Below are 57362 nucleotides of genomic sequence, written 5' to 3'. Positions count from 1 at the left end.
CGGTGTTCGGCCGACCACACCGGCGGCATGCCGAAGTCGATGTGGGTCAGCCACTGGCCGTCCTGAATGTGATGGCGGACGCCGCTGACGTAGAGGTGACCGTTAAAGCGCGCGCCGACCCCGGCCAGTTCGATCAGCGTGTTGATGCGCGCGCGGGCGCAGCCCTGGCAGGTCAGGGTGCCGCGCAGGCGAGAAAGGGCGGATTTGACCTGCTGGCCGCGGGCCCAGTCCCGCAGCGCGCTGTTAGCCAGCGGCGTGGCGCTTTGCAGCCGGTATTCCGTCAGTCCCAGCACGCGGGCCAGCTCGTCGGCGCTCAGGTTGCCCTGCCGGCTGACGGACTGGGCGGCGGCCTTTTCCTGTAGCGGCTGCTGGTTTTTGATATCCCAGCCAACGCCGGTCACCGAGGTAAATTGGTGGCGGGCGTCAATGTCGGCGGTGAGTGAAATCAGGTCGTCGCCGTAGGTGACGGTCAGCACCGGCGAGGCGCTCAGACAAGGGGCGGCGACAGCGACGGCGCCGTCGTCGTTGCATACCACCAGCCCGTTGGCTTCCGCCCGGGTGAGCAGAAAATCCCAGTCGGTGCAGTTGAACTGCACCAGTTCGTCGTGCTGGGTATGGGTGGTGTCGACGCGCGCGCTGAGTCCGGCGCAGCGGCTAATCAGGCGGCTTAAAATGTCGCTGTCTTTCTGCTTGAGATAGTTGTCGTTGCGGCGGGCCACCGTCATGGCGATCGCCTTGTCCCGGCATTCGATCACCAGCCGTGAATGACCGGCGCCGCTGATGCTGATGCCGTGGCGAATGATGATCCCGTCGAACAGCACCTGTTCCTGACTGGCGTAGCCGGCCGCGATGGTCAGGCTGTTGCCCGGCTTGAACAGGTCGCCGCTGCTGAGCGGAAAGCGGTTTTGCGGCATGTCGCCGTCCTGAATCACCAGCTCCGCGCGGGCGATATGGTTCACCCGTTTACAGACGTGAATGGATAACAGCTGGATATCGTTGCCGATTTCAGCGCCGTTGCTCTTGATGGTGCAGGTCACCACGCCGTCACTGTGTGTTGCCGGGGAGTCCGCCATATCGTCCTTCCGTTAGGCCAGTGGGGGAAAGTAGAGGCGAGTGCCCGGCACAATGTGACGCACGCTGGTCAGATTGTTGTAACGGGCCACCGCCACGTAATAGGCGCTGTCCTGATAGATCGCCTGGCACAGCTGCGGCAGGGTATCGCCCTGTTTCACCACCACGCTGTGGGTGAGGTCGGGCGAAGAGCGGTTGGCGCGCAACGCCTGCTCGTTGCTGTCCAGATAGTTGTCAAAACGCAGCTCGACGGTGGCGCGCAGCGGCGCGCCGGCGGCGTCGAACAGCGAATAGCGGATGGCGAGGCGGGTCAGCCGCCCTTTGAACGACAGCGTGCCCCAGGTCAGCACCACCACGCTGGGTTCGTGCTTGTCGCCGACATAGCGGTACACCACGTTTTTAAGCTGGGTGATTTGACCGGCGACGTCCGCTTTTTGCGGCTGCTCCACCACGCCGGTGCCGTCAATCATCATTTCGAAGCTGAGCGTTTCGCTCTGATAGCTGGCGAAACCGAGCCGCGGCGCCAGGCTGCCGAGCGCGCGATGGCCCGCGGCTGACCGGTTGGAGTAATTGATGCCGTGTTCATGGCGGATGCCGGCAGGGTTGAGCATCACGTCAAATTGCTGTTTTTTGTCGAGGGTGCGGATAGTCAGCTTCTGCATGATAAACGGCTCCGGTTAGCGTTCCCGCGGCTCGGTTTGCAGGTGATGAAATGAGATCGCTCCCGGCGTGGCGGACGGGTTGGCCGACGGCCCGGCGTCGCGGTTTTCCGCGTCGCTTTCCGCCTGATGGGGCGAGTCCGGCTCATTCGGCTGGATGACCCGGGAATAAATCGTCAGTTGTCGCACTTCTATCGCCATGATCATGTTTCCTTCTGGGTCACTGTTTGCGTTTGGAACGACTGAAACACAGGACGATCTCTTCAATCGCCACGTCATTACGGGCGGCGTGGAAGCGATCGATTCTCCAACTGATCGGATAAGCGTTATAAAACAGCCAGATCCGCAAGGGGTCGCCCTGTTCATCCAGCAAACTGACGCTCACCTCTTTGGTGACGATCGGGCGGTTAAGCTGTCCTTCGAAACAGCTTTTGCACCAGCGCACCAGCGGCGAATCGGCAGGGCTGAGGCCGCGGCGCAGCGTCAACGGCCCCTGTTTCACCGCGGTCGGCAGATAATAGACGCTGTTATTGCCGCCTTCGGTGAACGGTTCGGTTTCAATGCGCGATTCGATGCCGGACACTTCCTGAAAAGCCTGGTCGTCGCCACTGTTGTCGATATTCACGCTGAAATAAAACGCGGGTAGCGGCCATTCGCCGCCGGGCGATTTTTTTTGCATCGGCATTACCGGGTCGTGTCATTTTCGTGTGGTTAACGCGGCTGCCCGCCGCGTTAACCGGGTGCGGTTATACCGCGACTTCCAGCCCTTCGTGCGCCAGCTCGATGGTTTCAATCGCCACTTCATTGCCGTCTGATTTCAAATCCGTGCCGCTGACTTTGGTCGGCCAGGCATTTTTCAGCTTCCACGTCATGGCCGGGCTGCCGCTTTCATCCAGCAAATTGATGGTGACGGCGGTGCGGGCGATGGTGTTCATCTTTATTTTCGAGAACCAGTCGTAGAAGTTATTGTCTTTGACGAAAATGCCTTTTTTCAGGGTCACGTTGCCGGATTTGATAATGCCGGGCATCTTGATGGTGGAAAATACCGGGCTGTTGCCGGCGCGGTATTCAATAATCTGGGCTTCGATATCCAGGCCGGTAATTTCCTGAAACGACGCCACCATGCTGGCGCCCGCGCCGCCGTCCCATTTCACTTCAAAGTGAAATTTGGGCATCGGCCATACGGTGCTTGACTGAGCGGAACCGTCATCTGCCATGGGTGTTCTCCTTGAAGAGGTGATAAAACATCAGATCGTCAGCGGTCAGAATCAGGATTTCTGCATCTGCTGCTGGAAGGTAATTTCGATAAATTCGGCCGGGCGGCTGATCGCCACCAGCACCGTAATGCGCAGGATCCCTTCCAGAATGTCCTGTGGCGTCATGGTCTTGCCGAGCCCGACGTCCACGCTGTAGGCGTCTTCCGGCGACGCGCCCGCCAGCCCGCCGCGTTTCCAGATCCCGAACAGAAAGTTTTCGATCATGCTTTCCATCGATACCCAGGTATTGGCGGTGTTGGGTTCGAACACGTAGGCTTTGGCGGCCTGTTTGATGGATTCTTCCAGCATGATCATGGTCCGGCGCACGTTGACGTAGCGCCAGTCGAGGCTGTTGCCGTCCAGCGTGCGGGCGCCCCACACCAGCGTGCCTTCGCCGGTGAAGGTGCGCAGCGCGTTGATGGATTTGCCCTGGGTGGTGACGTTCAGGTCTTCCTGCTCGTCGGCGCTGATGTTGACGCTGGGGGAAACCACCGCGTTCAGGCTGACGTTGGCCGGGGCTTTCCACACGCCGCGGGCGTTATCGACCATGGTGTAGATGCCCGCCATCGACGCGGCGGGCGGCAGCAGGTTCTGCTGGCGCCGGATGTTTTCCAGCACGCTTTTGTAGATGGGGCTGATGGAGAACAGGATCTTGTGCAGCAGCGTTTTTTCCGCTTCGCTCTGATCCACCGTCAGTTTGGCGACTTCGTCCAGCATCTGCTGCTTTTTGGCCGCCTTCAGCTTGTTGCCGCCGCTGTTCAACTGCTCGGCGCTCAGCCCGTCCAGATCTTTGAACGCCCCGGCGATCTCGGCGTTCAGCACCGTGGTCAGGATGTCCGGGTTATTGATATTGGCGAAGCTGATGTCGCTGTCCTGAATGATCGAGGTGTTCAGCCACGGGTAGTACGCAGTGGCGTAGTCCAGGTAGTTGATGCCCAGCTTGGAACGAAAGGTAGCGATGCAATCGCCGCTGGGGTCCTGCCTGTCTTTATAGCCTTCCCAGACGTCGAGAATGGCGACGCGGTTTTTCATTGTGCCGCCGCAGTGAGCCAGCACCGCCTGCTGCACATTGATGCAGTCGTCTTCCTTCAGGCATACCGCTTCAGGCGTCAGCACCATCGTCGGTTCCGGCTCCTTGAGCAGCGGCGTGATGCCGTTTTTCAGGGTATCGGCGTCGATTGCGTCCTGATAGCCGCCCACCGAAACGATGTGGCAGGGGCCGCCGCCGTTCTGGAAAAAGAACAGCATGCTGTAATACAGCAGGTAGCGGGTATTGGCCTGGGTGAGGGCATAGGTTTTGCCGGCCTGACTGAACGCGGCGTCGCCTAATACCGTGTCGGTTTTTTCGACGATATCGAATTTATGCAACGGCGCGCCGCCGAAATAATGGCGAAAATCCGACATGGAAGTAATACGCCATGCTTTATTGCGTAGCGATACGCCGCCATTTTCCGCCTTTTCGGTATAACCGATAAATGCCGGCACCGCAGTGGCGACTTCCACCACTGAATTGGGGAAGGCATTTTTCTCAACAATATAAACGCCTGGGGTTTTCATTACACCCATAATTTGATTCCTTCTGATTTGAGGTATATATATCCACCCCACGCATTACGGCGCGTATAATAAAGGATGGTGCCTGCTCCAGTGAGTAATGTGCTGATTGCTGATATTTTATTTTTTTGTTTTTTATTGCCCTTTTTAATCGGTATGTCAGTTAACAATGATTTCCGAAACGACTTCTGATGTCTTTTCAATTTTTAATCGACATTGACTAAGCGGTGTCGCCACGGGTAATGGGTCAATTAATAATTTGTTTTCCTGATAAAGCTGAAAATGGTAATCGGACTTTTTCTGCATTTTTAACGGCTCCCGGGAAATAAACGCCTGCGCACTTTTTCCGTTAGCCAGGGTTTCCGTTCCCAGATAATCAAACTGATTGTCCTGACGGCTATCCTGAATACGCGATTGCGCATTCACATACGGCGCGGTGAACAGATATTTCCAGCGCCGCCGTTGGCTGAGAAACGGCACAATCAATAATGGCGCCGCCTGATGATCGATAAAGGCAGCGATAGCGGCGGCGCTTATCTCAATATCAACCAGCCAGGCCAGGCTCGCCGGCCGGGCGCGCAGACTGGCTGTTCCCGCCGGCGCCGTGTCGTTGGCCGCCTGCAAACGCACCTCGCCGGGTTCCGACTCGCCAAGCGTGTAGCGAAAACGCGGCGTATCCCGCTCCGCCAGCCCAGGTATCGCGGTATAGCTGAAAAACCCGGCGTCCCGACTGCAAAACCACCACTGCAGCGATAACGCTTCCGTTATGAGCAGGGCACTCTGCGCCCGATCCGCCAGCACCATCAGCCCGTCGGCCAAGGGTTTAAACAACAGTCCGGCTTGTTTCGCGGCGTGCTGGCTGGACGGCGCCAGTTCGCCATAAAACGGCAGGCTGGCGCAGCCGGCAAAGAATTCGTGCTCAATACGCAGCTGAAACAGCAGGCCGTAATCGCTCATGGTGATTAATCCTTTGTCACGTAATCCTTTGTCACGACAGTATGCAACTGCCCGACGCCTTCCGACTGAGACTGAATCGCCTGACTGTCGGCGATTCTCACCCGCAGGCGATACACGGCGGACGGCAAATAGCGGATTCCCAGCATGTTCCACATATTTCCAAGCTCATGGCGCGGCAGGCTGTCCATTTCCAATAATATTTGCTCAATTGCCTCGTCCATATCTGGGGCGTTATAACGGTTAAGCTGGGCGTTCTTATGAAGGAACGCCATCGCATGCGCAATTATCTGTAATCCTTCCGCGTATTGCGCGCCGGTAAAATTCGCCGCCACCACCATGGAAACCCGAACGTATAACGGCGGCGTGGCGACCGCGAAGCGGTTACCGGGATTGGCGGTATTGCCCCGGTGCGTCAGCGTTTCCCGTTCAATATTCGACAGAAATACCACCAGTTTATTTTTCGCCAGCGGAAACATCTTGCCATCGTCATCGGCCGGGTTAGCTATCACTACGACATCGTCATGCAGATTTAGGGTATTTTTTAGGTATTGATTTAATTGTCGGGTCAGGTAATGGATAGAGGTGTGGATCATGGGGGGGCCTTTATTAATTATCCTCTTTAGAACTCGCTATAAATGAGGTGGCTGTAAGTCGTACAGCAAGTATTGCTGATGACATTCATGCTGAAAAGAGCATTCGGATTTCTGACTGAATTAATCATGATTTTTACTGGTGTTTGAAATGATTTATTCATTTCTATTGTCTTTTTTATTGCTTCTATTTTTGATGTGATGTTTTTTACCTGCTTTTGTTAAATCTATTTGGCGCTTTTTTGTGCTTGATTCTTATGGTATTGTTACGCAATTATTGGGTTTGACCCTGCCGATTGTCAGGATTTTAAACCCGTATTTGAGGTTTTTCTTATCTTTTTTCTTGATGATTTTATTATCTCTATATTAGCTATTCGGAGGCTATACATGACCTTGGGGCGTTCTGTCAGTCTACTTTTACCCCTTATTTTACTCTCTTCCCACGCTATTGGAGCGGCGAAGTCATTCGATGGTATAACCTGTAAGAGTGATATTCCCTCGGCATTAATCGGGCGTCATATGCCAAATGAGCGTGTTGTTGCCATTGAAGAGCGTTACAAGAGTATTGATCTAAAAGATCTGGGGACTTACGGCATGGAAAGTGATGGTGATCCATGGTCGCTTATGTCATGGCAAATATGCGGTCGGGAGTATTTCTTACTCGAGCGTCGCGAAATCGTCAAAGACGTCCTATCGTCACCTTCACCGAAAGAAAACCCTAAAGCACAAATCGTTTCGTGTGTAGTTGATGGTTCGAATTCCTTCGATACGTTTGTTACGTTTATCCCATCGGAGGAAAAAGCATGGCCAAGGACGGTTGAACACGCCTGGCGCATCAATGACAAGACGGTCAAATTTTCGAAGGTTGAAGGCAAGGAAATTGTTTGCAACCCATAATGGTGAGGCAGCTCAACCTTTGAGTTGAACGGATCTGCCGGTTGAACGGACTTGCGCAAAAAGTTGCGCGGTCCGCTCATTTCTATAATTAGACTTCATTCATTTCGGTGCGTTGTTACAGCTTGGGAAATAATGAAAAACTATTGTTATTGTACGGTTCTTTGAATTTCATCTGTTTTAGAAACACAAACAACCGACGGGGCATTCGTTTCTATTTCCGCAACATCACCGCCCATTGATTGCAATTATGCTTAAATGCTATGTCGGACATGACTCAGCCCGATTGGTGATTTGTGATATCTGGCGATTAATGCGATCGCACTATTCGGACTGCGTACCCTTAGCGTGATCTACTATTTTTCGAAGCTGCTTTGCCTCATTACCCAATACAGAGAAATAAACATGAGATTATTACTGATCGGAGCAACCGGGCTGGTCGGTCATCAGGCGTTAGTAAAAGCGTTGGCCGATACACGTATTACGCAGGTGGTGGCGCCGGCGCGTCGTGCATTATCGGCTCATGACAAACTGATCGCGCCGCCGGTGGATTTTGAACAATTGCCGGAAGACGCCGACTGGTGGCAGGCGGATGCGGTAATTTGCACGCTGGGCACCACCATCAAGGCGGCGGGCAGTCAGACGGCGTTCTATCGGGTTGACCACGACTATCCGCTGACAGCCGCGCGGCTGGCTCACGCGCATGGCACGCCGGCCTACGTGCTGAATTCGGCGTCGGGCGCCAATGTATCATCACGTTTTTTCTATAACCGGGTGAAAGGCGAGCTGGAGCGGGATCTGGCCGGGGTGGGGTTTTCCTCGCTGACGCTGGTGCGCCCCGGTCTGATAGGCGGCGAGCGTGACGAGCGCCGGCCCGGCGAATGGGTGGCGCAGCAGGCGCTGCGCGTACTACATCCGTTGCTGCCGTTAAGCTGGCGTATTAATCCGGCCGAACGGATTGCGGACGCGTTGCTGGCGGCGGCGCTGAATCCTGCCGCGGGTGTACGGGCGATTACCTCTGAACATCTGGTGTAAAGTGAAGGGCAAAGTGCATAACGCAGGAGTCAATATGAATAGCGCGATTTCACCGGTTGAACTGGCAAAAGCCTATCGGCTGGTTAACCACGGGCCGACGGTGCTGGTATCGGCTTGTCATGACGGTGTGGACGATGTGATGGCGGCGGCCTGGTGTTGTGCGCTGGATTTCGCACCGCCCAAGCTGACCGTGGTGCTGGATAAGGCGACAAAAACACGCGAGCTGCTGGAAAACAGCGGTTATTTCGCCATTCAGGTGCCGACGGCGGCACAGCTGGAACTGACCAATCAGGTCGGCAGCATCAGCCTGCGGGATAACCCGGATAAGCTGGCGCGCTGCCAGGTGGAACTGTTTCGCTCCGACGAATCGGATGTTCCGCTGGTTGCCGGTTGCGCCGCCTGGTTACTGTGCAAACTGATTCCTGAACCCCACAACCAGCAAACCTACGACCTGTTTATCGGCGAGGTCATCGGCGCCTGGGCCGATTCGCGTGTATTCAGCCACGGTCACTGGCATTTTGAAGACGCCGACCCGAAATGGCGCAGCCTGCATCATGTGGCGGGCGGGCACTACTACGCCATCGGCGATGCGCTGGATGCGAAAGAGTCGTGACCATAAACTAACGCCCTGCAAGAGCAGGGCGTTGAGGGGAAATAAGCGCCATAATACAGCTGATCGTATTTATTGTGGTTTACTGTTTTCTATTGGCGGTAAAGGGGATGAGGATTTAAATGATTCTATTCCCCATTGCCAGATTTGTGATTTTCTTTCTGGTGTAGTTAATAATCCCACCATGCCATAGAGGAAAATAAATAAAATAATGCTGGCGATAATTCCCGAAAAACCACTCCATATCCAGGATAATACACGTAATGCAATTGGTGTTTTTTGTTTTTCTTTTCTTGATGCGGCTCGAAAAAATTCTTTAATGGCCTCTTCTTTGGCATTCTCAATGGCCCGACTTTTTATTATGTCGCTCTCAGCTATTGTTTGATTTTTTTATCTATTTCTATTTTAAGATTTTCTATTTCTGAGTTTTTCTTATCAATAATATCGAGTTGCTGCTGATAATCCTTCCTGATTTCCTCTTCCCAGTCTTCCAACAGGCGAGAAAACATTGTTCTGGCATTATCACGGTAAGCATCTAAACGTCGTTGAGTATGTACAACCTGCTCATGAAATTGCTTTACGGCAAGATCAATTTCCTGATCGGATTGACCATTAGCGCGCAGTTTTTCAGCGTATTGGTTTTTTTCAAGTTTATAGAACGAGTAGGCTATCAAACCAATACTGTCTTCTGGACTTTTTACCAGTAACTGAAAAACCCATGATTTTTCATTAGCTATCACCAAAGAATTATCGCTTTCCATCGCTCTAAAATAACGTCCTTTATTAACATAAAAGGTTTTTCAAGCAGCAGTTAATTTTACCCTTGTTCGTCACTGGAACGTAATACCTGACTCATAGCCTGATGAATCAGCTCGTTCAGGTCCGACTGAGAAAGTGTTCTGACTGTTGCCGCCACACCTGCTGCGCTGGCGCGGTTTGATGCCTGTTCGACGGATTGCAACATAGCCTGGCGGTGTGCTTCGGAAATTCTCTGCAATTCAAATGAACGTGACATAGGCAATATCCTCGTCCTTTTTTCTGAATTTATTGTGGTAACCGGGTTCATCCTTGAACCTGTACATAATGCCGAAGCCAGTGTTGGCCCCGGCACTGATGACGCTTATCAGAACGGAATATCGTCATCAAAATCCATCGGCGGCTCGTTGCTCGGCATCGGCGCGCTTTGCTGCGGACGGGATTGGCCGCCGCCGCTGAACTGGTTAGCTTGCTGCGGCTGTTGTGGTTGCCCCCAACCGCCTTGTGGCGCGTTGCCGCCCGCATTGTTGCCCATGCCGCCGCCGGCCGGAGCGCCGCCGCCTGCGCGGCCGCCCAGCATCTGCATGCTGCCGGAGATATCAACCACCACTTCGGTGGTGTAGCGATCCTGACCGCCCTGATCCTGCCATTTACGGGTGCGCAGCTGGCCTTCGATATACACCTGAGAGCCTTTGCGCAGGTATTCGCCGGCGATTTCCGCCAGCTTGCCGTACAGCGCGACGCGGTGCCATTCGGTGCGCTCTTTCTGCTCGCCGGTCTGCTTGTCGCGCCAGCTGTCCGACGTGGCCAGAGTCAGGTTAGCGACTGCGCCGCCGTTCGGCATGTAACGGACTTCCGGGTCCTGACCCAGATTCCCGATAAGAATCACTTTATTAACGCCTCTGCTGGCCATGTTGGTGTCTCCTGATCAATCACTTTTTAAAGTTTAAGCGAAGAATTCTAGCATGTCAGTGCCGCAGATTATACCGGTGTGAGAGTCGCGAGCCAGTTCCGGTCTTTTTTCCTGCGTTGCCGTTGTTTGCAATCGGATACTGGATATCCATTCAGTTTATTTTGTGCCATAATCGGCCGTTTCTACCGGTTTCCTTTCGTACGGAAAGGATGAAAGAACAGCGTCTATTGCGGGAAAAGTGTGCATGGATAAGATCGAAATTCGTGGTGCCCGTACCCATAACCTGAAGAATATCAACCTGATTATTCCACGCGATAAACTGATCGTCGTGACGGGGTTATCCGGTTCCGGCAAATCCTCGCTGGCGTTCGATACGCTGTATGCCGAAGGGCAGCGTCGTTATGTGGAGTCGCTGTCGGCCTATGCCCGCCAGTTCCTGTCGCTGATGGAAAAGCCGGATGTGGATCACATCGAAGGGTTGTCGCCCGCCATTTCCATTGAGCAGAAATCCACGTCGCACAACCCGCGTTCCACCGTCGGCACCATCACTGAAATCCACGATTACCTGCGTTTGCTGTTCGCCCGCGTCGGCGAGCCGCGCTGCCCGGAACACGATATTCCGCTTGATGCCCAGACCGTCAGCCAGATGGTGGACAACGTCTTGTCGCAGCCGGAAGGCAAACGGCTGATGCTGTTGGCGCCGATCGTTAAAGAGCGCAAGGGCGAACACACTAAGACGCTGGAAAATCTGGCGACGCAGGGTTACATCCGCGCCCGTATCGACGGCGAAGTGTGCGACCTGTCGGACCCGCCGAAACTGGAGTTGCAGAAAAAGCACACCATTGAAGTGGTGGTGGACCGTTTTAAAGTGCGCAACGATTTGGCGCAGCGTCTGGCCGAATCGTTTGAAACCGCGCTGGAGCTGTCCGGCGGCACCGCCGTGGTGGCGGATATGGATGACGCGAACGCGCCGGAACTGCTGTTCTCCGCCAACTTCGCCTGCCCGGTGTGCGGCTATAGCATGCATGAGCTGGAGCCCAGGCTGTTTTCATTCAACAACCCGGCGGGCGCCTGCCCGACCTGCGACGGGCTTGGCGTACAGCAGTTTTTCGACCCGGCGCGGGTGGTGCAAAACGGCGAACTGTCGCTGGCCGGCGGCGCTATTCGCGGCTGGGATCGCCGTAACTTCTACTATTTTCAGATGCTGCGCTCGCTGGCGGATCATTACGAATTCGACGTTGAAGCGCCGTTCGATAGCCTTAGCCCGGCGATTCAGAAAGTCATTCTTTACGGCTCCGGCAAGGAAAACATCGAGTTCAAATACATCAACGATCGCGGTGATACGTCGGTGCGCCGCCATCCGTTCGAAGGGGTGCTCAATAATATGGAGCGCCGCTACAAAGAGACCGAATCGACCGCGGTGCGCGAGGAACTGGCAAAGTTCATCAGCAACCGGCCGTGCGCCAGCTGTAACGGCACCCGACTGCGTGAAGAAGCGCGCCACGTCTATGTGGAGCAGACCACGCTGCCGCAGATTGCCGATATGAGCATCGGCCACGCGATGGAGTTTTTCCATAACATCAAACTGAGCGGTCAGCGGGCGAAAATCGCCGAAAAAGTGCTGAAAGAGATTGGCGACCGCCTGCGTTTTCTGGTCAACGTCGGCCTGAATTACCTGTCGCTGTCGCGCTCGGCGGAGACGTTGTCCGGCGGCGAGGCGCAGCGTATTCGCCTGGCCAGCCAGATCGGCGCCGGTCTGGTCGGGGTGATGTACGTGCTGGATGAGCCGTCTATCGGCCTGCACCAGCGCGACAACGAGCGCCTGCTGGAGACGCTGATCCATCTGCGTAATCTCGGCAACACCGTGATTGTGGTGGAACACGATGAAGACGCCATCCGCGCCGCCGACCATATCATCGACATCGGTCCCGGCGCGGGCGTTCACGGCGGGCAGGTGATCGCCGAAGGGACTGCCTCCCAGATCATGGCGGTGCCGGAATCGCTGACCGGCCAATTCCTGAGCGGCGCGCGCAAAATCGAGATCCCGACGCAGCGCATTCCGGCGGATCCGGGTAAAGTCCTTAAGCTGATTGGCGCACGCGGCAACAACCTGAAAGACGTGACTCTCACCCTGCCGGTCGGGCTGTTCACCTGCATTACCGGGGTGTCCGGCTCCGGCAAGTCGACGTTGATCAACGATACCCTGTTCCCGATCGCCCAGCGCCAGCTCAACGGCGGCGAGCTGAACGAACCGGCGCCGTATCGCGACATTCAGGGGCTGGAGCATTTCGACAAGGTGATCGACATCGATCAAAGCCCGATCGGCCGCACCCCGCGTTCCAACCCGGCGACGTACACCGGCGTGTTCACGCCGATCCGCGAGTTGTTCGCCGGCGTGCCGGAAGCGCGCAGCCGCGGTTATAACCCCGGTCGTTTCAGCTTTAACGTGCGCGGCGGGCGTTGCGAAGCCTGTCAGGGCGATGGCGTGATCAAGGTGGAAATGCACTTCCTGCCGGATATTTACGTCCCCTGCGATCAATGCAAAGGCAAACGCTATAACCGCGAAACGCTGGAAATTAAATACAAGGGCAAGAGCATCCATGAAGTGCTGGAGATGACTATCGAAGAAGCACGCGAGTTCTTCGACGCCATCCCGGCGCTGGCGCGTAAACTGCAAACGCTGATCGATGTCGGTTTGTCCTACATCCGGCTGGGGCAGTCCGCCACTACCTTGTCCGGCGGCGAAGCGCAGCGCGTGAAGCTGGCGCGCGAGCTGTCGAAACGCGGCACCGGGCAGACGCTCTATATTCTGGACGAACCCACCACCGGCCTGCACTTTGCCGATATCCAGCAACTGCTGGCGGTACTGCATCAGTTGCGCGATCAGGGCAACACCATTGTGGTGATCGAACACAATCTGGATGTGATCAAAACCGCGGACTGGATCGTGGATCTGGGGCCGGAAGGCGGCAGCGGCGGCGGTGAAATTCTGGTTTCCGGCACGCCGGAAACGGTGGCGCAGTGCGAGAAATCCCACACCGCCCGTTTCCTGAAACCGATTCTGGAACGCGGTTAAGCGAGTTCCAGACGGCGGTTGTTAAGCGCGGCTTGCCGCGCTTTTTTATGGCATCCTCCGGCAATCATTCATCACCACAGGAGACGTGAGATGTGGAAACAATACGATATTCGGCTGAAACCCCGTGCCCGCGGTTTTCATTTGATTACCGATGAGGTGCTGGCGCAGGTGATGGATCTGCGTGACGTTAAGGTGGGGTTGCTGCATGTGTTTATCTGCCACACCTCGGCCTCGCTGACGCTCAATGAAAACGCCGATCCGACGGTACGGCAGGATTTTGAAAGCGCCTTTAACCATCTGGTACCGGAAGACGAGCCGTATTACCGCCATACCTACGAAGGCAGCGACGACATGCCGGCGCACCTGAAAAGCAGTTTGCTGGGCAGCAGCCTGATGTTGCCGGTGCGCAATGGTCGGCTGCATGTCGGCACCTGGCAGGGAATTTACCTGTGCGAACACCGCAATCACGGCGGCAGCCGTTCGCTGGTGGCGACGCTGCAGGGCGAGTAAGTTATTACAGTTTCTCGTGTTCCGCCGACGGTAAGACGGGCAGGTATGATTCCGATTCGTTTGTGTCCTGCGCCAGAATGTGCAGGGTAGCTCTATCTTTCCCCGCCTGCTTGGACTGATACAGTAGTTTATCCGCCGTTTCGATCGCCATGACAAAATCCGGTGATTGCCGATACTCGAATGTGCAACCGCCGATACTCACCGTGACGTGCCGGGCAATGTCGCCGTCAAGCGTAATCTGCAACTCGCGGATGCTGTCCAGAATGCGCGTGCTGAGGGTATTGAGATACGGTTTGTCCGGTGAGCGCGACAAAATCAGAAATTCTTCGCCGCCCCAGCGCACGGCGAGATCGTGGTGCGAAATATGCGTTTTTATGGTGTGGGAGACGGCCTGAATAATTTTATCGCCATTGCCGTGCCCATAGGTGTCGTTAATGTGCTTGAAGTTATCAATATCGCAGATCAAAACCGACAGCGTGGTCTCTTTGGGTATTTCCTGGACCTTTTTCCACAGGAATTTCCGGTTGTATAGCCCTGACAGATAATCGGTATAAACTTTCCGCTTGATAATGTTGATGGCGAAACGTTTGGCGTAATTCTTTTCACAAATGAGCATGATCACCAGACAGGAAATCAGGGTGTTCAGGCGATAGGAAATCAGGTTTTCAAGATAGATAAGCGAGGTGTCTTTCCAGTAGTCGCCATAATAACGTGTGGAGATAAGGGTATAGACGATGAATAGCGTCAGGCCCGACAGCAGGGCCGACGGATAGAAATTCAGTTTTATCGAAACCAGCGCCAGCGGGATAAGCAGCAGGATGGTTTGTTCCAGCGTGCTGCTTTGTATCAGCAGAATTTGCACCAGCACCGAGGCGGCGATCAGCATCGCGTCGGCTTTATGCCGCTGAACCGCCTTTAATAATGGCGCGCCTGCCCGTTTATAGGCCATGAATCCGGTAAGAATCAGGAACAGCAGAACGCCGGTGGCGATCTGTTCGGTCGCCCAGTCGAGCGATGCCATCACATAATTGCCGTTATCAAGCGAGTACAGCAGGCTGCAATATACCAACGACTGGAGCATGCTGGTCACCACTATCGGCGCACACAAAATGACCGTTCTTCGAATGGGGTAGTACAGGTTCTTAAACCGGATAACCGTCTGCAAGGACAGAAAATAGAGCGGCACAAACAGGCTGTCGATAACGCCGAGCAGCATCTGATTTTGTCGGGAAATATCCTGCGGGATGCTGAATGAGGCCGCCGTGTGGCTAATAAAAAACAGGACAAAAAAAACGGAGTAATGGAGCTGCTTTCTGTTGGTTATCGCCATGAAAGCCATAAAAGCGTTAACCGGCCAGAGCGGGGCGATTTTCGCATTCTGGATGTTAAATAAAAATAAATAAGATAAACAAAAAGATACCAATAAACCGGCACAAAAAAGTTTGGTTTTTTGACAGTCTGCCATTGTCGTTTAACGTCCGATTTTTTGTTGTGATTACACGAATCTATAACATTAGGCAGGGTCTCACAATTAAGCTAATGCGCCCGGATCGAGCCTTTAGGCAGACGGAGGAACCGCGCCGCGACACAGCGGCCGGGCGTGGTTAATGCTGTGCCAGAGAAATATCGTCGGAGAGGTATTCCACCACCACCTGATTACGGCCGCCATTTTTGGCTTTGTACAGCGCGTTGTCCGCCGTCTTGATGGCGATATCCAGCGCCGACTTCTGCGGGTTAAAGGTCGTCACGCCAATTGAAATGGTGACCTGATGGTGACGGGAACCCGGCATATAGACGGTGTTGGCGACGTTATTGCGCAGCCGTTCGGCAATTACCGTGGCGACATGAATATCCGCGCCCGGCAGCAGGATCAGGAATTCTTCGCCGCCAATGCGGCAGACCAGGTCGGTCTTGCGGAAGTTTTTACGGATCTGCTGGCTCAGTTTGCGGATCACCTCGTCGCCGACGTCGTGACCAAAAGAGTCATTGATCGTTTTGAAGTGATCGATATCAATAGCGATCACCGAGACCTTCTTATATTCGCTGCGGATCTCTTCCATGCTTTCCAGCATGCCTCGTCGGTTCAACATGCCGGAAAGCAGGTCGGTATGGGCTTCCGAGCTGAGGCGGCCAATGCGTTTGTGCAGCAATACGGTGCCCATCAGTAAGACCCGTTTTAGCTGTTCTGCTTCCAGGTACCAGGACTTGACCGAGCGGATTTTGCTAATGACGCCGAGCTGATCCATGCTGCTGGCCGATTTGGCCAACTGACGCAGCGGTTTGGAGATGTAATAGGCCAGAATGCTGAGCGCCAGCAGAGTAAGGATACCCAGCGGCGTGCCTTGCTTCAGGACGCTGAGCATCACATCGTTCAGCGCTTCCTCAAGCGAATGGAACGACTGCTGGGTGATAATAATCCAGTCCGCCTTCTGTGTTCGGATAAACGATGCCGGTGAAGGGATGCCTTGTTCATCCGGCATCATAAAACTGCCCTTACCCTGATTGGCGATCGAATTCAGAATATTTGAGTCGCTGAATTTTCTGCCAATCTGACTGGCGTCGCGGTGATAAATAATGGTGCCTTCTTTATCAATCACATAAGTATTAAAACTGTCATTGCTGAATTGCGTATTCATGAATTCATTCAGAATACGGCGGTTATTAAGATAAAGGGAACCGCCGATATAACCGAGATAATTACCGATGTCATCCACGATAGGGTAGGATATATAGACAATATAATTGCCGCTTAGGGACGTATGAGGCGCGCTAATAAAAAACCTTTTGGCTTTTAATGTCGTCATGTGTTCGTTTGAGGTAAGTGTGATGCCTGTCAAATTTAGCGACGTCGGCGAGGCTGCAATGACCTGGCTGTTTGCCGTAATCACCAACATCGAGTTGAATCCGTGGCTTAACTGATGAATACGTTGCAGCTCGGCTTGTAGCGACCGAAAATTACCGGACTGGATATGGTTGGCGATCAGCCTGGCGCTGTAGTCCAGCTGTTCTTCCGACGTAGAGAAAAAGTTATCCACGGTCGCGGATAATTTGGCTGAATAACTAGAGTTTACCTTAACTGCCTGTTCAATAAGCAATTTCTTTTGAACATGATAAAAGGTGAAATAGCTATTCAATAGCGTAACGAACATGCTGGAGAGAGAAATGAACAGGATTAAATGCAAAAGATTTATTTGTAGCAGTTTTTTTATCCGCATTTAGTTATATTTACCGGCTTATTACCATTTCTGGTTGCACAAAATGTGCAATTAATTCATTTCCCAATTAAGGCAGAGTATTACCCTTAATGATTAAGTATTAGTCAAGGTTTAAAATAGTGTCAACAGACGCTACGGGAAATTTTTAGCAGGAACGGGAATAAGGGAAGGAACCGTGTTTTAATAAAATTAATTCCATGATTATGAATGTCGGATATAAGAATTGTTATCACGTCTGGCTACTTTTGATTAGCCTGGTATTAATTTCGTTTGGTTTTCTTGCTCCCTGGTTTGCTCAAAAATAGGGATTAAAGAAACCAGTCTGGCGACGGTCTTTTTAACTCATTCTGGCCGTTTACCGCGATCACCGTTCGCAATTTTTTTTGCAACTGATTATTTTTATTAATGAAAAATAGTCAGGTTGCTCTTCTTCTCCCTCTCTCTTTTTTAGCCGGCGTTGCCGCGGAACCTTGTTAACGTTTCGCTGCTGATGTGCGTTAACCTTGAAAAGAGTATGTCTTTTTTGTGGTTATTTCCGATCGATATCTGAAAACCAATAGTCAATTGCTATTTATAGTCATTATTTGAATGTTTTTATCGATCGAATCATAAAGGTTGTTAGAATGAGGTGCCGATAGTAGGTCAGGGAGCAGGCCAGAGTGCATGTCATGGCGGCCGATGAATACTATTCCGCGTCCGGTCTTAGCCTTACTATTTTTGAATTTCTTTTTTTTATAATGTTTTTGTCTTACACACTGTGGAAAAGAAATGATTTTTGTCGCCTGAAAAGGGGATGAGAAGTATTTCATCGTGATGGCTGGCTGACGTATTAGCCTGATTGTTGCTGTGCCCTTATCACGATTACTGACAGTAACGGATGCGATGCCTGTTTTAACGCGGCTCTGTGTTTTGCCCCTGAGGACGTCATGTTTATGACATTTTGTTATTAGTAAAGGAGTGAGGAGCTGAGAATGCGTTTATCTGACTGGCGAATTGGTTATCGTCTGGGGGCCGGATTTGCCGCCCTGGCAGCCATGCTGTTGATAGTGGGAATACTATCAATATTGAAGTTGTCGAGTTTTCATGACAATGCACGCGATATCGTACAAGAGATATATCCCAAAACTGTTGATGCCAATAATCTGATCGAAAATGTTAGTGAAGGTGTCAGGGTATTTCAGCAATTATTGCTGGTGTCTGGTGATGACAAAATCAAGTCCGTCACCGATCAAATTCCTCCTGTTTCCCAGGAAATTACCCGGCTGATGAGTGAGCTGGAAAAATACGCCAACGAATCCAATAATGCAAAAATTCAGCAGGTCATTAGTGATATTCGCACTATTCGTGCTGATTTTTTGAGTTCCGGCCAAAAAGTGATTGCGCTGGTGAAAGCCAATGATCGGGACGCGGCGATCAACGAATTCAACGACCACCTTAATCCGTTACAAAAAGCCTACCGCAAGGCGGTGCGCCAACTGGTGGATTATCAGGACGATATGATGATGAGTACTGTCGATAGCATGTCGGCTACCTATCATGAGATCCGTCTGGTGCTGCTGGTGATTCTGGGGTTGGGTGTGGCGCTCAGTATGTGGATTGCCTTGGCGATCACCCGTAGCGTCACCCAGCCGATTCAGCAGGCGCTGGTCATGGCGGACCGCGTATCGCAGGGCGATCTCACCTCGCAGATTTCCACCAGCCGCAAGGATGAAGCCGGATTGCTCTTGCAGGCGCTGGACAACATGAACGACAGCCTGCGCCAGATTGTCGGCCAGGTGCGCGACGGCGCGGAGGCGATTTCCACCGCCGCCTCGCAAATTGCCGCGGGTAATCAGGATCTCTCGTCCCGTACCGAAGAACAGGCCAGTTCGCTGGAGCAGACGGCGGCGTCGATGGAAGAGCTGGTGTCGACCATCAAAAACACCGCGGAAAACACCCAGCAGGCCACGTCGATCGCCAATCAGGCGTCGTCGGCCGCGCACCGTAGCGGCGAAGTGATGCTGTCGGTCACCAATAAGATGCGGAGTATTCGTGAAGCCTCTATGCGTATGGCTGAAATCATCGGCGTGATCGATGGCATCGCGTTCCAGACCAACATTCTGGCGTTGAACGCCGCGGTGGAAGCCGCGCGTGCCGGCGAGCAGGGGCGCGGTTTCGCGGTAGTGGCCGGCGAGGTGCGTTCGCTGGCGCAGCGTAGCGCCACGGCGGCCAAAGAGATCAAGGAACTGATCGACGATTCGGTGGACAAGATTCAGGAAGGGATGCAACTGGTGGATACCGCCGAATCCACTATGGATGGCCTGACCGGTCACGTTAAAGATGTGCATAGCATTATCAACGAGATCTCGCAGGCCAGCCATGAGCAGAGCGATGGCATCAGCCAGATCAACATCGCGGTCGGACAAATCGACACCACCACCCAGCAGAACGCGGCGCTGGTTGAAGAGTCGGCATCCGCCGCGCTGTCGCTGCAATCGCAGGCGTCGCTGCTGGCCGAAGCGGTCAGCGCGTTCCGCCTGACGCCGCAGGGCAGCAACGGCGCGCCGTCGCCGGCCCGTCGGTCGGCGGCGCTATCCCACGCGCTGCCGTCTGCCGCTTCCGTTCGCCCGGTTGCGACTGAAAAACGTGCCGCCGCCACCGTCGGTAGCAATGACGACTGGACGTCGTTCTGAGTGATATTTCCCTCCCCGAGTGGGGGAGGGAATACTGCCGGATGAGGATAGAGAGAACATGTCGGTGCTGTGAAGGGTTTCGTGCGTGATAAACAGAGTCGTTTCTTTGCCACTTCATCGCACGCACGACAAGGATAGGCTCAAACGCCGCCTCTCCTTGACCACTGGCTGGAGGCTAAACTACGCCGCTACGCGGTGCCTTCGGCGTTCGCCTTCGCTGTTCGGGCCGCCTGTGACGTGCTCCCAGCACGGCACAGGCTTTCGCCGCGTCCGTGCGGCTCACCCGGCGAAGTCGCCCACCTCAGCGTAGTTTTTAACGCCAGCAACCCCGTCAACCTCTGCCTACTCGGCAGTGAACGCATCGAGCAGTGCAAAAACACTACGTAGCCATTTCTAAGCTGCCTACTCGGCAGTGAACACCTGGTTGATAGTGTCGCGCAGCGAATAGCTTTTCTAAGCTGCCTACTCGGCAGTGAACGGGTAACGTATCGCCGTACTCGATATCCTCAGTTTCTAAGCTGCCTACTCGGCAGTGAACAGAAACAGGTTGCGGAAGTTGCCCGGCCCTTTTTTCTAAGCTGCCTACTCGGCAGTGAACGAGGATTTACGCTATCACGATCTGCGCAGGGATTTCTAAGCTGCCTACTCGGCAGTGAACGCCATCAGAGCAAGTTACGTGGCGTCGAAACATTTCTAAGCTGCCTACTCGGCAGTGAACTTTCAACGCGTCCGCAACGCGCTGGGAATTGATTTCTAAGCTGCCTACTCGGCAGTGAACTTTTCGTGTAATGCGCGCATATCAGTGGCGATTTTCTAAGCTGCCTACTCGGCAGTGAACTATCGAAGTGCTGTAGCGCCGCGACGATGTGCTTTCTAAGCTGCCTACTCGGCAGTGAACCCATTAACATCAACGGCCAGACGCAAAATGGCTTTCTAAGCTGCCTACTCGGCAGTGAACCAACACGTTACTCTGATCGATGCTGACGCGGTTTTCTAAGCTGCCTACTCGGCAGTGAACCTGGTGGTACTGCCGGATGGTGATATCGCTCATTTCTAAGCTGCCTACTCGGCAGTGAACCCGGCGATTGGGCGGGGTACACGGACGCACAGTTTCTAAGCTGCCTACTCGGCAGTGAACTCGTTCTCGTTTGGTGACCCCACTCCCGTCATTTTCTAAGCTGCCTACTCGGCAGTGAACGCCATGTATTCCGGTGAGCCGTAAATCTCCTGTTTCTAAGCTGCCTACTCGGCAGTGAACATCGCCTTGTACAGCTTGGCTCGCACCATATCTTTCTAAGCTGCCTACTCGGCAGTGAACTCGTTCTCGTTTGGTGACCCCACTCCCGTCATTTTCTAAGCTGCCTACTCGGCAGTGAACGCCATGTATTCCGGTGAGCCGTAAATCTCCTGTTTCTAAGCTGCCTACTCGGCAGTGAACATCGCCTTGTACAGCTTGGCTCGCACCATATCTTTCTAAGCTGCCTACTCGGCAGTGAACGAGATAATCGACAAATTCCCAGAAATAAATGTTTTCTAAGCTGCCTACTCGGCAGTGAACCGGTTGGTGCCGGTGGCGCGAGTGACTCTACTTTTCTAAGCTGCCTACTCGGCAGTGAACCGCCAATGCGCCAATCATTGCTGGTTGCGGCATTTCTAAGCTGCCTACTCGGCAGTGAACCCCACTCGGGCGGCACGGCGCGGCCGCTATCATTTCTAAGCTGCCTACTCGGCAGTGAACTAAATCCTGTAAAACATTTCAATAAGATTGTTTTTCTAAGCTGCCTACTCGGCAGTGAACAGGGAAGTTTTGATTACTTTGCTGTCACGGCTTTTCTAAGCTGCCTACTCGGCAGTGAACTGGCGCATATGCCATGACAAACGCATCTGCAATTTCTAAGCTGCCTACTCGGCAGTGAACAATATATCCCAGTCTTTTCATCGGCATACGCTTTTCTAAGCTGCCTACTCGGCAGTGAACAGTTTTTGCCTACCAGGAGAGAACGGTTAATTTTTCTAAGCTGCCTACTCGGCAGTGAACCGTGGCATTGAGTCGCTCAGCCATTCCTTCCATTTCTAAGCTGCCTACTCGGCAGTGAACGCCGACGATTTAATATTATCAGAGTTGGTTACTTTCTAAGCTGCCTACTCGGCAGTGAACATTCTATACGCCCCACATTGTGGGGCATCACTTTTCTAAGCTGCCTACTCGGCAGTGAACATCACTTATCAAAACCAGCATTAGAAGGATTATTTCTAAGCTGCCTACTCGGCAGTGAACTGTAGCTCGTTGACTCTAACCCGTTGTATCTCGGCCCACAATTGGCGATTTTCGCCAGCAGACCCTTTTTTTTCGGCCCTCGGTAACTTATTGATTTTTCAATGCCGAAAAAGGCGGCTGAAAAAAGGGTATCGAAGCGGGAAAAGTGTTTCTGGCGTCATTCACTTTCCCGTTTGGGCTGTGCTAGGCTGATTTTCGTTACTTTCCAGTAGATTACGTGTTTTCTAATTCATTATTAGCCTGCGTTTTATTACGCGGGTGGTGTTTGTCTATCACTGCGGCAGAGAGTCTGTTTTATGGATAACGTATTCAGCCCGTCGGATTTAAAAACCATTCTGCATTCCAAACGCGCCAATATTTATTACCTCCAGCATTGCCGTATTTTGGTGAATGGCGGACGGGTGGAGTATGTCACTGAAGAAGGAAATCAGTCGCTGTACTGGAATATCCCTATCGCCAATACCAGCGTGGTGATGCTCGGCACCGGCACCTCGGTGACGCAGGCGGCGATGCGGGAATTTGCCCGCGCCGGGGTGATGGTCGGGTTTTGCGGCGGTGGGGGCACGCCGCTGTTCGCCGCCAATGAGGCCGAAGTGGCGGTGTCGTGGCTGTCGCCGCAGAGCGAGTACCGGCCTACCGAATATTTGCAGGATTGGGTCAGCTTCTGGTTTGACGAACAACAGCGGCTGGCAGCGGCCATTGCCTTTCAGCAGGTACGCATCGGGCAGATTCGCCAGCACTGGCTGGGAGGGCGACTGTCGCGCGAATCGCGTTTCGCCATCAAACCGGAACAGGTGGAAGCCTTGCTTAACCGCTATCAGCAAGGGCTGGTTGACTGTCGCACCGGTAACGATGTGCTGGTGCAGGAAGCGATGATGACCAAAGCGCTGTACCGGCTGGCGGCCAACGCGGTGAGCTATGGCGAGTTTACCCGCGCCAAACGCGGCGGCGGCACCGATCTGGCGAACCGCTTTCTCGACCACGGCAACTATCTGGCTTATGGGTTGGCGGCGGTGGCGCTGTGGGTGCTGGGCCTGCCGCACGGGCTGGCGGTGCTGCACGGCAAAACCCGGCGCGGCGGGCTGGTGTTTGATGTGGCCGATCTGATCAAAGACGCGCTGATTTTGCCGCAGGCGTTCATTGCCGCAATGGAAGGCGAAGACGAGCAGGATTTCCGCCAGCGCTGCCTGACGGCGTTTCGCCAGTCAGAGGCGCTGGATGTGATGATCGACAGCCTGCAACAGGTAGCGCAGCAGCGCAGCCAGGTGGCGCGATGAATATTCTGCTGGTTTCCGAATGCAACAAGCGGGCGCTGGTGGAAACCCGCCGGGTGCTGGACCAGTTCGCCGAGCGCAAGGGCGAGCGCACCTGGCAGACCGCCATCACCGCAGAAGGGCTGAAAACGCTGCGCCAGTTGCTGCGTAAAACCGCGCGACGTAACACCGCCGTCGCCTGTCACTGGATTCGCAGCGCCAATCACACCGAACTGCTGTGGATTGTCGGCAATCTGCGGCGTTTCAATCTGCAGGGCAGCGTACCGACCAACCGCACCGAGCGCGATATTCTGCGCAGCAACGATGAAAACCCGTGGCATAGCGCCGAAGCCTTCAGCCTGCTGGCGGCGATTGCCGGCCTGTTCCACGACATCGGCAAAGCCAATGGGTTATTTCAGGCCGGATTGCAGGGTAAAGGGCCGCGCAGCCAGCCTTATCGCCATGAATGGGTGTCGCTGCGGCTGTTTCAGGCGTTTGTCGGCGATCGGGATGACACCGGCTGGCTGACGGGGCTTACCGCCGTCAGCCCGGAGGATGAGGCCGCGCTGCTGGCGCGGTTGCAGCAGGATGATCCGGAGTCATGGGCATCGCCGTTTCGCGGTTTGCCGCCGCTGGCGCAGGTGGTGGGCTGGCTGATTGTGTCGCATCACCGCTTGCCGCTGTTTCAGCCGTGGGAAAAGCAAGATGGCGACAACGTGTCGCCCGATCTGGCGTGCGCTGACCGTTGGCTTACCGGGCAGGTTTCACCGCGCTGGAATGCCGTCAACCATCTGAATTTTGATGGCAGCGATACGCAGTGGGAACAGGTGTGGAACTTTCCTCACGGCACGCCGCTGCAAAGCCGCGTTTGGTGCGAAAAGGCGCGCAAGTTCGCCGCCCGCGCGCTGAAATTGCCGTCGTTATTGACCTTCGGTCAGTTGGATCAACGGCTGACGGTGCATCTGGCGCGGCTGGTGTTGATGCTGGCGGATCACCATTACTCCTCTGCTGCCGCCACGACCGGCTGGCAGGATCACCGCTATACGGTATGGGCTAACACGGATAGGAAGACCGGCAAACTCAAGCAGCAACTGGACGAACACTGCGTCGGCGTCGGGCAGAATGCGCTGCTGCTGGGGCGCAGCCTGCCGCACCTGCGCGACACGTTGCCCGCCATCACCCGGCACAAAGGCTTTCGCCAGCGCAGCACCGATGCGCGTTTCCGCTGGCAGGACAAAGCGTTTGACAAGGTTTGCGCTATCCGTGAGCAAACGGCTCGCCACGGCTTCTTTGGCGTCAATATGGCCTCCACCGGGCGCGGCAAGACGTTGGCGAACGCTCGCATCATGTACGGGCTGGCGGATGAATCACGCGGGTGCCGCTTCTCCGTGGCGCTCGGTCTGCGCACGCTGACGCTGCAAACCGGCGACGCGCTGCGCCAGCGCCTGACGCTGGAGGAGGACGATCTGGCGGTATTGATCGGCTCGCAGGCGGTGCAGGAGCTGCATGAGCGACGGCAGCAAGAGGAACGTGCCGCGCAGACCGGCAGCGAATCCGCCGAGGCGCTGTTTGCGGAACATCAGTACGTCAGCTACGAAGGTTCGCTGGATGACGGGCGGCTGAAAACCTGGCTGGAAAAATCGCCGACGCTGCACCAGTTACTGAGCGCGCCGGTGCTGGTCACTACCATTGATCACCTGATGCCGGCGACCGAAAGCCTGCGCGGCGGTCACCAGATTGCACCGATGCTGCGGTTGCTGACCGCCGATCTGGTGCTGGACGAACCGGACGATTTCGGGCTGGAAGACCTGCCCGCGCTGTGTCGGCTGGTGAACTGGGCGGGGATGCTTGGCTCACGGGTGTTGCTGTCGTCCGCCACGCTGCCGCCGGCGCTGATTCGCGCGCTGTTCGAGGCTTATCTGAACGGTCGCGCTGCCTGGCAGCAGGCGTATGGCGAGCCGGGAACGCCGCTGGATATTTGCTGCGGCTGGTTTGATGAATTCGACAGCGACTGCCGGCAGTTGGCGAATACCGACGCCTTTGCCGAACAGCATCAGGCGTTTGTCGCCGGGCGTATCGACAAGCTGCAACAGCAGGAACAGCGACTGCGCTGGGCGGAGATTGAACCGGTGGCAAGCTCGACGCAAGAGGCGAGCGCGGTGTGCCAGGCGGTGGCGCAAACCCTGCACCAACGGTTGTTTGCGCTGCATCAGCACCATCACCAGACGCATTCCGGCGGCAAAACCGTGTCGCTGGGGTTGATTCGCATGGCGAACATCAACCCGCTGGTGGCGGTGGCGCGTGCGCTGATGGAGATGCCTTCCCCGCCGGATTACTGCGTGCATTATTGCGTTTATCACAGCCAGCACCCGCTGGCGATGCGCTCCCACATCGAAGCGCGGCTGGATGCGGCGCTGATGCGCAAACACCCGGACGCACTGTGGCAGGTGGCGGAAATTCGTGACGCCATCGAACAGCAGCCGCAGCAGCATCACCTGTTTGTGGTGCTGGCAACCTCGGTGGCGGAAGTGGGCCGCGATCACGATTATGACTGGGCCATCGCCGAACCCAGCTCGATGCGTTCTTTTATTCAGTTGGCCGGGCGTATTCTGCGCCACCGCCAGCGTGAAGAGTTTGTGCCGACTTCGCCCAATTTTTATTTGCTGAGCCATAACGTGCGGGCGCTGCGGCATGGTCCGGCCGGTGATAAGCAAACGATTGCGTTTTGTCGCCCCGGTTTTGAATCAGAGCACGGCTTCACACTCGCCAGCCACGACCTGCGGGAGATCCTCAAACCGGAGGACTACCAGCACATCAGCGCTGCACCGCGTATTACCGAGCCACCGTTAGATCTCAAAAAACTGACGCTAATCAGCCTCGAACACGCAGCATTAAGGTTAATGCTGTTGGGGAGGGCAAAACCGCGGCCGACAGATAAACCCGCAGCGGTGTTGTGGTGGAAGGTTTCGTTGCACTGGAACGGAGAACTACAGCGGCACACGCCGTTTCGCCGCTCAGACCCGCAGCAGCGCTACTGGCTGCGGTTGGAAGACGAAGGCGAAAAAACGCGTTTTATGTTGCAGGACGACGGCCAGAGCGGTTGGAAAAAAATCGATGTGATTCGCTCAGTGGAACAGGCCATGGCTGACGGCGTCAGCCTCTGGGTAGAGATGGATTACACCACGCTTTACCTGCAACTGGCCGAGGAAAAGCAGTGGGAACTCGCCAGAGTCAGCGACCGCTTTGGTGAAGTCAGCATCAGCACCCGCGACAACCAGGCGTGGTGCTGGCATCGGTGGCTCGGGGTGTTTGGCGCACTCAAGTGAGTGCGCCGCTGCCTGTACGGCAGTTGAGGTTGAGATGCTAATGGATAGCAAATCAGTCTCTTTCTAAGCTACCTGACCGGTAGTCGGACTAATTCTAGAGGTGTTAAAACGTAAAGGCTATTTTTTTTTATAAAAAGAAATATGTCTCGGTTGATAATTAAGGTTGGCAAGACTACTATTCATTTCGTCGCGTCCAGAATGATAAGTGGAGATAATGAAATGAAGCCTCAACAATCGAGCTTGTTGTGTATAGCTGTACTGTACATGGTTGCCGGATTGCTTATGAAACCTGTTTCGATGGCTGTTAGCAACCCGTCAGAATCATCAGTAAAAGCGCAGTGGTTCTCGATTTTTTCCCTGAATATTAACCGTAACTAATTAATAATTGATAGCACGCTCAAGGAATCGGCTATGAGTAGTGAGGGTTTGCAAGCGTTTATCCTGTCGTATATCGAAACCCGAAAGCAGGCCAAGCTGGATGCCTTCGATAAAGCCGCCGACAAACAACGGGCGGCGTTAAGCGGTGAGGCGCTGGCCGCAGCGGAAGTGACGCTTTTGCAGCAGCGGCGCGAGATAGAGCAGGCCTATGAGGTGCGCACCTGGCTGACGGATGCCGCCAGCCGCGCCGGGCAGATTAGCCTGGTGACCCACGCACTGAAATTCACCCACAGCGATGCCAAAGGCAGCAGTGTGTTCAGCACCGAGCCTGCAACGGCTACGGATGTGCTCTCCACCGCGTCGCTGGCGCAACCGGCGATTGATGCGGTGGGCAACGCGGCGGCGCTGGATGTGGCCAAACTGCTGCAAACCGAGCATCAGGGTGATTCGCTGGTGGCGGCGCTACAGCGGGGCGACCACCGCGCACTGGAAGCGCTGGCGGAAAGCCCGCAGCAGCTGGCGCAGTGGCTGGCCGGATTCGGGCAGGTATTGACCGATAAGCAGCCCAGTTCCCATAAGCTGGCAAAGCAGATCTATTTTCCGGTGGGTGAAGGCGAATACCACTTACTCAGTCCGCTTTATTCCTCTTCTCTGTCGCAGGCGTTGGACCAACGCCTGACGGCGGTGCGCTTCGGTGAGCAGGCCAAAGCCACCCGTGAAGCCCGGCGGCAAAAGCGCTGGCACGATGAGGTTGACGTCAGCTACCCCGGTATCGCGGTGCAGAACATGGGCGGCACCAAGCCGCAAAATATCTCCGCGCTCAATTCTGCCCGCAGCGGTCGCTCCTATCTGCTCAACTGTACGCCACCACAGTGGCGCAGCCAAATTAAACCGCCGCTTGATCATGACACCATCTTTCGCAACAACGGCGAGGTGGATGCGCTGACCTACGTGGATCGCCGTGATATGCGGCAATTTCTGCTCAGCGTCAAAGAGGTGGAAAACAACCGCGATATTCGCAATCAGCGTCGGCGCTACCTGGACCAGTTGATCGATACCTTATTTGGCTATGTTGCCACGGTGCAAAACCTGCGCCCGGCAGGCTGGAGCAAGGATTCCCGCCTGAATGTTCCTCTGCAACTGTGGCTTGACCCATTTCGCTGTCGGCAGGATGACGCTTTCCGCTATGCACGCGAAGGGGGGGACTGGAAGGAACAGGTCGCTCGCGAGTTTGGCCTGTGGCTGAATGCGCGATTGCAGCATGAAAAACTGATTTTCGGCGAGGTGGAGCGCCGCGAGTGGTCAACCGCCGCGCTGTTTAAGCAGCGGTTGCGGGAAACCGAGCGTGCGCTGAAGGAGGAACTGGCATGAGCAAGTTGATGATTCTGCGACGCATTGTAGTGGAAAATGCCAACGCCATTGCCGGGCACACCTACGGTTTTCCTGCCATCAGCCATTTTCTTGGCTTTACCCATGCGTTGTCGCGCCAGTTGCAGGCATCCCACGGTTTGAGGCTGGAAGGCTGCGGTGTGGTATGCCATCAGCATCAGGTTCACGCTTACGGCAACGGCTGGAGCCGCAGCTTTGCGCTGACGCGTAACCCGCTGACCAAAGAGGAAAAAACCGCCGCTTTTAACGAAGAGGGGCGGATGCACCTCACCGTGTCGCTGCTTATCGAATGCCATGGCATGTTGCCCGGTGAAGACGGGCGCGAAGCGCTTCGCCAGCAGGTGCAGCAACAGGTACAACAGCAGCGGCTGGCGGGCGGGCTGATTGTGGATATCGAACAGGTGAGCTTCCATGACATACCCGCCAATGGCGCAGCCACCCGCGGCCTGATGCGTCGTTTACTACCGGGCTTTGTGTTGCTGGACCGTACCCCGCTGTTATCGTCGCATCTTGAAACCCGGCAACAGGCTGACGCGCAGGCGGACATGCTGGATGCCTGGCTCGATTTCGCTGCCCTGAAATATCAGGCGGTGCGATCTTCTGATGATGCGGTGAGCTGGCAGCCTTTGCCGAAACCGCAAGGCGGCTATCTGGTGCCGCTGATGACCGGCTACCGCGCCATTTCGCCGTTGTATGCCCCCGGCGAGGTGGAGAAAACCCGTGACCCGTCCACCCCGTTCTGTTTTGCCGAAGCCATTTACGGCGTTGGCGAGTGGTGCGGCGTGCACCGCATTGACGACATCAACCGTATTTTCTGGCGTTACCTCTATCAACGCGACGATCAACACCACGCCTACCGCTGTCTGCAAACCGTCAACGATCTACACCGTGCAGCAGATGATTACGACGAATTCGAACTGAACGACTTTGAATAAGGATGAAAACCATGGCAAAAGCAACAAACGGCACCTTGACGACAGCATCGGTACTGGCGTTTGAGCGCAAACTGGCGAATTCCGATGCGTTGATGCTGGCGGGCAACTGGCAGCAGGACCAGTGGACGCCGGTAGTGATTCAGGAAAAATCGGTGCGCGGCACCATCTCCAACCGGTTGAAAAATGCCATTAGCAGTGACCCGGCTAAACTGGATGCCGAAATTCAGAAAGCCAACCTGCAAACGGTGGATGTGGCGGCGCTGCCGTTTGATGCCGACACGCTGAAAGTGGTCTTCACACTGCGGGTGCTGGGCAATCTGGCGCTGCCGTCGGTGTGTAACGATCAGGATTATCAGCAGGCGCTGACCGAACTGATTAACGGCTACGCCCGCGAGCAGGGCTTTGGCGTGCTGGCGGCGCGTTACGCCGAGAACATCGCCAGCGGCCGTTTCCTGTGGCGCAACCGTATCGGCGCAGAAGCGGTGCAGGTGGTGGTGACGCAACCGCACGACGATAAGCGCTGGGAATTCAACGGCGAAGATTACTCGCTGCGCCAGTTTAGCCAACCGTCTGGCGCGCTGGCCGAGTTAGCGCACGCCATTGAGCAGGCGCTGGCGGGGAGTGATTCAGCGTTCTTCCGCGTGGAAGCGCAGGTGAAGCTGGGCAACGGGCAGGAAGTGTTCCCGTCGCAGGAACTGGTGCTGGATGAGCGGGCGCGCAGCGGCAAGAGCAAGATTCTGTATCAGGTCAACGACGTGGCGGCGATCCATTCACAGAAAATCGGCAACGCGCTGCGCACCGTCGATGACTGGCACCCGGAAGCGGCGGAAACCGGACCGATCGCGGTCGAACCCTATGGCTCGGTGACCAGCCGCGGCCGCGCCTACCGTCAGCCGAAAGATAAAATGGATTTCTACACGCTGCTGGATAACTGGGTAATCAAGGGCAACGTGCCGGCGGTGGCGCAGCAGCATTACGTGATCGCCACGCTGATTCGCGGCGGGGTGTTCGGCGAGAAAGGCGAGTAACGCGCTATGGACCACTATATCGAGATTCGGGTGTTGCCCGACCCGGAGTTCAGCGGCGTGCAGTTGCTGAGCGCGCTGTTCGCCAAGCTGCACCGGGCGCTGGGGCCGCGGGCGACGGGCGCCATCGGGGTGAGCTTTCCGGATGCGGGCAAAACGCTGGGGGAACGGCTACGGCTGCACGGCAGCGTGCAGGAGCTGGCGGCGCTGGAGCAGACCGGCTGGCTGAAAGGGCTGCGCGACTATACCGCCATCACCGAACCGCTGCCGGTGCCGGCGGGGGCGAAGCACCGCACCGTGCGCCGGGTGCAGGTGAAAAGCAGCGCCGAACGGTTGCGCCGCCGCGCGGTGAATAAAGGCCGGATGACGGAGGATGAAGCCGCTGCCCGCATTCCCTATGCGGTAGAAAAACGCACCTCGCTGCCGTACCTGCCGCTGCGCAGTCTCTCCAATGGGCAAACGTTTTTACTGTTTGTCGAGCACGGCCCGTTGCAGGATAAACCGGTCGCCGGGGCGTTCTCCAGCTACGGGTTAAGCGCCGCCGCCACCATCCCGTGGTTTTGACCCTTTTTTTGCGGCCAGTTCTAACGTATTGATTTTTAATACCACAATCTGGCCGCCAGAAAAAAGGGTTTTTTCGTCAAAATAGCGTTTTTTCTTTAACAATCAGGTGATAAGCACGAGTTCGCTACAGTTCACTGCCGTGTAGGCAGCTTAGAAACAGGCCGCCTACTGCACCGGTAATCAGGTCACGTTCACTGCCGTGTAGGCAGCTTAGAAAGCCGATGGTCAGCGGCAGGACGATGTGCTGATGTTCACTGCCGTGTAGGCAGCTTAGAAAGCAAGAAATTTGGCGTGTGGCCGAAAGGGCTGGTTCACTGCCGTGTAGGCAGCTTAGAAAACCTCCTAGTTTATGGCCATGGTCGCGGAAATGTTCACTGCCGTGTAGGCAGCTTAGAAATTGTCAGCATAAATGCCGTGCTCCCGATTTATGTTCACTGCCGTGTAGGCAGCTTAGAAATGCGAATGTGAATTGGACGGCGAACAGTGCATGTTCACTGCCGTGTAGGCAGCTTAGAAAGCCAAGGCTGGTGACCTATCCGCGCTCCAGTTGTTCACTGCCGTGTAGGCAGCTTAGAAAGACAACGAAGCGAAGCGCGATATCACGTTCCAGTTCACTGCCGTGTAGGCAGCTTAGAAAGTTGAAACCGCATCCAGCAGCGCGACAACCACGTTCACTGCCGTGTAGGCAGCTTAGAAAAACTCCAACAGATGAAAACAACGGGGCGTCATGTTCACTGCCGTGTAGGCAGCTTAGAAACACGCCTTAACATCACGATGCAATTCGCTATGGTTCACTGCCGTATAGGCAGCTTAGAAAGCCGCCGGCGTGGTCGGTGCGGCGCTGCCGGAGTTCACTGCCGTATAGGCAGCTTAGAAAAGTGTCGATAACACCATGCCCTTGTGACCCCGGTTCACTGCCGTATAGGCAGCTTAGAAAGCTCAGGTCTTCCATTGCTTCCAGCTCGTGAAGTTCACTGCCGCACAGGCAGAGATTGACGGGTTTGCTGGCGTTAAAACTACGCTGAGGTGGGCGACTTCGCCGGGTGAGCCGCACGGACGCGGCGAAAGCCTGTGCCGTGCTGGGAGCACGTCACAGGCGGCCCGAACAGCGAAGGCGAACGCCGAAGGCACCGCGTCAGCGGCGTAGTTTAGCCATCAAGCCAGTGGTCAAGGAGAGGTGGCGCTTGCACCTCTCCTTGTCGTGCGTGCGATGCCGTGGCAAAGAAGCGACACGGTTTATCACGCACGAAACCACTCACCTACCTGATATATATCGCTAATCAATAACAAGACACCCTGGCTGTTTGCCAACAGCCCCATTCCTGCACAGGAATAAAAAAATCCCCCACCCGTTACCGGCTGGGGGAAAAGGCGTAAAAAAGTGAAAGGAATAACTTACTGTACGGCAGCGAATGCGGCAGCCACGCGCTGCACGTTGTGATGGTTTAAACCGGCGATGCAGATACGGCCGCTGGCGATAAGGTACACGCCGAACTCTTCGCGCAGGCGGTCCACCTGTGCGGCGCTAAAGCCGGTGTAGCTGAACATGCCGCGCTGGGTCAGCAGGTAGTCGAAGTTGCGATTCGGCAGCGCTTTTTTCAGTTCATCCACCAGCGTCTGACGCATTTCCAGAATGCGCAGGCGCATGGCTTCCACTTCTTCATGCCAGCTGGCGTTGAGCGCGCTATCGTTCAGTACGCGCGATACCACCTGCGCGCCGAAGCTCGGCGGGCTGGAGTAGTTGCGACGCACGGTGGCTTTCAACTGGCCGAGTACGCGGCCGGCGGCGTCCTGGTCTTCGCACACCACGGACAACCCGCCGACGCGCTCGCCATACAGCGAGAAGATTTTGGAAAACGAGTTGCTGACCAGCGCGGGCAGGCCGGCGCTGGCGATGGCGCGGATGGCGTACGCATCGTCGTCCATGCCGCCGCCAAAACCCTGATAGGCGATATCAAGGAACGGCACCAGTTCGCCTTTGATCAGCACTTCGATGACGCGGTCCCACTCGGCGTGGGTCAGGTCTGAGCCGGTCGGGTTGTGGCAGCACGGATGCAGCAGCACGATGCTGCGCGGCGGCAACTGTTTTAGGGCGTTGATCATGCCTTCCACGTTGACGCCCAGCGTGTCGGCGTCAAAGTACGGGTAGGTGTGCACCGTAAAGCCCGCGCCGGAGAAAATGGCGATGTGGTTTTCCCAGGTCGGGTCGCTGACCCAGACTTCGGAATCCGGAAAATAGCATTTGAGGAAATCTGCGCCCACTTTCAGCGCGCCGGAACCGCCCAGCGTCTGGATGGTGGCGATGCGCTGCGCGGTGAGCGCCGGGTGGTGTTCGCCGAACAGCAGCGTCTGTACCGCGCTGCGGTAGGCGGCCAACCCTTCCATCGGCAGATAGACCGAAGCCTGCTGCGGCTCGGCCTGCATCTGTGTTTCCGCGGCGCTGACCGCCTGCAACTGGGGAATGACGCCCTGTCCGTCGTAATAAAGCCCAATACTGAGGTTTACTTTGTCAGTACGCGGGTCTTGTTTGAATTTTTCCATCAGGGACAGGATAGGGTCGCCAGCGTAGGCGTCAACATTCTGGAACACGGTCGGTAACTCTCCTGAGATATAAAGGGTCAAGCTGTTCGCTAGGCGGTATAACGGCCAGGTCGATGATTCATGGCGATAATCAGATTCAGCGCCGCCGCACCCAGCACAGACGCGATCAGCATGGGTATGCTTACCACGAACAGGGAAGTCAGCACAATGGTTACATCCACCGCCATCTGGAATTTTCCGGCGCGGATTCCACTTTTGTCCTGTAAATAGAGCGCCAGAATATTCACCCCGCCCAGACTGGCGCGATGCCGGAACAGCACAATGAACCCCAGCCCCATAATCAGGTTGCCAAACAGCGTGGCGTAAATCGGTTGCAGGTGGTCAAAATGGATGAATAACGGGTGCAGGTCGGAAAACAGCGACACCATCGCTACCGCGCAGAAGGTTTTGATCGTGAATTGCCAGCCCATACGCCGAATGGCGAGGTAATAAAACGGCAGATTAAGCAGGAAGAACGCGGCGCCGAACGAGATATGGGTGGCGTAGTGCAACAGAAACGCCATCCCGGCGGTGCCGCCGGTCAGCGCTCCCGCCTGACGCAGCATAATAACCCCGAAGGACACCATCAGGGTGCCGATAAGCAGCGCCAGAACGTCTTCCAGCAGCGTATGTGAAATCGGTTGGGGGGTAATGACGTTATCCATGAAATATCGCCTGATAAAAGAAGGAATACCTGTCTTTTCAAGCAAAAAACGCACCAGTCGTTATGACGGCAGGTATCGTTTGAAGGTTTTCTGTACGGGAGAAGGGGTAAGGCATTGAATGCACAGGATGAATTTATTATGCGTGTTTTGTGCGTGCATTGTGGTTTTTGTGGTTATGTCGTGTGTTTATTTTGTTTTTGGTGCAAGGGTTATGCAATCTTGCACCGTGTGGAAGCAGCGTCCGCACCAATTTAGGGCAACACGGTCGCCGGCGCCATCAGACCGTTCTCTTTCAGGCGGTTGAGCACCACCGAGGTTTTCAGGTGCGCCACGCTTTTGTTGCGCGCCAGAATCTGGCTGATCAGCGCGCTCAGGCCGTGCAGGTCCGCCACCGCCACTTTCAGCATGTAATCCGCGTCGCCGGTGGTTTTGTAGGCGTCGATAATGGCGTCGACTTCGCCCAGCATCTGGTGAAAGCTGTCTACGCATTCCTGAGTGTGATTGATTAATCGCACTTCAATCAGGCCCATCACTTCCAGCCCGACCGCATCCGGCGCCAGTCGGGCATGATACCCGAGAATCAGTTGCGCCTGTTCGAGGGCAATACGACGACGAGAACACTGTGAGGCAGACAGCCCAACCAGATCGCTGAGTTCCTGATTGGTAAGGCGTCCGTTCGCCTGCAGCAGTGTGAGGATCTTCAGATCAAAATCATCAATGTTGTACATAGCCCTGCCTTGCCAGAAGCACAAAAAGACAGACTATCAGCTTTTTTTACTTCCGGAAGTTTGTTGTTTGCCATCTTATGCCGCCAGCGCGTTTTTCCGTCTGACCGGCTGCACCATCCTGGTTCATTTTAGTGTATGCCGGCCAGGCTGCCTGGTGATTTCATGCAGATTTTGAATGTTTTTCACACTAAATCAACGCGATGGCTGTTTTGTTGCAAAAAGCGTGAATGTGAAACTTTTTTTAAATTGATTCAGTTTGTTAAGCGCCTTAAACATGTCGCCGTGGTCGGCGATGACGTGGTTGGCCTGATAATTGCTGGATAATTGCAGTGAGAGAGTGATTACTTCAAATGAATTAAACCATTTTTCTGGGGGAAGGGTGATGGACACACAGCAAGACAGCCAATTGCAACGGGGGCTAAAGAACCGGCATATCCAGCTAATCGCGCTGGGCGGCGCGGTCGGCACCGGGTTGTTTCTCGGCATCGCACAGACGATTCGCATGGCCGGGCCGTCGGTGCTGCTCGGTTACGCCATCGCCGGCGTGATTGCTTTTTTCATTATGCGTCAACTGGGTGAGATGGTGGTGGAGGAGCCGGTGGCCGGTTCGTTCAGCCATTTCGCCAACCAATACTGGGGTAATTTTGCCGGGTTTATGTCCGGTTGGAATTACTGGGTGCTGTATGTGCTGGTGAGCATGGCGGAACTGAGCGCGGTGGGCATCTACATCCAGTACTGGTGGCCGGCGGTGCCGACCTGGGTATCGGCGGCGGTGTTCTTTGTCGCCATCAATGCCATCAACCTAAGCAACGTCAAGGTCTACGGCGAGCTGGAGTTCTGGTTCTCCATCATCAAGGTGGCGGCGATTATCGGCATGATCGTGTTCGGCGGCTATCTGCTGTTTAGCGGGCAGGGCGGGCCGGAAGCCAACGTCGCCAACCTGTGGCAGCACGGCGGTTTCTTCCCGAACGGCATCAGCGGCATGGTGATGGCGATGGCGGTGATCATGTTTTCCTTTGGCGGGCTGGAGCTGGTGGGGATTACGGCGGCTGAAGCCGATGACCCGCAAAAGAGCATTCCGCGCGCCACCAATCAGGTGATTTACCGCATCCTGCTGTTTTATGTGGGTGCGCTGGCGGTGCTGCTGTCGTTGTATCCGTGGCAGAAAGTGGTGGAAGGCGGCAGCCCGTTCGTGCTGATTTTCCACGCGCTGGACAGCAATCTGGTGGCGAACGTGCTGAATCTGGTGGTGTTGTCCGCCGCACTGTCGGTCTACAACAGTTGTGTGTACTGCAACAGCCGTATGCTGTTTGGGTTGGCGCAGCAGGGTAACGCGCCGCGCGCGCTGCTGACGGTCAATCGCCGCGGCATTCCGCTGGTGTCGCTCGGCGTCTCGGCGCTGGCGACGGCGCTGTGCGTGCTGCTCAACTACCTGATGCCGGGCAAGGCGTTTGAACTGCTGATGGCGCTGGTGGTGTCGGCGCTGGTGATCAACTGGGCGATGATCAGCATCACCCATCTGAAATTCCGTCAGGCCAAGCAGCGCGCGCAACAGCAAACCCGCTTCAAAAGTCTGGGCTACCCGCTTACCAACGTGCTGTGCCTGCTATTTCTGGCCGGGATTCTGGTGATCATGGCGATGACGCCGGGCATCCAGATCTCCGTGTGGCTGATTCCGTTCTGGCTGCTGGCGCTGGCCGCCGGTTATGCCATCAAAAAGAAAAGAGGGGCGGTTCGCGCACTAGTGGCGGAATAAACCTGAATCCGCTGATGCCGGGGCAACGGCATCAGCGGGATATTGCTGCCTGTACGGCAGTGAATACGGAGCCCACGCAGTTATCCCCGTTTTCCACTTTCTAAGCTGCCTACACGGCAGTGAACAAGTACTTCGGCAACCTCACCAAGCTGGCCGATTTCTAAGCTGCCTACACGGCAGTGAACTCCTGCATTGGCCGCATCTTGCCTTTTGCATCTTTCTAAGCTGCCTACACGGCAGTGAACATTGAGCGCGCTCTTGCGGAGTGCCGCGCAACTTTCTAAGCTGCCTACACGGCAGTGAACCTGTTCTCAGCAAGCCAGCCTTACACGGTGCCTTTCTAAGCTGCCTACACGGCAGTGAACATGATGATGGTGAGATCCAGCAATTTTGGATTTTTCTAAGCTGCCTACACGGCAGTGAACGTACAGGCGAGACCATTTGATAATATCGTTAATTTCTAAGCTGCCTACTCGGCAGTGAACTACAACCGGGTGCATACGGAAACCGAGGTTGTTTTCTAAGCTGCCTACTCGGCAGTGAACCCATGCGCGCACCGCGTTGCGGATATGCTCATTTTCTAAGCTGCCTACTCGGCAGTGAACATCGTGATGTTAAGGCGTGGGAAGCAAAGCACTTTCTAAGCTGCCTACTCGGCAGTGAACTACGCGCTCAGGGTACCACGCCGGACGATAAATTTCTAAGCTGCCTACACGGCAGTGAACAGTGACTTGCGCGATGGTGGCTCTATTGAGCATTTCTAAGCTGCCTACACGGCAGTGAACCGTAGCAATTTATCGCTGGTGGGCTGATTTTAAAAGAGAAACGAGGATTTTTGTCTGAAAACCCTTTTTTAAAGCCGATCGTTATCATCGTTAAAAATCAGATAGTTATAAACGGGCGAAAAAAAGGGTCAAAATCGGTGGGCGAGGAAGCGGCGTGCTACAGTGACGCTTTTGCCAGACAGGCGTGACTTGCAAGGAACTATCATGAAAAAACGGTTTTCATTCATTCTGTTACTGGGGTTGGCCGGCAGCGCCGGCGCCGCGTCTCATCTCGATCAGGTGCAGGAACAAGGGGTGCTGAAGGTGTGCACCACCGGCGACTATAAGCCGTACACGTCGCTGAGCGCCAATGGCGATTACGAAGGGATCGATATCGCTATGGCGCAATCGCTGGCTAAAAGCCTGGGCGTGAGAGTGGAGTGGATAAAAACCAGCTGGAAAACCCTGATGCCGGATTTTCAGTCCGGCAAGTGCGATATTGCTATGGGTGGGATTTCCGTGACGCTGGAGCGTCAGAAAAAGGCGTTTTTCTCCAGCATGCTGGACGTGGACGGCAAGATCCCGCTGGTGCGTTGCGACGACAAGAGCAAGTATCAGACGGTGGCGCAGATTAATCAGCCGTCGGTGCGGGTAATTGAACCGGCAGGCGGCACCAACGAGGCGTTCGTTCATGCTCATTTGCCGCAGGCCAACCTGATGTTTCATGACAACGTGACCATCTTCCAGCAACTGGTGGACAAGCAGGCGGACGTCATGATTACCGATGCCTCGGAAGCCTTGTACCAGCAGAAACGCTACCCGCAACTGTGCGCGATCAATCCGTCCTCGCCGATGCAGTATGGCGAGAAAGCCTATATGCTGCCGCGCGACGACATGAGCTGGAAGTTATACGTGGATCAATGGCTACATCTGACGAAAGCGACCGGGGAATACCAGAAGATAATTTCTGAATGGTTGGGTAAAGCGGAATAAAAGTTGGCTATTGTTATGTAAATCAACGTAAGGCAATATATTGAAGAGTATGTAGCGGGATAATATCCCGCTATTGCGCACCATGAGATAGCTTTTGCTTATCTTTTGGTGCTTTTTTTATTCAATTTTTTTGATAAATGACAGCAAATTAACCCGATTTTAACAGCCTGCTAACAGCGCTATCCTGCTTCACATCGAAGGCAGTCAAGCCTTCCCAACCTGATTAACGTGAAGAGGCTTACCATGAAATCGATCAAAACTGTTGTTGCTGCTGCCGCTCTGGCTACTCTTTCTTTCGGTTCGATGGCCGCCACCGAAGTGCAATCGGTACAGAGCCGCGACCTGGGCACCGTTTCCGCCACTGCCCGTACTCTGGATGATTTGCAGGCTCAGCTGTCCGCCAAAGCCGATGCCGCCGGCGCCAAATCTTTCCGCATCATCACCGCTACCGGCGATGAACAACTGCGCGGTGTTGCCGAACTGTACAACTAATCGCCGGTTTATTAATCGCTGATTGATTAATCACTGATTTCTCTAACGGTGAGCGAGAAAGCCCGAACCCCGGATAATCCGAGGTTCGGGCTTTTTGCGTATGGCATGCTCGGTATTGAACAACGAACCGGGGCTAGCCGATGTACTCCAGCCGGGTGCGGCTGGTCAGGCGGGTAATCAGTTCATAAGCGCTGATGCCGGTGCAGGCGGCGATTTTTTCCACCGGCAACGGACCGCCCCACAAAATCACTTCATCGCCGACCTTGTCCTGCGCGTCCGGTCCCAGATCGACGGTAATCATATCCATTGAAACCCGGCCGGACAGCGGCACTTCACGGCCGTTGATCCACACCGGCGTGCCGCTTTTGGCGTCGCGCGGATAGCCGTCGCCGTAGCCAATCGCCACCACGCCCAGCCGGGTATCGCGCGGGCTGCTCCAGGTGCTGCCGTAACCGACCGGCTCGTTTACGTGGTGCTCGCGCACCGCAATCAGGTGCGAAGTCAGAGTCATTGCCGGTTTGAGCTGCCACTGGCTGGCGTCGCCCTGCGCCAGCGGCGAGACGCCGTACTGGATAATGCCGGGGCGGATCTGGTCGCGGTGAGCCTGCGGCCACAACAGAATACCGCCGGAGGCGGCGATGGACTGGCGGCCCGGTTTGTCTTGCACAAAGGCGTCGAAGCAGTCGAGCTGACGCTGAGTGGTGCCCGCTTCCGGTTCATCGGCGCGGCAAAAGTGACTCATGATGTTCACCGGTTGCACCACGCTGGAGCAGGCGCTCAACCGGGCGTAAAAGGCTTCGGCCTGTTCCGGCAGCACGCCGAGGCGGTGCATGCCGGTATCGAGCTTCATCCACACCATCAACGGGTGCGGCAGGCGCGCCTGCTCCAGCGCCGCCAGCTGTTCTTCGCAGTGCACGGCGGTTTCCAACTGGTGTTCGGCCAGCAACGGCAGCTCATCAGCGGCAAAAAAACCTTCCAGCAGCAGGATGGGTTTGGTGATGCCGGCGGCGCGTAACGCCAGCGCTTCGCTGAGGCGGGAAACGCCGTAACCGTCGGCGTCGGAAAAGGCGCGGGCGGCTTCCACGGCGCCGTGTCCGTAGGCGTTGGCTTTGACTATGGCGATCAGCCGGCTTTGCGGGGCCATCTGCCGGATACATTGCAGATTGTGGCGCAAAGCCTGACGATCAATGACGGCGGTTGCCGTTTTCATTCTGAGTCCTTAGTGCGTTTATTCGTCATTGACGGTTATTCATTATCGACGGTTATTCATTCATCGACGGTTATTCATCGTCATGTGGTTATTCATCGTCATACTGTGGCCCGGCGTAATTATCGAAACGCGACCACTGCCCGTTAAAGGTCAGGCGAACGGTGCCGATCGGCCCGTTACGCTGCTTCCCTATAATGATTTCAGCGATGCCTTTCAGATCGCTGTTTTCGTGATACACCTCGTCACGGTAGATAAACATGATCAGGTCGGCGTCCTGTTCGATGGAGCCGGATTCACGCAGGTCGGAGTTGACCGGACGTTTATCGGCGCGCTGTTCCAGACTACGGTTGAGCTGCGACAGCGCGATGACCGGCACTTGCAATTCTTTTGCCAACGCTTTGAGCGATCGGGAAATTTCGGCGATTTCCAGCGTTCGGTTATCGGACAGCGACGGCACCCGCATCAACTGCAGGTAGTCGATCATGATCAGACTCAGGCCGTCGTGCTCGCGGAATACCCGGCGGGCGCGGGAACGCACTTCGGTCGGCGTCAGGCCGGAGGAGTCGTCGATGTACATGTTGCGCTTTTCCAGCAACAGCCCCATGGTGCTGGAGATGCGCGCCCAGTCCTCGTCGTCGAGCTGACCGGTACGGATACGGGTCTGGTCCACGCGCGACAGCGACGCCAGCATACGCATCATGATCTGCTCGCCGGGCATTTCCAGACTGAAGATCAGCACCGGCTTTTCCTGCGTCATGGCGGCGTTTTCGCACAGGTTCATGGCGAAGGTGGTTTTCCCCATTGAGGGGCGCGCCGCCACGATAATCAGGTCCGACTTTTGCAGGCCGGCGGTTTTCTTGTCCAGATCCTGATAGCCGCTGGAAACGCCGGTCACGCCGTCGTGCGGGCGCTGGTAAAGCTGTTCGATGCGCGAGACGGTGTCTTCCAGAATGCGGTCGATGCTTTTCGGCCCTTCATCCTTGCTGGCGCGGTTTTCCGCTATCTGAAACACGCGGGATTCGGCCAGATCCAGCAGGTCTTCGCTGCTGCGGCCTTGCGGATCGTAACCGGCGTCGGCGATCTCGTTGGCGACGGCGATCATTTCACGCACTACCGCGCGTTCGCGCACGATGTCGGCATACGCGCCGATATTGGCGGCGCTGGGGGTGTTTTTCGCCAGTTCCGCCAGGTAGGCGAAACCACCGGCGGACTCCAGCTCGCCTTTTTGCTCCAGCGACTCCGACAGGGTAATCAGGTCAATGGGCTTGCTCATTTCCAGCAGGCGCTGCATTTCGTTAAAGATCAGCCGGTGGGCGCGGTTGAAAAAGTCGTTGGCGGAGACGCGCTCGGCGACGTTGTCCCAACGCTCATTGTCGAGCATCAACCCCCCTAGCACCGACTGTTCCGCTTCGATGGAATGGGGCGGGAGTTTTAGCCCTTCTACCTGACGGTCGCGGGATTCTGCCGGTTTAGTTGGTTTTTTTTCTGCCATGAAACGCGTTCTTTACTGGTTGATTTACCTTTAGGGGTGGGAGCATTGTATATCCTAAACTCAGGAATGACATATGTCCGATGACATCACCGGGCACACACGATAGAGCGAGGAGATCATCATGGCAAAACGTATTCAGTTCAGCGACCACGGCGGGCCGGGGGTGCTGGAATATGTGGATTACACGCCGCGCGAGCCGGGTCTTAACGACGTTCAGGTGGAAAACCGCGCCATCGGCATTAACTTTATCGATACCTATTTTCGTTCCGGGCTGTATTCGCCGCCGTCGTTTCCCTCCGGTCTGGGCACCGAAGCGGCTGGCGTGGTGGTGAAAGCCGGGGCTAACGTAAAACATCTCAAGGTGGGCGACCGCGTGGTGTATGCCCAGGCGGCGCTGGGCGCTTACAGCGAACGGCATAATGTTCCGGCGGACAAGGTAGCGCTGCTGCCGGATGACATCAGCTTTGAGCAGGCGGCGGCCTCATTCCTGAAAGGGCTGACGGTGTATTACCTGCTGCGCCAGACCTATGACGTGAAACCGGGCGAAGTATTTTTGTTCCATGCGGCCGCCGGCGGCGTTGGGTTGATTGCCTGCCAGTGGGCGAAGGCGCTGGGGGCGAAACTGATCGGCACCGTCGGTTCCGACCACAAGGCGGAACTGGCAAAACAGGCCGGCGCCTGGGCTACCATTAACTACCGCAAGGAAGATATCGTTCATCGGGTGCTGGAACTGACCCATGAAGAAAAAGTCTCGGTCGTGTATGACTCGGTGGGTAAAGACACCTGGGAAGCCTCGCTCAACTGCCTGAAGCGTCGCGGGCTGATGGTCAGTTTCGGCAACGCGTCCGGCCCGGTCACCGGGGTGAATCTCGGCATTCTTAACCAGAAAGGGTCGCTGTACGTTACCCGGCCGTCGCTGTTCAGCTACATCACCAATCGTCAGGAACTGGAGCAGGCCAGCCGTGAACTGTTCACGCTGATCGCCAGCGGTGCCATCAAGGTGGACGTGCCGGACAGCCAGAAGTTCGCGCTGGAAGACGCCCGGTCCGCCCACCGCGCGCTGGAAAGCTGCAGTACTCAGGGGTCATGCCTGTTGATTCCCGGTTCCGTCTCTCATGGTTAAGTAACCTGAGAACGGTCGGAACAGGCGCCTTTCCCCGTGCTAAAACACAGGGAAAGGCGCACCCGCCACACCTTCTCACTTCCCCTTGCCGGTGTATTACTTATTAACAAAAAAGCCACAGAGGAATGTTTATTTTTTAACCTGTCGGCCGGTACGATGTGACCCATTGCGGATTCTTTATAACGTCAACCATGCCCCGGTAAACCGGGCGAACGCACTGTTCCGTAGTCTTTTGCGTGCTGTCTTTTTAGCGTCTCATATCTCGTTTTAGCGTCGTTATTTGCCATTCCTTCTCTCCTTATCTCTTCGGGATCACGATAGTCGCTTTTTCGCAGGTCACTTATCACCTGAGCAGGAAGGACATTGAGTATGAGATCAATCAGGCAACTGCCGGCGCCTCCGGCCAGAAGCATTCTCGGACATGTTGAGTATTTAAAACGACCTGACATCCATTTGCAGATGCTGCACTGGAAAGAGCGCTATGGCCTTTTTTACCGGCTAAGACTGGGATTCACGCCGGCGATGGTGATCGCCGATTCAGAATGGATTCGTACCATAATGAAAGCCCGCCCTGACGATTTTCGGCGTAGAAGCAGTATTGAATCCGTTTTTCAGGAAGCCGGGTTGAATGGCGTTTTCTCCGCGGAAGGCGCACGATGGATGCATCAGCGGAAACTGACGGAACCGATGTTTCAGCCTGCGCATCTGAAACATTTCTACCCCAGTCTCAGGAAAGTCACCGTGCGTTTATCAGAACGTTTCGCCAAATTGGCTGAAACCGGGGAAGTGGTTTCTCTGGTGGATGAATTTAAGCGCTATACGGTGGATATCACGTCGTTATTAGCCTTTGGCGAGGATATCAATATCCTTGAGCAGGGCGAGAATCCGCTATCGGAAAGTTTACGTCGCCTGTTCCCGGTGATTAATGAACGCTGTGGTTCTCCCATTCCGTTATGGCGCTATATCAAGATGGCGCGGGATAAGCAGTTTGATGCCAGCCTGAAGCTGATTCACGGCCAGCTTAACGAATTTATTTGTCGTCAGCGGGAGCGAATCGAGCAGTCTCCCCAGCTCATGGATACCCCTGAAAATATGCTGCAAATCATGATCGCAGAACAGCAGAAAGACGGGACGATGACGGACGCGGACATTCTGGCTAATGCGTTTACGCTACTGCTGGCGGGAGAGGATACGACCGCGAATACGCTTGCCTGGATGAGTTTTCTGCTTTGCTCTTCACCTTCGGTGGAAGCGCAGGTCGTTAGAGAGTGCCATCAGGCGACTGAGGAGGTGGGGACGGGACTTCCGTGGCCTTTGCCTCGCATGCCGTTGCTCACCGCCGTGATGTATGAGTCGATGCGGCTTAAACCGGTGGCGCCGCTGCTTTACCTGGAGCCGATCAAAGATACCGTCATTGCTGATTTCCTTATCAAAAAGGGAACGCCCCTTTTACTGATGCTGAACGCGAGCGGATTTGAAGAGGCTTTATTCCATCAGCCCGGTGATTTCATGCCTGAGCGGTGGCTTGAGCGCGGACAGGCGTCTTTTTCCGATCTGCAGCCATTTGGCGGGGGGCCGCGCATGTGCCCCGGACGATCGCTGGCGTTAATTGAAATCAAACAGGGATTTCATGCGCTGTGCAGCGGATTTCGTGTTGAAGCGCAACAACCCGCGTCGGACGTGATGGAGAGTTTTGCCTTCACCATGACCCCGACCGGTTTTCGCGTGAGGTTACATAAGCGACCTCAACCCGATACCGCCCAACATGAGGTTTGATATTGCAGCTTATTGCAATATGGGCTGTGTTTTTGATGGCTCTGCGGGTGGTGAAAAAGTCATGACATGGGGGATTTTTCTGCGCTGCGTGCGATAGAACCGGGTAATAATACCGACCCTCGACGAGTCGGCATTATTCCACAGGACGGCTGTTGCCATTACGCTAATTTCATCCACTGCATGTAGGGTACAGTGTGGTGCTCGTCACGAAGGTACCGCTGGGCGGCTATTATTTCCTGACGATGATGAATTAAAGGGTCAGCTCGCACCTTAATGAAAAGGGCGAGCCAGATAGTGAGCGACATCCTAGCAGCCGCGATAAGGAAAAAATATCTGCTGGCGCACAATTTTGCATCAGGCGCGGTATAGCCCGTCATTTCCATCCGTCATGCAGATTTTGTTACTTTTCAGGTATTACCACTCACCGCCCCGGCGATGACGAAAGGTATATTTTTTACGGTACGCGTAGCGGTGCACAGTGGATACCGGTCGATCCTGAAACCGCCGCCACAGCCATACTACGACGACCGCCAACAGCAGCCACGGCAGTACTTTTATCGCCACGGCGAACAGCCCGCCAATCAGCATAACCAGAGAGGCGACAACCAGCGCCGCCATTACCCCCAGCAGCGACACGCCGGTGACCAGCAGCATGATAAAAAAGCCGATAACGAAGAAAATTTCCAACATGGTGTGCTCCTTAGCCGTTAAACCGCGTCTTGCGCAGGGGAAAACATCGTTCATGACAAGAGCGGTATTACAAGAACCGTGCCAGAATGCGTCGCTGATAAGTTATTGATTTATCAGCGACAGGCAGAAAGGTGGGGGATAGAAGGTTGGTCAAAAATACTAATAGTTGGTTTTTTTCAGGCGATGTTAACCAGCGCCAGCGCGCGTTCCACCACGGCGGCATCCGCACCGGGCTTATGGGCATTTTCACTCAGGTAACGCCGCCACTGGCGCGCGCCGGGCACGCCCTGAAACAGCCCGAGCATATGGCGGGTAATGTGGCCTAACGATGCGCCGCCGGAGAGTTCGCGCTCGATATACGGGTACATCGCCCGCACCACGTCGGCCTGATCCGGCGCAATCGAGCCTGCGCCAAACAGTTCACTGTCGACCTGCGCCAGCATACCGGGGTTTTGATAGGCTTCGCGGCCCACCATCACGCCATCCACGTGTTGCAGGTGCTGCTGCGCCTCGGCCAGCGTTTTGACGCCGCCGTTAATCGCCAGCGTCAGCGACGGGAAATCGCGCTTGAGCTGGTAGACGCGCGGGTAATCCAGCGGCGGGATCTCGCGGTTTTCTTTCGGGCTAAGGCCGGACAGCCAGGCTTTGCGGGCGTGTACGATGAAGGTATCGCAGCCGCCCTGCTCGGAAACGGTACGGATGAAATCGCACAGAAATTCGTAGCTGTCCTGATCGTCGATGCCGATGCGGGTTTTGACCGTCACCGGAATGTCGACGCGTTCGCGCATCGCTTTCACGCAGTCCGCCACCAGTTGCGCTTCCGCCATCAGGCAGGCGCCGAAACGGCCGTTTTGCACGCGGTCTGACGGGCAGCCGACGTTGAGGTTGATTTCGTCATAGCCGCGCTGTTCCGCCAGCACCGCGCATTGCGCCAGCGCCGCCGGGTCGCTGCCGCCGAGCTGCAACGCCAGCGGATGCTCTTCCTCGCTGTAGGCCAGATAGTCGCCCTTGCCGTGCAAAATCGCCCCGGTGGTCACCATCTCGGTGTACAACAGCGCGTTGTGACTCAGCAGCCGGTGGAAGTAGCGGCAATGACGGTCAGTCCAGTCCAGCATCGGGGCCACGCTAAAGCGGCCGTGCCAGAAGGTCTGGGGCTGGTCGGTGGCGAAAGCGGTTGGGGCTGGACTTGTCACGATACGAACTCACTGTCTGGCTGAAAATAAAGGGGCGTTATAGTAGCGTGATTTGCCGGTCTTTGGGAGGTCGGCGGCGGATTTTGCGTTTCCCGTGCAATTGCAATAAACTGATGTTGCAACTGCAACGAATCAGGAGGGAATTATGACAGCGCTGTTTACGCCGACCGTCCGTGTACTTGAGCACGAGGGGATCTTAGCCGCTCTGTCCCTCTCTTCTTCGCTGGTGCGGGCGCATGAACAGATCAGCGAAGGCTTACCGGTCAGCATCATCCGCGAAGCCGCCAATAAGGCGCAGCTGGATGAAGGTTATTTGCTGCGGCTGGTCGGCGTCGATCGCAGCACCTACCACCGCCGGTTGAAACATCCGGAGAAAACCTGGTCGGTGGAGCAGGGCGCCAGAATTTACGCCAGCGTCCGGGTGCTGGATGCCGCCGCCCGGCTGTTCGATCATGATTACGTCAAAGCCGTTGACTGGCTGAATCAGCCGGCTAAGGCGCTGGGTGGGCAACCGCCGGCCGCCATGTTGAAAACCCCGGCCGGCACGGAAGCGGTGCTGGATCTGATTGGTCGCATCGGCCACGGCGTCATCAGCTGATGGCGACGTTTTACCGCCTGGTAAAGCAGACATATGTGTCACAGGCGTTTGATGGCGCGGGCGCGAAACTGTACGGCGGGCGCTGGAACAGCAAGGGCGTTCCCTGCGTCTATCTGGGCGGCACCATCGCGCTGTGCCTGCTGGAGACGCTGGTGCATCTGAGGGAAGTGACCATGCTGCCGGCGTTTTCGCTGCTATCGGTGGAGGTGCCCGATACGCTGGTGATGGAATTAAGCCGGGATGCCTTGCCCGCTGACTGGCAACAGGATCCGCCGCCGGACGCCACCCGGCAGATCGGCGATGAGTGGCTGGCGTCGCGCGTCAGTCTGGTGCTGAAAGTGCCGAGCACGCTGACCGGCGAATGGAACGCGCTGTTCAACCCTGAACACCCAGAGGCGCAGCAGGTGTTATCCACGCTGCAGGTGGTGCCGTTCTATTTCGATTCCCGCCTGTTGTAGTTCCGGCGGTCTTCCTGTCCCCTGCGTGGCCTACGGGTCACGCTTCCACATCAATATACAGCGCGTCATAGCGCCAGTATTCGTAGTCGCAGTCGATGATGCGGTCGTGCTGATCGCGGTTGATGCGGGTGATGAACAGCGCCGGGCTGCCGGGCGCGAGTTTTAACGCCGGGGCGGCCACCGGCGGCAGCGGCGTCGGCAGCATGGTGAAACGCACCCGGCCGTAACGAATGTCGTATTGCGACTGGTAAAGCTGGGTGAGCGAGCGCGTCAGGTCGCTCTTCAGCAGATCCGGGAACCAGGCCGGGTTCAGGTAGTGTTCCACGTACAGCACCGCGCGCCCGTCGAGGCGCCGCAAACGGCGGATACGGTAGATATCCGCGCCTTCCTCCAGCTCCAGATGACGGGCGATCGCCGCATTCGCCGTGATGACGCCGGCATCCAGCACCTCGGTGGCGGCTTTACGCCCCTGTTTTTCCGCCATTTCATGAAAGTGACTTCTGTGCAGCGGATTATAGCTAAGCCGCGGCGGTGAGATGAACCAACCGCGCCGCAGTTCACGATAGATGATGCCCTGCGACTCCAGCAGGGTGAGCGCTTCGCGCAGGGTAATGCGGGTAGTGGAAAACTGCTCGCTGAGCGCCCGTTCGGACGGCAGCCGCCCGTGGGCGAACTCGCCCCGGCGAATCCGTTCGTGCAGCGCATCGGCAATCTGGGCGACGGCGGTTGGTTGTATTTTCATCATCGTTAGAGCCTTGATGTTGTGCAGCCTGCACCATAGCAGGGATTGTTGACTATCAGGTTGCATGTCTGTCGGGATGATGCAAATCCCAAGCCGACGGGCGTTAGAGGCCGCCAGCAGGCGCTTGCAGACCGGCGCTGAAACCTTTTCGTCATGCTGCCGACATGAAAACTTCATCGCCGTGTGCTGAATTGGCGTACTTATTGCTGGACTAGACCAGCAGAGTATCAGACCAACAGCGTATCACTCCCCTTCCTATGGAGCATAATGATGAAAAAATTGTTGTCTTCTGTATTAATCAGCAGCGCGTTGTTTTCGACCGCGGTCATGGCGCAGGATCTGGCGGCGCTGGAAAAAGCCGCCCGCGCCGAGGGCGAAGTTAACAGCGTCGGCATGCCGGACAGCTGGGCCAACTGGAAAGATACCTGGGACGATTTGAGCGCCAAATATGGCCTGAAACACAGCGATACCGACATGTCTTCCGCGCAGGAGATCGCCAAGTTCGCCGCCGAGAAAGAGAACGCCAGCGCGGATATCGGCGACGTGGGCGTGGCCTTCGGCCCGGTAGCGGTGCAGAAAGGCGTGAGCCAGCCGTACAAGCCGACTACCTGGGAACAGGTGCCGGACTGGGCGAAAGACAAAGACGGCCACTGGGCGATGGCCTATACCGGCACCATTGCGTTTATCATCGATAAACAGCAGGTAAAAGACATTCCGCATAGCTGGGCGGATCTGCAAAAAGGCAAATACGTGGTGACCATCGGCGACGTCGGCACCGCGTCCCAGGCCTCCAGCGGCGTGCTGGCGGCCAGTTTCGCGCTGGGCGGCAACGAGAAGAACCTGAAACCGGCGCTGGATTTCTTCGCCAAACTGGCGAAAGAAGGCCGCCTCGGTCTGACCAACCCGGCTATCGCCAATATCGAGAAAGGCGAAGTGCAGGTGGGCGTGGTGTGGGACTTCAACGGCTTGAACTACCGCGACAAGATCAACAAGGATCGCTTCGAGGTATTGATCCCGTCTGACGGTTCGGTGATCTCCGGCTACACCACCATCATCAACAAATACGCCAAACACCCGAACGCCGCCAAACTGGCGCGCGAGTACATCTTCTCCGACGCCGGTCAGATCAACCTGGCGCGCGGCTACGCTCGCCCGATCCGCGCCCAGCACATTACCCTGCCGGATGACGTGAAAGCCAAGCTGCTGCCGCAGGAACAGTATAAAAACGCGCATCCGATCGCCGACGCCGAAGCCTGGGACAAGACGGTGAAAGCGCTGCCGCGTCTGTGGCAGGAAAACGTCATCATCAACATGAAGCAGTAACGGCGCAGGCGGGAGCACGGGATGAAAACGATTCTGGTGATACTGGACGGGCTGAGCTTTCAGGTCGGACGCGAGGCAATGGGCTACCTGCAGGCGGAGTGCGCCGCCGGGCGCGGTTGCCTCTACCAACTGGAGTGCGAGCTGCCGTCGCTGTCGCGCCCGTTGTATGAGTGCATTCTCACCGGCGTGACGCCGGTGCAGAGCGGCATTATCCACAACGGCGTCGACCGGCTGAGCCGCGAGCGCGGCATTTTCCATTACGCCCGCGACGCCGGCCTGACTACCGCGGCGGCGGCGTATCACTGGGTCAGCGAGCTGTACAATCGCACGCCGTTTGACGCGGCGCGCGATCGTCATACCGTCGAGCCGTCGCTGCCGATCCAGTACGGCCACTTCTACCATGACGACAGCTATCCCGACTCCCATCTGTTTGAAGACGCGGAAAGTCTGCGCCTGCGTTACCAGCCGGACTTTCTGCTGATTCACCCGATGAACATCGATGACGCCGGGCACCGCTACGGCCTGTCGACCCCGCAGTACCGCAACAAGGCGCGCATGGCGGACGGCTACCTGTCGCACTGGATGCCGCGCTGGCTGGAGGAGGGGTATCAGGTACTGGTGACCGCCGATCACGGCATGAATGACGACCGCAGTCACGGCGGTATTTTGCCGGAAGAGCGTCAGGTACCGCTGTATGTGTTCGGCGACGGTTTCTCGCTGCAACCGGATGCCGCGCCGCAACAAACCGAGCTGTGCGGTACGGTGTGCCAGCTGCTTGGCGTGGCGCATGACAAGCCTGTGAGCCGCAATTTACTGATAAAAGGCACCGCGGAGGGGCGAGCGTGAGGAGTCGATGGCTGGCGGCGCTGGTTCTGCTGCCGTTTTTTGCGGTGTTTATCGCGTTTCAGATAGCCCCGTTGGTGTGGATGGCGATCAACAGTTTTTACAGCGACATGGAAAGCGCCTGGGGGCTGGCGAACTACCGTGACCTGCTGACGTCGCCGTTCTATTTGCAGGCGATGCGCTTTTCGCTGGATATCTCGTTCTGGTCGAGCCTGTACGGCCTGTTCATCGCGCTGGTCGGCGGCTATTCGCTGCAACAGCTGGGGGAAGGGCGAATCAGGCGCTTGGTGATGTCGTTCGCCAATATGACCAGCAACTTTGCCGGCGTGCCGCTGGCGTTCGCCTTCGTGATCATGCTGGGGCTGAACGGTTTTATCACCCTGTTGCTCAAGCAAAACGGACTGATCGACGGCTTTAATCTCTATTCCCGCGACGGGCTGATCCTGATTTATACCTATTTCCAGATTCCGCTCGGCATCCTGCTGCTCTATCCGGCCTTCGACGGGCTGCGCAGCGAATGGCAGGAGTCGGCGGCGCTGCTGGGCGCCAGCCGCTGGCGTTACTGGCTGCACATCGGCATTCCGGTGCTGACGCCGGCGTTGCTCGGCACCTTCGTCATTCTGCTGGCGAATGCGCTGGGGGCGTACGCCACGATTTACGCGCTCACCACCGGCAATTTCAACGTGGTGCCGATCCGCATCGCGGCGCTGGTCTCCGGCGATATCTCGCTGGACCCGAATCTGGGCAGCGCGCTGTCCATGCTGCTGGTGCTGCTGATGGCGCTGATTACCATCGCCCACCAATGGCTGCTACGCCGGAGTTACCTCCATGCTGCCCGCTAATTCTGTCGTCGGAGGTCGCGATGTCCCACGCTGAACGCCGTTATCACCTGCTGGTGGTCTGGCTGATATTACTGATTCTGATGTTGCCGCTGCTCTCCACGCTGGTTTACGCGCTCGCCACTGAGTGGGGCGCGACCATTCTGCCGCAGGGATTGACCCTGAAATGGTTTACCGAACTGTGGAGCGACGGCCGTTTTCTGGTGGCGTTGGGTCACTCGCTGCTGATCTGTTTCGGCGCATTGCTGTTTTCGTTGCTGTTGGTGTTGCCGGCGATGTTCGTGATCGCCTGGGCGTTTCCGAAGCTGGACGGGGTGATGAACGTGCTGATTTTGCTGCCGTTCGCGGTGCCGCCGGTGGTGTCGTCGGTTGGGCTGTTGCAGCTTTACTCCGCCGAGCCGCTGGCGCTGACCGGCACCCCCTGGATTCTGATCGGCTGCTATTTCACCATCGCGCTGCCGTTTATTTATCGCGCCATCGCCAACAACATGCAGGCCATCAATTTGCAGGAATTGCTGGACGCGGCGCACCTGCTCGGCGCCAGCACCTGGCAGGCGGCGCTGTGGGTGGTGCTGCCCAACCTGCGTAAAGGGGTGATGATTGCCGTCCTGCTGTCGTTTTCGTTCCTGATCGGCGAGTTCGTGTTCGCCAATCTGCTGGCGGGCACCAACTACGAAACCCTGCAGGTGTACCTCTACAACAAACGCAACGACAGCGGGCATTTCACCAGCGCGCTGGTGATCTCCTATTTTCTGGTGGTGCTGCTGGTGACCTGGCTGGCGAATGCGCTTAACCGCAATCAATGAATCAAGCAATGAGTAAAAAGGGACACGCTGAACATGGCCTACCTTGACGTCATCAATCTGAATAAACACTACGGGCCGACCAGAGTGTTTCAGGATATCCAATTTTCGGCCGATGAAGGCGAGTTCGTCACCCTGCTGGGGCCGAGCGGCTGCGGCAAGTCGACGCTGTTGCGCTGTCTGGCCGGGCTGACGTCGGTGGACAGCGGCCAGATTCTGCTGCAGGGGCGCGACATCGTGCCGCTGTCGCCGCAAAAGCGCGATATCGGCATGGTGTTCCAGAACTACGCGCTGTTTCCCAATATGACCGTCGAAGGCAATGTGGCTTTTGGCCTGAAGATGCAGAAACTGCCCGCCGGCGAGATTCGTGCGCGGGTGGCGGAAGTGCTCGCCCTGGTGGAATTGGGCGACTACGCCCGCCGCTATCCGCATCAGTTGTCCGGTGGCCAGTGTCAGCGCGTGGCGCTGGCGCGCTCGCTGGTGACCCGCCCGCGTCTGCTGCTGCTGGACGAACCGTTGTCGGCGCTGGATGCGCGTATTCGTCGCCATCTGCGCGAGCAGATCCGCCGTATCCAGCAGGAGCTGAACCTGACCGCCATTTTCGTCACCCACGATCAGGAAGAGGCGCTGACGTTATCCGACCGTATCGTGCTGATGAACAAGGGCGAAATCGTGCAGAACGGCGACGCCGAATCGCTCTACACCCAGCCGGCCAGCCTGTTCGCCGCCGGGTTTATCGGCAGCTATAACCTGCTAAGCGCCGAACAGGCGATGCGCCTGACCGGCGGACGTTTTTCCAGCCAGGTGGCGCTGCGCCCGGAGTCGGTGCTGCTGTGCGCGCCGGAACAAGGGCTGGCCGGAGAGATCGTCGGTCACAGCCTGCTGGGCAACGTGGTGCGCTATCGGGTGCGCATCAGCGAGGTGGAGCTGTCGGTAGATGTGCTCAACCGCTCGGTGGCCGATTTACACCCGGCCGGCAGCCGGGTCGGGGTGCAGATCGATCTCAGCGCGCTGCGTGAGGTGGCGTAAAGGGGGATTTGCTTTAAACCGGGTCGTGCGCCAGCCAGTGCTGCAACCGGGCGGGAAAGCCTTCGGCGAAGGCGATCAGCTGTTCGGTGAATTGCTCCACCAGTGATGAGGCCGGGCGGTGCAGCGGGCGAATCAGGCTGACGGTAAACGGCACCTCGATGCTGAAACGGCGCACCGCCACCGCGCCGCTGCTGGCGTAATCCACCGCCGTCAGCGGATTGACGATCGACAACCCGACCCCGGCGCGCACCATCGCGCACACCGAGGCGGCGCTGTGGGTGTCCAGCACCAGCCGCCGCGTCACGTTCGCCTGCTCAAACTGCTGGTCCAGCAACTGCCGGTAACTGTCGGTACTGGACAGGCTGACGAACGGCTGGTCGCGGAAATCCTCCGGCGTCAGCACCGCTTTGCGCGCCAGCGGGTGGCCGATGGGCAACACGCAAACTTCATTCAGCTCCATCAGCGTCTGTCGTTCCGTTCCGGCAGGCGTATTCAGGTTTTCCGTCAGCCCCAGATCGTGGCGCTGCGCCGACAGCCACTCTTCCAGCAACGGCGATTCCTGCGGGATGACGTGCAGGTTGAGCGCCGGATAGCGCGCCAGCAGCGGCTGACATACCTCGGGCAGCAACGACTGGGAGAACACCGGCAGACAGGCCACCGATAACGGCGCCTGCCGGAACTGCCGGATATCGCGCGCGGCGTTGATGATGCGATCCAGCCCGTAATAGGAGTGCTGCACTTCGTCGAACAGCTGCAACGCTTGGGCGGTAGGGTGCAACCGCCCGCGCAGGCGCTCAAACAGCGGCATCTGCACCAGATGTTCGAAGCGCGCCAGCTCGCGGCTGACCGTCGGCTGCGAGGTATTGAGCAGCGCAGCGGCTTCCGTCAGGTTGCCGGTGGTCATGACCGCGTGGAAGATCTCGATGTGGCGCAGGGAAATATCAGCCATCTGTCCCTCTTTTGTTCGGGTTTCCCATATCAGAAATGAATAGAGTCTGCGAAAAAGGATATTTGTATTATAGGTTGTAGGCCAGCACAATTTCGGCATCTGATAACGCCACGGTACGATATCCATGCCACATGACCTGAATGACTTTTCTCACGCGCTGAACGCCCAGAACCTGCGTGCGCTGCCGGAACGCTTTGGCTGCCCGCTGTGGGCCTACGACGCCGAGACCATCATTGAGCGCATCGGTCAGCTGCGCCAGTTCGACACGATTCGCTTTGCGCAGAAAGCCTGCTCCAACCTCCATATTCTGAAGCTGATGCGCCAGCAGGGCGTGAAGGTGGATTCCGTGTCGCTGGGCGAAATCGAACGCGCGCTGGCGGCTGGGTTCGAGCCGGGCACCGACGCGCATGAGATCGTGTTTACCGCCGATGTGCTGGATGAAGCGACGCTGCAACGGGTGCACGAGCTGAACATTCCGGTGAACGCCGGTTCTATCGACATGCTGCATCAATTGGGCGAGCGCTCGCCGGGTCACCCGGTGTGGCTGCGTATTAATCCGGGATTCGGTCACGGCCACAGTCAGAAGACCAACACCGGCGGCGAAAACAGCAAACACGGTATCTGGTATGCCGATTTGCCGCAGGCGCTGGAGGCGCTGGGCCGTTACCGTCTGAAGCTGGTGGGCATCCACATGCATATCGGCTCCGGCGTTGATTACGGGCATCTGGAGCAGGTGTGCGACGCGATGGTGCAACAGGTGCTGGCGGTCGGGCAGGATCTGGACGCCATTTCCGCCGGCGGCGGGTTGTCGATTCCCTATCGTCATGGCGGCGAGCGCATTGATACTCAACACTATTATGGGCTGTGGAATCGGGCGCGGGAGCAGATCGCCGCTCATCTGGAGCATCCGGTCACGTTGGAAATCGAACCGGGACGGTTTCTGGTGGCGGAATCCGGCGTGCTGGTGGCGCAGGTGCGCGCGGTAAAAGACATGGGCAGCCGTCACTTTGTGCTGGTGGACGCCGGGTTCAGCGACCTGATGCGCCCGGCGATGTACGGCAGTTATCATCACATCACCCTGCTGCCGGGCGACGGGCGCGACCTGAGTCAGTCCGCGCTGCGCGACACCGTGGTGGCCGGCCCGCTGTGCGAATCCGGCGATGTGTTTACCCAGCAGGCGGGCGGCGGGGTGGAAACGCTGGCGCTGCCGCCGGCGCAGGTGGGCGATTATCTGGTGTTCCATGACACCGGGGCTTACGGCGCGTCGATGTCTTCCAACTACAACAGCCGCCCGCTGATTGCCGAAGTGCTGTTTGAGCAGGGTCAGCCGCGGTTGATCCGCCGTCGCCAGACGCTGGACGAGCTGCTGGCGCTGGAGCGGGTGTAACCGCGCTGCGCTGATTCAGCGCGCGTGCGGCCCCTTCGCTACTGAAGCGCGCAGTTTCAACTCGCCGGTAAACGGGGCGATCGGTTTGACCGATTCGCCCTCGCACAATTTCAGCGCCTGGGAAATAGCGGCGCTGATCATCTCTTCAATCGGTAAATACACCGTGGACAGCGCCGGGTTCAGGTAAGGGGCGCTGGGGATATCGTCAAAACCAAATAGCGACACGTCTTGCGGCAACCGTTTACCGGCTTCGAGCAGCGCTTTCATCGCGCCGATGCACATATCGTCGTTGCTGGCGAAGATAGCGGAAAAACCGGCGTCATGCGCCAGCAGTTCGCGCACCGCCTGATAACCGCCGGGCACCAGATTGTCGCCGTTGATGACCCGCAACGGGTCATAGGGGATGTGATGATGGTCCAGCGCCTGCCGGTAACCCGCCAGACGCGCGCGTGCGGTCGGGGTGTTGATCGGTCCGGTGATGCAGGCAATTTCGCGGTGCCCTTGCTGCACCAGATAATCGATCAACTGAAACACCGCCTGCTGTTGTTCGAACCAGACGCAGCGGTCAGGCGCCATCGGCAGGTGGCGGTTGATGACCACGATCGGCACCGTGGATTGCTCCAGCAGCGCCATCAGCGCTGCGTCGGACATGTGGCGGGTATAGAGCACAATGGCGTCGCAGCGGCGATCGGTCAGCAGTTGCACCGCCTGTTGTTCGTCTTCCGGCGTGTCGTGGCCGTCGGTAACGATCAGGTGCTTGCCGCTGGTTTCGGTGCGTTCCGCCGCCCGGCGCAGCAAACGGCCGAAATAGGGGCCGTCGAAATTGGATACCACCAGGCCAAGGCTGTTTGAGCTACGTTGCGCCAGCGATCGCGCCAGAAAGTTGGGGCGATAGCCCAATTCTTCCATCGCTTTGAACACGGCATCGCGTGTGCTTTGCTTCACCTGACCCGTACCGTTCAGCACCCGTGATACCGTTGCTTTGGATACGCCGGCATGCCTTGCCACATCAAGCATGGTCATCATGGTTTGCACCTTCCCTGTTTTTACCGAAGTCTGTCACAGAGTTGTTATCAATCTTTGTCACATACTAGCACACTGGCACAGCGTCAGTGGGGCAGGCGCAGAATATCTCTCTGCCGGCGCGGCGTCGTCAGGCAGACGGGCGCTCAAACAGTTCTTTGCGCAGCAGCACCAGCTCTTCGGCCAGATCGTGGCATAACATGGCGGTCATCAGATGATCCTGCGCGTGCACCATGATCAGATTGACCGGCACCTTGCCTTCGCCTTCATCCAGCCCGATCAGCCGGGTCTGGATAAGGTGGGCCGCTTTCGCCGCTTCCTTCGAGGCCTGCAACTGTGCGTCGGCCTGCGCCCAGTCCTGCCCGCGGGCGGCCTGAATCGCCATCATGGCGCTGGAACGGGCTTCTCCGGCGTTGATCAGTAACTCCATCACGGTCTGTTCCATATCGAATTCCATCGCATTGTCCTCTTGGTATGCCAAATTTGATGTTTTCCATGTTATTGGAATTCCAATATTGGCTTGTGAGAACAATGTCACAGAAAAATTATTCATTTGTTTTATTTTTTGGCATGCCAAACGCGAAAGCGCTGAACCTGCCGTCCATTCTTCCGCGCGTAACGGCCACTACGGGGGCGATAGCCCCTGATAACAACAACCCCTGAAAATGCAGGTAAATCAAAGAGGTGGAGTTATGTCATTCAAGGATCAGGCCATCGATTCATTGGGATCGTTCGCCAACCAGTTCAACAGCCTGAGATACATCATGGCGATCAAAGCCTCGTTCATCACGCTGATGCCGGTGATCATCGTGGGCGCTTTCTCCGTGCTGATTTCCAATATGGTGCTTGACCCCAGGAACGGACTGGCGAGTTTCGCCATGTTCTCATTTCTGGCGCCGCTCAAGCCGATCATGAGCGGCATTAACTATGCCACGCTGAACTTTCTCACCATCGGCGCCGTGTTTCTGATCGGCATCGAGCTGGGGCGCA

The 57362-nt window shown here is 56.4% G+C and carries 50 protein-coding genes and 3 CRISPR repeat arrays (2 of these 53 only partly in view); of the genes, 26 read left to right on the top strand and 24 right to left on the bottom strand.

What is annotated here, in order from left to right; all coding sequences use genetic code 11:
• From vgrG to CPA59_RS18725, 8 genes are all read right to left on the bottom strand, one after another.
• Positions 1 to 1073, bottom strand: partial view of a type VI secretion system tip protein VgrG gene (gene vgrG / locus CPA59_RS18760; RefSeq protein WP_107760388.1) — the 5' portion only. It extends 718 nt beyond the left edge of the window; only the first 1073 of its 1791 coding nucleotides appear in the window; the start codon lies at positions 1071 to 1073; the stop codon falls past the left edge of the window.
• Between the two features lie 12 nt (positions 1074 to 1085).
• Positions 1086 to 1733: a peptidoglycan-binding protein gene (locus CPA59_RS18755; protein ID WP_107760386.1), complete on the bottom strand. Its 648-nt coding sequence runs from the start codon at positions 1731 to 1733 to the stop codon at positions 1086 to 1088.
• Positions 1734 to 1748: 15 nt separating this feature from the next.
• Complete coding sequence (locus tag CPA59_RS18750) at positions 1749 to 1931, bottom strand: hypothetical protein (RefSeq protein ID WP_049855556.1); 183 nt, start codon at positions 1929 to 1931, stop codon at positions 1749 to 1751.
• 19 nt (positions 1932 to 1950) lie between these two features.
• Positions 1951 to 2409, bottom strand: coding sequence for a phage tail protein (locus tag CPA59_RS18745; protein WP_225622610.1), 459 nt, complete (start codon positions 2407 to 2409; stop codon positions 1951 to 1953).
• Between the two features lie 67 nt (positions 2410 to 2476).
• Positions 2477 to 2947, bottom strand: coding sequence for a phage tail protein (locus CPA59_RS18740; protein ID WP_038920166.1), 471 nt, complete (start codon positions 2945 to 2947; stop codon positions 2477 to 2479).
• Positions 2948 to 2998: 51 nt separating this feature from the next.
• On the bottom strand, positions 2999 to 4552 hold the full coding sequence (locus CPA59_RS18735; RefSeq protein WP_049855533.1) for a phage tail sheath C-terminal domain-containing protein: 1554 nt from the start codon (positions 4550 to 4552) through the stop codon (positions 2999 to 3001).
• A gap of 147 nt (positions 4553 to 4699) precedes the next feature.
• On the bottom strand, positions 4700 to 5497 hold the full coding sequence (locus CPA59_RS18730; protein ID WP_038920164.1) for a hypothetical protein: 798 nt from the start codon (positions 5495 to 5497) through the stop codon (positions 4700 to 4702).
• Between the two features lie 5 nt (positions 5498 to 5502).
• Entirely contained in the window at positions 5503 to 6090 is a 588-nt protein-coding gene (locus CPA59_RS18725; RefSeq protein ID WP_107760384.1) for a DUF4255 domain-containing protein, read from the bottom strand.
• 384 nt (positions 6091 to 6474) lie between these two features.
• Here CPA59_RS18725 and CPA59_RS18720 point away from each other — a divergent pair, with 384 nt between their 5' ends.
• The 3 genes from CPA59_RS18720 (at position 6475) to CPA59_RS18710 (ending at position 8629) form a co-directional block, all read left to right on the top strand.
• Positions 6475 to 6984 (top strand): hypothetical protein, encoded by a 510-nt coding sequence (locus tag CPA59_RS18720; RefSeq protein WP_038665921.1) that lies wholly within the window; start codon positions 6475 to 6477, stop codon positions 6982 to 6984.
• 402 nt (positions 6985 to 7386) lie between these two features.
• Positions 7387 to 8016 (top strand): NAD-dependent dehydratase, encoded by a 630-nt coding sequence (locus CPA59_RS18715; RefSeq protein ID WP_107760382.1) that lies wholly within the window; start codon positions 7387 to 7389, stop codon positions 8014 to 8016.
• 34 nt (positions 8017 to 8050) lie between these two features.
• Complete coding sequence (locus CPA59_RS18710; RefSeq protein WP_107760380.1) at positions 8051 to 8629, top strand: flavin reductase family protein; 579 nt, start codon at positions 8051 to 8053, stop codon at positions 8627 to 8629.
• Between the two features lie 371 nt (positions 8630 to 9000).
• Here CPA59_RS18710 and CPA59_RS18705 read toward each other — a convergent pair whose 3' ends face one another.
• The 3 genes from CPA59_RS18705 to ssb1 form a co-directional block, all read right to left on the bottom strand.
• Positions 9001 to 9387, bottom strand: coding sequence for a hypothetical protein (locus CPA59_RS18705; protein ID WP_107760378.1), 387 nt, complete (start codon positions 9385 to 9387; stop codon positions 9001 to 9003).
• 56 nt (positions 9388 to 9443) lie between these two features.
• Positions 9444 to 9641 (bottom strand): hypothetical protein, encoded by a 198-nt coding sequence (locus CPA59_RS18700; protein ID WP_225622609.1) that lies wholly within the window; start codon positions 9639 to 9641, stop codon positions 9444 to 9446.
• Positions 9642 to 9749: 108 nt separating this feature from the next.
• Positions 9750 to 10295, bottom strand: coding sequence for a single-stranded DNA-binding protein SSB1 (gene ssb1 / locus CPA59_RS18695; RefSeq protein ID WP_038665930.1), 546 nt, complete (start codon positions 10293 to 10295; stop codon positions 9750 to 9752).
• A gap of 244 nt (positions 10296 to 10539) precedes the next feature.
• On the opposite strand from ssb1, the gene uvrA reads away from it, so the two are divergent.
• Together uvrA and CPA59_RS18685 are read left to right on the top strand one after the other, a co-directional pair.
• Positions 10540 to 13371, top strand: a complete 2832-nt coding sequence (gene uvrA, locus CPA59_RS18690; RefSeq protein ID WP_049855540.1) for an excinuclease ABC subunit UvrA — start codon at positions 10540 to 10542, stop codon at positions 13369 to 13371.
• A gap of 90 nt (positions 13372 to 13461) precedes the next feature.
• Positions 13462 to 13881 (top strand): secondary thiamine-phosphate synthase enzyme YjbQ, encoded by a 420-nt coding sequence (locus CPA59_RS18685; protein WP_107760376.1) that lies wholly within the window; start codon positions 13462 to 13464, stop codon positions 13879 to 13881.
• A 4-nt stretch (positions 13882 to 13885) separates the two neighbouring features.
• Here the strand turns inward: CPA59_RS18685 and CPA59_RS18680 are convergent, their stop codons facing one another.
• Positions 13886 to 15211 (bottom strand): diguanylate cyclase, encoded by a 1326-nt coding sequence (locus CPA59_RS18680; RefSeq protein ID WP_159077959.1) that lies wholly within the window; start codon positions 15209 to 15211, stop codon positions 13886 to 13888.
• Between the two features lie 274 nt (positions 15212 to 15485).
• A complete protein-coding gene (locus CPA59_RS18675; protein ID WP_255412310.1) occupies positions 15486 to 17030 on the bottom strand; it encodes a sensor domain-containing diguanylate cyclase in 1545 nt (514 codons plus the stop codon).
• A gap of 1037 nt (positions 17031 to 18067) precedes the next feature.
• Here CPA59_RS18675 and CPA59_RS18670 point away from each other — a divergent pair.
• The 7 genes from CPA59_RS18670 (at position 18068) to cas6f (ending at position 30916) form a co-directional block, all read left to right on the top strand.
• Complete coding sequence (locus CPA59_RS18670) at positions 18068 to 19768, top strand: methyl-accepting chemotaxis protein (protein WP_107760370.1); 1701 nt, start codon at positions 18068 to 18070, stop codon at positions 19766 to 19768.
• 330 nt (positions 19769 to 20098) lie between these two features.
• Positions 20099 to 22046: a CRISPR direct-repeat array (repeat unit 28 nt; unit sequence TTTCTAAGCTGCCTACTCGGCAGTGAAC).
• Positions 22047 to 22342: 296 nt separating this feature from the next.
• On the top strand, positions 22343 to 23323 hold the full coding sequence (gene cas1f / locus CPA59_RS18665; protein ID WP_038920154.1) for a type I-F CRISPR-associated endonuclease Cas1f: 981 nt from the start codon (positions 22343 to 22345) through the stop codon (positions 23321 to 23323).
• Entirely contained in the window at positions 23320 to 26625 is a 3306-nt protein-coding gene (gene cas3f / locus CPA59_RS18660) for a type I-F CRISPR-associated helicase Cas3f (protein ID WP_107760368.1), read from the top strand. The genes cas1f and cas3f overlap by 4 nt, the downstream gene beginning before the upstream one ends.
• A gap of 411 nt (positions 26626 to 27036) precedes the next feature.
• Positions 27037 to 28374, top strand: a complete 1338-nt coding sequence (gene csy1 / locus CPA59_RS18655) for a type I-F CRISPR-associated protein Csy1 (RefSeq protein WP_107760366.1) — start codon at positions 27037 to 27039, stop codon at positions 28372 to 28374.
• A complete protein-coding gene (gene csy2, locus CPA59_RS18650) occupies positions 28371 to 29327 on the top strand; it encodes a type I-F CRISPR-associated protein Csy2 (protein WP_107760364.1) in 957 nt (318 codons plus the stop codon). The genes csy1 and csy2 overlap by 4 nt, the downstream gene beginning before the upstream one ends.
• Before the next feature lie 11 nt (positions 29328 to 29338).
• Positions 29339 to 30355 (top strand): type I-F CRISPR-associated protein Csy3, encoded by a 1017-nt coding sequence (csy3, locus tag CPA59_RS18645; protein WP_107760362.1) that lies wholly within the window; start codon positions 29339 to 29341, stop codon positions 30353 to 30355.
• Positions 30356 to 30361: 6 nt separating this feature from the next.
• Positions 30362 to 30916, top strand: a complete 555-nt coding sequence (gene cas6f, locus CPA59_RS18640; RefSeq protein WP_107760360.1) for a type I-F CRISPR-associated endoribonuclease Cas6/Csy4 — start codon at positions 30362 to 30364, stop codon at positions 30914 to 30916.
• A gap of 129 nt (positions 30917 to 31045) precedes the next feature.
• A CRISPR array of direct repeats spans positions 31046 to 31913; the repeat unit is 28 nt; unit sequence GTTCACTGCCGTGTAGGCAGCTTAGAAA.
• Between the two features lie 398 nt (positions 31914 to 32311).
• Here the strand turns inward: cas6f and CPA59_RS18635 are convergent.
• From CPA59_RS18635 to CPA59_RS18625, 3 genes are all read right to left on the bottom strand, one after another.
• Positions 32312 to 33505 (bottom strand): amino acid aminotransferase, encoded by a 1194-nt coding sequence (locus tag CPA59_RS18635; RefSeq protein ID WP_107760358.1) that lies wholly within the window; start codon positions 33503 to 33505, stop codon positions 32312 to 32314.
• A 41-nt stretch (positions 33506 to 33546) separates the two neighbouring features.
• On the bottom strand, positions 33547 to 34161 hold the full coding sequence (locus CPA59_RS18630) for a YitT family protein (RefSeq protein WP_038920146.1): 615 nt from the start codon (positions 34159 to 34161) through the stop codon (positions 33547 to 33549).
• 251 nt (positions 34162 to 34412) lie between these two features.
• The gene (locus CPA59_RS18625) at positions 34413 to 34889 is read right to left on the bottom strand and encodes an Lrp/AsnC family transcriptional regulator (protein ID WP_033112060.1); all 477 of its coding nucleotides are present in this window, start codon (positions 34887 to 34889) and stop codon (positions 34413 to 34415) included.
• A 382-nt stretch (positions 34890 to 35271) separates the two neighbouring features.
• On the opposite strand from CPA59_RS18625, the gene CPA59_RS18620 reads away from it, so the two are divergent.
• From CPA59_RS18620 to CPA59_RS18610, 3 genes are all read left to right on the top strand, one after another.
• Entirely contained in the window at positions 35272 to 36645 is a 1374-nt protein-coding gene (locus CPA59_RS18620) for an amino acid permease (RefSeq protein ID WP_107760356.1), read from the top strand.
• A gap of 97 nt (positions 36646 to 36742) precedes the next feature.
• A CRISPR array of direct repeats spans positions 36743 to 37430; the repeat unit is 28 nt; unit sequence TTTCTAAGCTGCCTACACGGCAGTGAAC.
• A gap of 204 nt (positions 37431 to 37634) precedes the next feature.
• Positions 37635 to 38402, top strand: a complete 768-nt coding sequence (locus tag CPA59_RS18615; RefSeq protein ID WP_107760354.1) for a transporter substrate-binding domain-containing protein — start codon at positions 37635 to 37637, stop codon at positions 38400 to 38402.
• A gap of 243 nt (positions 38403 to 38645) precedes the next feature.
• Positions 38646 to 38894: a DUF1471 domain-containing protein gene (locus CPA59_RS18610; RefSeq protein WP_038920143.1), complete on the top strand. Its 249-nt coding sequence runs from the start codon at positions 38646 to 38648 to the stop codon at positions 38892 to 38894.
• Between the two features lie 133 nt (positions 38895 to 39027).
• Here the strand turns inward: CPA59_RS18610 and alr are convergent, their stop codons facing one another.
• A complete protein-coding gene (alr, locus tag CPA59_RS18605) occupies positions 39028 to 40104 on the bottom strand; it encodes an alanine racemase (RefSeq protein WP_107760352.1) in 1077 nt (358 codons plus the stop codon).
• 88 nt (positions 40105 to 40192) lie between these two features.
• Positions 40193 to 41596 carry a replicative DNA helicase gene (gene dnaB, locus CPA59_RS18595; RefSeq protein WP_049855552.1) on the bottom strand — a complete coding sequence of 468 codons (1404 nt, stop codon included), beginning with the start codon at positions 41594 to 41596 and terminating at the stop codon, positions 40193 to 40195.
• Positions 41597 to 41717: 121 nt separating this feature from the next.
• Between dnaB and CPA59_RS18590 the strand changes: the two genes are divergently transcribed.
• Positions 41718 to 42719, top strand: coding sequence for a quinone oxidoreductase (locus tag CPA59_RS18590; RefSeq protein ID WP_107760348.1), 1002 nt, complete (start codon positions 41718 to 41720; stop codon positions 42717 to 42719).
• 369 nt (positions 42720 to 43088) lie between these two features.
• Positions 43089 to 44495, top strand: coding sequence for a cytochrome P450 (locus CPA59_RS18585; protein WP_107760346.1), 1407 nt, complete (start codon positions 43089 to 43091; stop codon positions 44493 to 44495).
• A gap of 414 nt (positions 44496 to 44909) precedes the next feature.
• Here the strand turns inward: CPA59_RS18585 and pspG are convergent, their stop codons facing one another.
• Positions 44910 to 45185: an envelope stress response protein PspG gene (gene pspG, locus CPA59_RS18575; protein ID WP_049853828.1), complete on the bottom strand. Its 276-nt coding sequence runs from the start codon at positions 45183 to 45185 to the stop codon at positions 44910 to 44912.
• Positions 45186 to 45361: 176 nt separating this feature from the next.
• Complete coding sequence (dusA, locus tag CPA59_RS18570) at positions 45362 to 46378, bottom strand: tRNA dihydrouridine(20/20a) synthase DusA (RefSeq protein WP_107760344.1); 1017 nt, start codon at positions 46376 to 46378, stop codon at positions 45362 to 45364.
• Between the two features lie 145 nt (positions 46379 to 46523).
• Here dusA and CPA59_RS18565 point away from each other — a divergent pair, with 145 nt between their 5' ends.
• Both CPA59_RS18565 and CPA59_RS18560 read left to right on the top strand, forming a co-directional pair.
• Entirely contained in the window at positions 46524 to 46976 is a 453-nt protein-coding gene (locus tag CPA59_RS18565) for an antitoxin Xre/MbcA/ParS toxin-binding domain-containing protein (protein WP_033569168.1), read from the top strand.
• Positions 46976 to 47434, top strand: coding sequence for an RES family NAD+ phosphorylase (locus tag CPA59_RS18560; protein ID WP_245167254.1), 459 nt, complete (start codon positions 46976 to 46978; stop codon positions 47432 to 47434). The genes CPA59_RS18565 and CPA59_RS18560 overlap by 1 nt, the downstream gene beginning before the upstream one ends.
• A gap of 37 nt (positions 47435 to 47471) precedes the next feature.
• Here the strand turns inward: CPA59_RS18560 and CPA59_RS18555 are convergent, their stop codons facing one another.
• Complete coding sequence (locus tag CPA59_RS18555; RefSeq protein WP_107760340.1) at positions 47472 to 48179, bottom strand: UTRA domain-containing protein; 708 nt, start codon at positions 48177 to 48179, stop codon at positions 47472 to 47474.
• Between the two features lie 267 nt (positions 48180 to 48446).
• On the opposite strand from CPA59_RS18555, the gene CPA59_RS18550 reads away from it, so the two are divergent.
• Genes CPA59_RS18550 through CPA59_RS18530 form a run of 5 tightly spaced genes read left to right on the top strand, consistent with a single transcriptional unit; the run spans position 48447 to position 53013 of the window.
• The gene (locus CPA59_RS18550; RefSeq protein ID WP_038920134.1) at positions 48447 to 49499 is read left to right on the top strand and encodes an ABC transporter substrate-binding protein; all 1053 of its coding nucleotides are present in this window, start codon (positions 48447 to 48449) and stop codon (positions 49497 to 49499) included.
• A gap of 21 nt (positions 49500 to 49520) precedes the next feature.
• Positions 49521 to 50345 carry an alkaline phosphatase family protein gene (locus CPA59_RS18545; protein WP_038920133.1) on the top strand — a complete coding sequence of 275 codons (825 nt, stop codon included), beginning with the start codon at positions 49521 to 49523 and terminating at the stop codon, positions 50343 to 50345.
• Positions 50342 to 51184 (top strand): ABC transporter permease subunit, encoded by an 843-nt coding sequence (locus CPA59_RS18540; RefSeq protein WP_107760338.1) that lies wholly within the window; start codon positions 50342 to 50344, stop codon positions 51182 to 51184. Before CPA59_RS18545 ends, CPA59_RS18540 begins: the two co-directional genes overlap by 4 nt.
• A 20-nt stretch (positions 51185 to 51204) precedes the next feature.
• Positions 51205 to 51987: an ABC transporter permease gene (locus tag CPA59_RS18535; RefSeq protein WP_049853831.1), complete on the top strand. Its 783-nt coding sequence runs from the start codon at positions 51205 to 51207 to the stop codon at positions 51985 to 51987.
• A gap of 33 nt (positions 51988 to 52020) precedes the next feature.
• Positions 52021 to 53013 (top strand): ABC transporter ATP-binding protein, encoded by a 993-nt coding sequence (locus CPA59_RS18530; RefSeq protein ID WP_038920131.1) that lies wholly within the window; start codon positions 52021 to 52023, stop codon positions 53011 to 53013.
• 13 nt (positions 53014 to 53026) lie between these two features.
• Here the strand turns inward: CPA59_RS18530 and CPA59_RS18525 are convergent, their stop codons facing one another.
• Positions 53027 to 53962 carry a LysR family transcriptional regulator gene (locus CPA59_RS18525; RefSeq protein WP_038920129.1) on the bottom strand — a complete coding sequence of 312 codons (936 nt, stop codon included), beginning with the start codon at positions 53960 to 53962 and terminating at the stop codon, positions 53027 to 53029.
• 124 nt (positions 53963 to 54086) lie between these two features.
• On the opposite strand from CPA59_RS18525, the gene lysA reads away from it, so the two are divergent.
• On the top strand, positions 54087 to 55349 hold the full coding sequence (gene lysA / locus CPA59_RS18520) for a diaminopimelate decarboxylase (RefSeq protein ID WP_100850081.1): 1263 nt from the start codon (positions 54087 to 54089) through the stop codon (positions 55347 to 55349).
• A 15-nt stretch (positions 55350 to 55364) separates the two neighbouring features.
• Here the strand turns inward: lysA and CPA59_RS18515 are convergent, their stop codons facing one another.
• Positions 55365 to 56375, bottom strand: a complete 1011-nt coding sequence (locus CPA59_RS18515) for a LacI family DNA-binding transcriptional regulator (RefSeq protein ID WP_038666035.1) — start codon at positions 56373 to 56375, stop codon at positions 55365 to 55367.
• Positions 56376 to 56502: 127 nt separating this feature from the next.
• A complete protein-coding gene (locus CPA59_RS18510; RefSeq protein WP_038920127.1) occupies positions 56503 to 56829 on the bottom strand; it encodes a PTS lactose/cellobiose transporter subunit IIA in 327 nt (108 codons plus the stop codon).
• Positions 56830 to 57064: 235 nt separating this feature from the next.
• Here CPA59_RS18510 and CPA59_RS18505 point away from each other — a divergent pair, with 235 nt between their 5' ends.
• Positions 57065 to 57362: the beginning of a PTS sugar transporter subunit IIC gene (locus CPA59_RS18505; RefSeq protein ID WP_049853833.1), read on the top strand. The gene runs 1043 nt beyond the window's last position; only the first 298 of its 1341 coding nucleotides appear in the window; its start codon is at positions 57065 to 57067; its stop codon lies off the right edge, out of view.

This window comes from Dickeya sp. Secpp 1600 (genome assembly GCF_003049805.1).
Taxonomy (GTDB): Bacteria; Pseudomonadota; Gammaproteobacteria; order Enterobacterales; family Enterobacteriaceae; genus Dickeya; species Dickeya fangzhongdai.
The sequence above is the reverse complement of the archived record's forward strand: the minus strand, read 5'-3'. Positions and strand labels throughout refer to the sequence as shown.

Coding starts and splice junctions, on each gene's coding strand:
- csy2 (WP_107760364.1), top strand. CDS start 28,371: ATGAGCAAGTTGATGATTCTGCGACGCATTGTAGTGGAAAATGCCAAC.
- CPA59_RS18515 (WP_038666035.1), bottom strand. CDS start 56,375: ATGATGACCATGCTTGATGTGGCAAGGCATGCCGGCGTATCCAAAGCA.
- csy3 (WP_107760362.1), top strand. CDS start 29,339: ATGGCAAAAGCAACAAACGGCACCTTGACGACAGCATCGGTACTGGCG.
- alr (WP_107760352.1), bottom strand. CDS start 40,104: ATGAAAACGGCAACCGCCGTCATTGATCGTCAGGCTTTGCGCCACAAT.
- CPA59_RS18670 (WP_107760370.1), top strand. CDS start 18,068: ATGCGTTTATCTGACTGGCGAATTGGTTATCGTCTGGGGGCCGGATTT.
- CPA59_RS18755 (WP_107760386.1), bottom strand. CDS start 1,733: ATGCAGAAGCTGACTATCCGCACCCTCGACAAAAAACAGCAATTTGAC.
- CPA59_RS18560 (WP_245167254.1), top strand. CDS start 46,976: ATGGCGACGTTTTACCGCCTGGTAAAGCAGACATATGTGTCACAGGCG.
- CPA59_RS18750 (WP_049855556.1), bottom strand. CDS start 1,931: ATGGCGATAGAAGTGCGACAACTGACGATTTATTCCCGGGTCATCCAG.
- CPA59_RS18715 (WP_107760382.1), top strand. CDS start 7,387: ATGAGATTATTACTGATCGGAGCAACCGGGCTGGTCGGTCATCAGGCG.
- cas3f (WP_107760368.1), top strand. CDS start 23,320: ATGAATATTCTGCTGGTTTCCGAATGCAACAAGCGGGCGCTGGTGGAA.
- CPA59_RS18625 (WP_033112060.1), bottom strand. CDS start 34,889: ATGTACAACATTGATGATTTTGATCTGAAGATCCTCACACTGCTGCAG.
- CPA59_RS18710 (WP_107760380.1), top strand. CDS start 8,051: ATGAATAGCGCGATTTCACCGGTTGAACTGGCAAAAGCCTATCGGCTG.
- CPA59_RS18590 (WP_107760348.1), top strand. CDS start 41,718: ATGGCAAAACGTATTCAGTTCAGCGACCACGGCGGGCCGGGGGTGCTG.
- CPA59_RS18620 (WP_107760356.1), top strand. CDS start 35,272: ATGGACACACAGCAAGACAGCCAATTGCAACGGGGGCTAAAGAACCGG.
- dnaB (WP_049855552.1), bottom strand. CDS start 41,596: ATGGCAGAAAAAAAACCAACTAAACCGGCAGAATCCCGCGACCGTCAG.
- CPA59_RS18705 (WP_107760378.1), bottom strand. CDS start 9,387: ATGGAAAGCGATAATTCTTTGGTGATAGCTAATGAAAAATCATGGGTT.
- CPA59_RS18725 (WP_107760384.1), bottom strand. CDS start 6,090: ATGATCCACACCTCTATCCATTACCTGACCCGACAATTAAATCAATAC.
- CPA59_RS18720 (WP_038665921.1), top strand. CDS start 6,475: ATGACCTTGGGGCGTTCTGTCAGTCTACTTTTACCCCTTATTTTACTC.
- CPA59_RS18535 (WP_049853831.1), top strand. CDS start 51,205: ATGTCCCACGCTGAACGCCGTTATCACCTGCTGGTGGTCTGGCTGATA.
- uvrA (WP_049855540.1), top strand. CDS start 10,540: ATGGATAAGATCGAAATTCGTGGTGCCCGTACCCATAACCTGAAGAAT.
- CPA59_RS18550 (WP_038920134.1), top strand. CDS start 48,447: ATGAAAAAATTGTTGTCTTCTGTATTAATCAGCAGCGCGTTGTTTTCG.
- CPA59_RS18510 (WP_038920127.1), bottom strand. CDS start 56,829: ATGGAATTCGATATGGAACAGACCGTGATGGAGTTACTGATCAACGCC.
- CPA59_RS18545 (WP_038920133.1), top strand. CDS start 49,521: ATGAAAACGATTCTGGTGATACTGGACGGGCTGAGCTTTCAGGTCGGA.
- CPA59_RS18735 (WP_049855533.1), bottom strand. CDS start 4,552: ATGGGTGTAATGAAAACCCCAGGCGTTTATATTGTTGAGAAAAATGCC.
- cas6f (WP_107760360.1), top strand. CDS start 30,362: ATGGACCACTATATCGAGATTCGGGTGTTGCCCGACCCGGAGTTCAGC.
- CPA59_RS18530 (WP_038920131.1), top strand. CDS start 52,021: ATGGCCTACCTTGACGTCATCAATCTGAATAAACACTACGGGCCGACC.
- csy1 (WP_107760366.1), top strand. CDS start 27,037: ATGAGTAGTGAGGGTTTGCAAGCGTTTATCCTGTCGTATATCGAAACC.
- CPA59_RS18555 (WP_107760340.1), bottom strand. CDS start 48,179: ATGATGAAAATACAACCAACCGCCGTCGCCCAGATTGCCGATGCGCTG.
- CPA59_RS18685 (WP_107760376.1), top strand. CDS start 13,462: ATGTGGAAACAATACGATATTCGGCTGAAACCCCGTGCCCGCGGTTTT.
- CPA59_RS18745 (WP_225622610.1), bottom strand. CDS start 2,409: ATGCAAAAAAAATCGCCCGGCGGCGAATGGCCGCTACCCGCGTTTTAT.
- CPA59_RS18565 (WP_033569168.1), top strand. CDS start 46,524: ATGACAGCGCTGTTTACGCCGACCGTCCGTGTACTTGAGCACGAGGGG.
- CPA59_RS18740 (WP_038920166.1), bottom strand. CDS start 2,947: ATGGCAGATGACGGTTCCGCTCAGTCAAGCACCGTATGGCCGATGCCC.
- lysA (WP_100850081.1), top strand. CDS start 54,087: ATGCCACATGACCTGAATGACTTTTCTCACGCGCTGAACGCCCAGAAC.
- CPA59_RS18730 (WP_038920164.1), bottom strand. CDS start 5,497: ATGAGCGATTACGGCCTGCTGTTTCAGCTGCGTATTGAGCACGAATTC.
- CPA59_RS18615 (WP_107760354.1), top strand. CDS start 37,635: ATGAAAAAACGGTTTTCATTCATTCTGTTACTGGGGTTGGCCGGCAGC.
- ssb1 (WP_038665930.1), bottom strand. CDS start 10,295: ATGGCCAGCAGAGGCGTTAATAAAGTGATTCTTATCGGGAATCTGGGT.
- CPA59_RS18700 (WP_225622609.1), bottom strand. CDS start 9,641: ATGTCACGTTCATTTGAATTGCAGAGAATTTCCGAAGCACACCGCCAG.
- CPA59_RS18680 (WP_159077959.1), bottom strand. CDS start 15,211: ATGGCGATAACCAACAGAAAGCAGCTCCATTACTCCGTTTTTTTTGTC.
- CPA59_RS18610 (WP_038920143.1), top strand. CDS start 38,646: ATGAAATCGATCAAAACTGTTGTTGCTGCTGCCGCTCTGGCTACTCTT.
- cas1f (WP_038920154.1), top strand. CDS start 22,343: ATGGATAACGTATTCAGCCCGTCGGATTTAAAAACCATTCTGCATTCC.
- CPA59_RS18585 (WP_107760346.1), top strand. CDS start 43,089: ATGAGATCAATCAGGCAACTGCCGGCGCCTCCGGCCAGAAGCATTCTC.
- pspG (WP_049853828.1), bottom strand. CDS start 45,185: ATGTTGGAAATTTTCTTCGTTATCGGCTTTTTTATCATGCTGCTGGTC.
- CPA59_RS18525 (WP_038920129.1), bottom strand. CDS start 53,962: ATGGCTGATATTTCCCTGCGCCACATCGAGATCTTCCACGCGGTCATG.
- CPA59_RS18675 (WP_255412310.1), bottom strand. CDS start 17,030: ATGTTCGTTACGCTATTGAATAGCTATTTCACCTTTTATCATGTTCAA.
- CPA59_RS18630 (WP_038920146.1), bottom strand. CDS start 34,161: ATGGATAACGTCATTACCCCCCAACCGATTTCACATACGCTGCTGGAA.